At 59.6% G+C, this 55,767-nt stretch carries 60 protein-coding genes (1 of these 60 running past the window's edge); 21 read left to right on the forward strand and 39 right to left on the reverse strand.

The genetic code is table 11. From position 1 onward, the window contains the following. Window positions 1–107: 107 nt before the first annotated feature. Window positions 108–959 carry a cyclic nucleotide-binding domain-containing protein gene (locus ACYCZ5_RS08590; RefSeq protein WP_461544381.1) on the forward strand — a complete coding sequence of 284 codons (852 nt, stop codon included), beginning with the start codon at window positions 108–110 and terminating at the stop codon, window positions 957–959. Between the two features lie 28 nt (window positions 960–987). Here ACYCZ5_RS08590 and ACYCZ5_RS08595 read toward each other — a convergent pair whose 3' ends face one another. The 12 genes from ACYCZ5_RS08595 to modA (ACYCZ5_RS08650) form a co-directional block, all read right to left on the reverse strand. Continuing rightward, entirely contained in the window at window positions 988–1,614 is a 627-nt protein-coding gene (locus ACYCZ5_RS08595; RefSeq protein WP_461544382.1) for a DUF1294 domain-containing protein, read from the reverse strand. 164 nt (window positions 1,615–1,778) lie between these two features. Beyond that, on the reverse strand, window positions 1,779–5,294 hold the full coding sequence (locus ACYCZ5_RS08600) for a PAS domain S-box protein (protein WP_461544383.1): 3,516 nt from the start codon (window positions 5,292–5,294) through the stop codon (window positions 1,779–1,781). A gap of 196 nt (window positions 5,295–5,490) precedes the next feature. Next, entirely contained in the window at window positions 5,491–6,057 is a 567-nt protein-coding gene (locus ACYCZ5_RS08605) for an isochorismatase family protein (RefSeq protein ID WP_461544384.1), read from the reverse strand. Window positions 6,058–6,106: 49 nt separating this feature from the next. Further along, on the reverse strand, window positions 6,107–7,072 hold the full coding sequence (locus tag ACYCZ5_RS08610; RefSeq protein ID WP_461544385.1) for a hypothetical protein: 966 nt from the start codon (window positions 7,070–7,072) through the stop codon (window positions 6,107–6,109). Then, a complete protein-coding gene (locus ACYCZ5_RS08615; protein WP_461544386.1) occupies window positions 7,069–7,857 on the reverse strand; it encodes a 4Fe4S-binding leucine-rich repeat protein in 789 nt (262 codons plus the stop codon). Before ACYCZ5_RS08615 ends, ACYCZ5_RS08610 begins: the two co-directional genes overlap by 4 nt. Before the next feature lie 129 nt (window positions 7,858–7,986). Beyond that, entirely contained in the window at window positions 7,987–8,439 is a 453-nt protein-coding gene (locus tag ACYCZ5_RS08620; protein ID WP_461544387.1) for a GNAT family N-acetyltransferase, read from the reverse strand. Next, window positions 8,436–9,509 (reverse strand): molybdenum ABC transporter ATP-binding protein, encoded by a 1,074-nt coding sequence (gene modC / locus ACYCZ5_RS08625; protein ID WP_461544388.1) that lies wholly within the window; start codon window positions 9,507–9,509, stop codon window positions 8,436–8,438. Before modC ends, ACYCZ5_RS08620 begins: the two co-directional genes overlap by 4 nt. Then, window positions 9,506–10,192, reverse strand: coding sequence for a molybdate ABC transporter permease subunit (gene modB / locus ACYCZ5_RS08630; RefSeq protein WP_461544463.1), 687 nt, complete (start codon window positions 10,190–10,192; stop codon window positions 9,506–9,508). The genes modC and modB overlap by 4 nt, the downstream gene beginning before the upstream one ends. Next, on the reverse strand, window positions 10,192–10,950 hold the full coding sequence (gene modA / locus ACYCZ5_RS08635) for a molybdate ABC transporter substrate-binding protein (RefSeq protein WP_461544389.1): 759 nt from the start codon (window positions 10,948–10,950) through the stop codon (window positions 10,192–10,194). The genes modB and modA (ACYCZ5_RS08635) overlap by 1 nt, the downstream gene beginning before the upstream one ends. 10 nt (window positions 10,951–10,960) lie before the next feature. Further along, window positions 10,961–11,779 (reverse strand): TOBE domain-containing protein, encoded by an 819-nt coding sequence (locus ACYCZ5_RS08640; protein ID WP_461544390.1) that lies wholly within the window; start codon window positions 11,777–11,779, stop codon window positions 10,961–10,963. Window positions 11,780–12,076: 297 nt separating this feature from the next. Next, on the reverse strand, window positions 12,077–13,525 hold the full coding sequence (locus tag ACYCZ5_RS08645; protein WP_461544391.1) for a diguanylate cyclase domain-containing protein: 1,449 nt from the start codon (window positions 13,523–13,525) through the stop codon (window positions 12,077–12,079). A gap of 224 nt (window positions 13,526–13,749) precedes the next feature. After that, window positions 13,750–14,517 (reverse strand): molybdate ABC transporter substrate-binding protein, encoded by a 768-nt coding sequence (modA, locus tag ACYCZ5_RS08650; RefSeq protein WP_461544392.1) that lies wholly within the window; start codon window positions 14,515–14,517, stop codon window positions 13,750–13,752. Between the two features lie 139 nt (window positions 14,518–14,656). Here modA (ACYCZ5_RS08650) and ACYCZ5_RS08655 point away from each other — a divergent pair, with 139 nt between their 5' ends. Next, window positions 14,657–15,724 carry a hypothetical protein gene (locus tag ACYCZ5_RS08655; protein ID WP_461544393.1) on the forward strand — a complete coding sequence of 356 codons (1,068 nt, stop codon included), beginning with the start codon at window positions 14,657–14,659 and terminating at the stop codon, window positions 15,722–15,724. Window positions 15,725–15,772: 48 nt separating this feature from the next. After that, window positions 15,773–16,381, forward strand: coding sequence for an HD-GYP domain-containing protein (locus ACYCZ5_RS08660; RefSeq protein ID WP_461544394.1), 609 nt, complete (start codon window positions 15,773–15,775; stop codon window positions 16,379–16,381). On the opposite strand, the gene ACYCZ5_RS08665 is transcribed toward ACYCZ5_RS08660, so the two are convergent. From ACYCZ5_RS08665 to nifH, 8 genes are all read right to left on the reverse strand, one after another. Further along, window positions 16,382–16,648 (reverse strand): hypothetical protein, encoded by a 267-nt coding sequence (locus tag ACYCZ5_RS08665; protein WP_461544395.1) that lies wholly within the window; start codon window positions 16,646–16,648, stop codon window positions 16,382–16,384. A gap of 69 nt (window positions 16,649–16,717) precedes the next feature. Further along, window positions 16,718–16,987 (reverse strand): DUF6129 family protein, encoded by a 270-nt coding sequence (locus ACYCZ5_RS08670; protein WP_461544396.1) that lies wholly within the window; start codon window positions 16,985–16,987, stop codon window positions 16,718–16,720. Then, a complete protein-coding gene (locus ACYCZ5_RS08675; RefSeq protein ID WP_461544397.1) occupies window positions 16,987–17,697 on the reverse strand; it encodes a dinitrogenase iron-molybdenum cofactor biosynthesis protein in 711 nt (236 codons plus the stop codon). The genes ACYCZ5_RS08670 and ACYCZ5_RS08675 overlap by 1 nt, the downstream gene beginning before the upstream one ends. 72 nt (window positions 17,698–17,769) lie before the next feature. Continuing rightward, a complete protein-coding gene (locus ACYCZ5_RS08680; protein ID WP_461544398.1) occupies window positions 17,770–17,970 on the reverse strand; it encodes a 4Fe-4S dicluster domain-containing protein in 201 nt (66 codons plus the stop codon). 18 nt (window positions 17,971–17,988) lie between these two features. After that, window positions 17,989–18,213 carry a putative nitrogen fixation protein NifT gene (gene nifT, locus ACYCZ5_RS08685; protein ID WP_461544399.1) on the reverse strand — a complete coding sequence of 75 codons (225 nt, stop codon included), beginning with the start codon at window positions 18,211–18,213 and terminating at the stop codon, window positions 17,989–17,991. A gap of 170 nt (window positions 18,214–18,383) precedes the next feature. Continuing rightward, window positions 18,384–19,952: a nitrogenase molybdenum-iron protein subunit beta gene (nifK, locus tag ACYCZ5_RS08690; RefSeq protein WP_461544400.1), complete on the reverse strand. Its 1,569-nt coding sequence runs from the start codon at window positions 19,950–19,952 to the stop codon at window positions 18,384–18,386. A gap of 82 nt (window positions 19,953–20,034) precedes the next feature. Continuing rightward, window positions 20,035–21,483: a nitrogenase molybdenum-iron protein alpha chain gene (nifD, locus tag ACYCZ5_RS08695; protein WP_461544401.1), complete on the reverse strand. Its 1,449-nt coding sequence runs from the start codon at window positions 21,481–21,483 to the stop codon at window positions 20,035–20,037. A gap of 85 nt (window positions 21,484–21,568) precedes the next feature. Beyond that, the gene (gene nifH, locus ACYCZ5_RS08700) at window positions 21,569–22,441 is read right to left on the reverse strand and encodes a nitrogenase iron protein (protein WP_461544402.1); all 873 of its coding nucleotides are present in this window, start codon (window positions 22,439–22,441) and stop codon (window positions 21,569–21,571) included. A gap of 113 nt (window positions 22,442–22,554) precedes the next feature. Between nifH and ACYCZ5_RS08705 the strand changes: the two genes are divergently transcribed. Further along, window positions 22,555–23,445, forward strand: a complete 891-nt coding sequence (locus ACYCZ5_RS08705; RefSeq protein ID WP_461544403.1) for an NAD(+)--dinitrogen-reductase ADP-D-ribosyltransferase — start codon at window positions 22,555–22,557, stop codon at window positions 23,443–23,445. 49 nt (window positions 23,446–23,494) lie between these two features. Here the strand turns inward: ACYCZ5_RS08705 and ACYCZ5_RS08710 are convergent, their stop codons facing one another. After that, the gene (locus ACYCZ5_RS08710; protein ID WP_461544404.1) at window positions 23,495–25,012 is read right to left on the reverse strand and encodes a sensor domain-containing protein; all 1,518 of its coding nucleotides are present in this window, start codon (window positions 25,010–25,012) and stop codon (window positions 23,495–23,497) included. 377 nt (window positions 25,013–25,389) lie between these two features. On the opposite strand from ACYCZ5_RS08710, the gene ACYCZ5_RS08715 reads away from it, so the two are divergent. The 8 genes from ACYCZ5_RS08715 to ACYCZ5_RS08750 all read left to right on the forward strand — a co-directional run bounded on the left by ACYCZ5_RS08715 (window position 25,390) and on the right by ACYCZ5_RS08750 (window position 31,518). Further along, window positions 25,390–26,007, forward strand: coding sequence for a glutathione S-transferase family protein (locus ACYCZ5_RS08715; RefSeq protein WP_461544405.1), 618 nt, complete (start codon window positions 25,390–25,392; stop codon window positions 26,005–26,007). Next, window positions 26,004–27,386, forward strand: coding sequence for a (Fe-S)-binding protein (locus ACYCZ5_RS08720; protein WP_461544406.1), 1,383 nt, complete (start codon window positions 26,004–26,006; stop codon window positions 27,384–27,386). The genes ACYCZ5_RS08715 and ACYCZ5_RS08720 overlap by 4 nt, the downstream gene beginning before the upstream one ends. Window positions 27,387–27,547: 161 nt before the next feature. Then, on the forward strand, window positions 27,548–28,405 hold the full coding sequence (locus ACYCZ5_RS08725) for an SIR2 family protein (RefSeq protein WP_461544407.1): 858 nt from the start codon (window positions 27,548–27,550) through the stop codon (window positions 28,403–28,405). Next, a complete protein-coding gene (locus tag ACYCZ5_RS08730; protein ID WP_461544408.1) occupies window positions 28,402–28,806 on the forward strand; it encodes a bacteriohemerythrin in 405 nt (134 codons plus the stop codon). Before ACYCZ5_RS08725 ends, ACYCZ5_RS08730 begins: the two co-directional genes overlap by 4 nt. Continuing rightward, a complete protein-coding gene (locus tag ACYCZ5_RS08735) occupies window positions 28,803–29,072 on the forward strand; it encodes a nitrogen fixation protein NifZ (RefSeq protein WP_461544409.1) in 270 nt (89 codons plus the stop codon). Before ACYCZ5_RS08730 ends, ACYCZ5_RS08735 begins: the two co-directional genes overlap by 4 nt. Window positions 29,073–29,074: 2 nt before the next feature. Next, window positions 29,075–30,610 (forward strand): nitroreductase family protein, encoded by a 1,536-nt coding sequence (locus tag ACYCZ5_RS08740; protein ID WP_461544410.1) that lies wholly within the window; start codon window positions 29,075–29,077, stop codon window positions 30,608–30,610. A 127-nt stretch (window positions 30,611–30,737) separates the two neighbouring features. Further along, the gene (locus ACYCZ5_RS08745; protein WP_461544411.1) at window positions 30,738–31,208 is read left to right on the forward strand and encodes an ankyrin repeat domain-containing protein; all 471 of its coding nucleotides are present in this window, start codon (window positions 30,738–30,740) and stop codon (window positions 31,206–31,208) included. Next, window positions 31,201–31,518 carry a hypothetical protein gene (locus ACYCZ5_RS08750; protein ID WP_461544412.1) on the forward strand — a complete coding sequence of 106 codons (318 nt, stop codon included), beginning with the start codon at window positions 31,201–31,203 and terminating at the stop codon, window positions 31,516–31,518. The genes ACYCZ5_RS08745 and ACYCZ5_RS08750 overlap by 8 nt, the downstream gene beginning before the upstream one ends. A gap of 4 nt (window positions 31,519–31,522) precedes the next feature. Here ACYCZ5_RS08750 and ACYCZ5_RS08755 read toward each other — a convergent pair whose 3' ends face one another. Genes ACYCZ5_RS08755 through ACYCZ5_RS08765 form a run of 3 tightly spaced genes read right to left on the reverse strand, consistent with a single transcriptional unit; the run spans window position 31,523 to window position 34,379 of the window. Continuing rightward, the gene (locus ACYCZ5_RS08755; RefSeq protein WP_461544413.1) at window positions 31,523–32,626 is read right to left on the reverse strand and encodes a PDZ domain-containing protein; all 1,104 of its coding nucleotides are present in this window, start codon (window positions 32,624–32,626) and stop codon (window positions 31,523–31,525) included. Between the two features lie 20 nt (window positions 32,627–32,646). Then, the gene (locus ACYCZ5_RS08760) at window positions 32,647–33,528 is read right to left on the reverse strand and encodes a hypothetical protein (RefSeq protein ID WP_461544414.1); all 882 of its coding nucleotides are present in this window, start codon (window positions 33,526–33,528) and stop codon (window positions 32,647–32,649) included. Next, the gene (locus ACYCZ5_RS08765) at window positions 33,525–34,379 is read right to left on the reverse strand and encodes a FecR domain-containing protein (RefSeq protein ID WP_461544415.1); all 855 of its coding nucleotides are present in this window, start codon (window positions 34,377–34,379) and stop codon (window positions 33,525–33,527) included. The genes ACYCZ5_RS08760 and ACYCZ5_RS08765 overlap by 4 nt, the downstream gene beginning before the upstream one ends. Before the next feature lie 437 nt (window positions 34,380–34,816). On the opposite strand from ACYCZ5_RS08765, the gene ACYCZ5_RS08770 reads away from it, so the two are divergent. The 3 genes from ACYCZ5_RS08770 (at window position 34,817) to ACYCZ5_RS08780 (ending at window position 36,972) form a co-directional block, all read left to right on the forward strand. Then, entirely contained in the window at window positions 34,817–35,692 is an 876-nt protein-coding gene (locus ACYCZ5_RS08770; RefSeq protein ID WP_461544416.1) for a DMT family transporter, read from the forward strand. Between the two features lie 106 nt (window positions 35,693–35,798). Continuing rightward, the gene (locus ACYCZ5_RS08775; protein ID WP_461544417.1) at window positions 35,799–36,536 is read left to right on the forward strand and encodes a DNA/RNA non-specific endonuclease; all 738 of its coding nucleotides are present in this window, start codon (window positions 35,799–35,801) and stop codon (window positions 36,534–36,536) included. 49 nt (window positions 36,537–36,585) lie between these two features. Next, window positions 36,586–36,972, forward strand: a complete 387-nt coding sequence (locus ACYCZ5_RS08780; RefSeq protein WP_461544418.1) for a glutaredoxin family protein — start codon at window positions 36,586–36,588, stop codon at window positions 36,970–36,972. Between the two features lie 43 nt (window positions 36,973–37,015). Here ACYCZ5_RS08780 and ACYCZ5_RS08785 read toward each other — a convergent pair whose 3' ends face one another. The 14 genes from ACYCZ5_RS08785 to rsxA form a co-directional block, all read right to left on the reverse strand. Then, window positions 37,016–38,995, reverse strand: a complete 1,980-nt coding sequence (locus ACYCZ5_RS08785; protein ID WP_461544419.1) for a sensor domain-containing diguanylate cyclase — start codon at window positions 38,993–38,995, stop codon at window positions 37,016–37,018. A gap of 265 nt (window positions 38,996–39,260) precedes the next feature. Further along, window positions 39,261–39,989, reverse strand: coding sequence for a peptidase (locus ACYCZ5_RS08790; RefSeq protein ID WP_461544420.1), 729 nt, complete (start codon window positions 39,987–39,989; stop codon window positions 39,261–39,263). A gap of 81 nt (window positions 39,990–40,070) precedes the next feature. After that, entirely contained in the window at window positions 40,071–41,063 is a 993-nt protein-coding gene (locus ACYCZ5_RS08795; protein ID WP_461544421.1) for an alpha-E domain-containing protein, read from the reverse strand. Further along, entirely contained in the window at window positions 41,060–42,508 is a 1,449-nt protein-coding gene (locus ACYCZ5_RS08800; protein WP_461544422.1) for a circularly permuted type 2 ATP-grasp protein, read from the reverse strand. Before ACYCZ5_RS08800 ends, ACYCZ5_RS08795 begins: the two co-directional genes overlap by 4 nt. Before the next feature lie 65 nt (window positions 42,509–42,573). Next, window positions 42,574–42,915, reverse strand: coding sequence for a hypothetical protein (locus ACYCZ5_RS08805; protein WP_461544423.1), 342 nt, complete (start codon window positions 42,913–42,915; stop codon window positions 42,574–42,576). Then, window positions 42,912–43,454 carry a flavodoxin gene (locus tag ACYCZ5_RS08810; protein ID WP_461544424.1) on the reverse strand — a complete coding sequence of 181 codons (543 nt, stop codon included), beginning with the start codon at window positions 43,452–43,454 and terminating at the stop codon, window positions 42,912–42,914. The genes ACYCZ5_RS08805 and ACYCZ5_RS08810 overlap by 4 nt, the downstream gene beginning before the upstream one ends. 5 nt (window positions 43,455–43,459) lie before the next feature. Beyond that, window positions 43,460–44,017 carry a hypothetical protein gene (locus tag ACYCZ5_RS08815; protein WP_461544425.1) on the reverse strand — a complete coding sequence of 186 codons (558 nt, stop codon included), beginning with the start codon at window positions 44,015–44,017 and terminating at the stop codon, window positions 43,460–43,462. Window positions 44,018–44,055: 38 nt separating this feature from the next. After that, the gene (locus tag ACYCZ5_RS08820; RefSeq protein ID WP_461544426.1) at window positions 44,056–44,337 is read right to left on the reverse strand and encodes an RnfH family protein; all 282 of its coding nucleotides are present in this window, start codon (window positions 44,335–44,337) and stop codon (window positions 44,056–44,058) included. A 1-nt stretch (window position 44,338) separates the two neighbouring features. Next, window positions 44,339–45,019: an electron transport complex subunit E gene (locus tag ACYCZ5_RS08825; RefSeq protein ID WP_461544427.1), complete on the reverse strand. Its 681-nt coding sequence runs from the start codon at window positions 45,017–45,019 to the stop codon at window positions 44,339–44,341. Continuing rightward, window positions 45,016–45,636, reverse strand: coding sequence for an electron transport complex subunit RsxG (gene rsxG, locus ACYCZ5_RS08830; protein ID WP_461544428.1), 621 nt, complete (start codon window positions 45,634–45,636; stop codon window positions 45,016–45,018). The genes ACYCZ5_RS08825 and rsxG overlap by 4 nt, the downstream gene beginning before the upstream one ends. After that, window positions 45,636–46,703, reverse strand: a complete 1,068-nt coding sequence (locus ACYCZ5_RS08835) for an RnfABCDGE type electron transport complex subunit D (protein ID WP_461544429.1) — start codon at window positions 46,701–46,703, stop codon at window positions 45,636–45,638. Before ACYCZ5_RS08835 ends, rsxG begins: the two co-directional genes overlap by 1 nt. Next, window positions 46,700–48,193, reverse strand: coding sequence for an electron transport complex subunit RsxC (rsxC, locus tag ACYCZ5_RS08840; RefSeq protein ID WP_461544430.1), 1,494 nt, complete (start codon window positions 48,191–48,193; stop codon window positions 46,700–46,702). Before rsxC ends, ACYCZ5_RS08835 begins: the two co-directional genes overlap by 4 nt. Further along, entirely contained in the window at window positions 48,190–48,729 is a 540-nt protein-coding gene (locus ACYCZ5_RS08845) for an RnfABCDGE type electron transport complex subunit B (RefSeq protein WP_461544431.1), read from the reverse strand. Before ACYCZ5_RS08845 ends, rsxC begins: the two co-directional genes overlap by 4 nt. A gap of 10 nt (window positions 48,730–48,739) precedes the next feature. Then, a complete protein-coding gene (rsxA, locus tag ACYCZ5_RS08850; protein WP_461544432.1) occupies window positions 48,740–49,321 on the reverse strand; it encodes an electron transport complex subunit RsxA in 582 nt (193 codons plus the stop codon). Between the two features lie 256 nt (window positions 49,322–49,577). Here rsxA and nifL point away from each other — a divergent pair, with 256 nt between their 5' ends. The 6 genes from nifL to ACYCZ5_RS08880 all read left to right on the forward strand — a co-directional run bounded on the left by nifL (window position 49,578) and on the right by ACYCZ5_RS08880 (window position 55,709). After that, the gene (nifL, locus tag ACYCZ5_RS08855; RefSeq protein ID WP_461544433.1) at window positions 49,578–51,122 is read left to right on the forward strand and encodes a nitrogen fixation negative regulator NifL; all 1,545 of its coding nucleotides are present in this window, start codon (window positions 49,578–49,580) and stop codon (window positions 51,120–51,122) included. After that, window positions 51,115–52,650 carry a nif-specific transcriptional activator NifA gene (gene nifA, locus ACYCZ5_RS08860; protein WP_461544434.1) on the forward strand — a complete coding sequence of 512 codons (1,536 nt, stop codon included), beginning with the start codon at window positions 51,115–51,117 and terminating at the stop codon, window positions 52,648–52,650. The genes nifL and nifA overlap by 8 nt, the downstream gene beginning before the upstream one ends. A 2-nt stretch (window positions 52,651–52,652) precedes the next feature. After that, window positions 52,653–54,842, forward strand: coding sequence for an EAL domain-containing protein (locus tag ACYCZ5_RS08865; RefSeq protein WP_461544435.1), 2,190 nt, complete (start codon window positions 52,653–52,655; stop codon window positions 54,840–54,842). A 116-nt stretch (window positions 54,843–54,958) separates the two neighbouring features. Next, a complete protein-coding gene (locus ACYCZ5_RS08870; protein ID WP_461544436.1) occupies window positions 54,959–55,177 on the forward strand; it encodes a Nif11-like leader peptide family natural product precursor in 219 nt (72 codons plus the stop codon). Between the two features lie 2 nt (window positions 55,178–55,179). Continuing rightward, window positions 55,180–55,485, forward strand: coding sequence for a DUF6156 family protein (locus ACYCZ5_RS08875; protein WP_461544437.1), 306 nt, complete (start codon window positions 55,180–55,182; stop codon window positions 55,483–55,485). Continuing rightward, window positions 55,482–55,709: a hypothetical protein gene (locus ACYCZ5_RS08880; RefSeq protein WP_461544438.1), complete on the forward strand. Its 228-nt coding sequence runs from the start codon at window positions 55,482–55,484 to the stop codon at window positions 55,707–55,709. Before ACYCZ5_RS08875 ends, ACYCZ5_RS08880 begins: the two co-directional genes overlap by 4 nt. Window positions 55,710–55,718: 9 nt before the next feature. Here ACYCZ5_RS08880 and ACYCZ5_RS08885 read toward each other — a convergent pair whose 3' ends face one another. Next, on the reverse strand, window positions 55,719–55,767 hold the final stretch of the coding sequence (locus ACYCZ5_RS08885; RefSeq protein WP_461544439.1) for a cation diffusion facilitator family transporter. It continues 548 nt past the right edge of the window; the window shows 49 of its 597 coding nt (coding positions 549–597); its start codon lies beyond the right edge, outside the window — the gene reads right to left on this strand; it ends in the stop codon at window positions 55,719–55,721.

Here is a 55,767-nt window from a genome sequence, read left to right on the forward strand (position 1 = left end):
GAAGTACGCCTCCTCTCATGTTGACGCCAATCTCTCCGCAAGGATAATGCGCCATCTGTTATTGCTAGCCGCAGCGCTGCAACTTCCTTCAAGGTGATCACCAGCATATGAACGATTTCGATTTCACGATTCCCCCTTCCAAATCCACCTACGATGCAAAAGCCGCGTTGCAGTTTTTCGAGGCCGCAGGCGAGACAAAGGATGTGAAAGCAGGCAAGACGCTGTTCAAGGAGAACAGTCGTGCCAACTCGCTGCTGCTGCAAAAGGACAAGATGTATTACTTGCTGGATGGCGCGGTGGAGCTGTCAGCGAACAATGCGCCGGTCGGGCTGGTGCGTGCGGGTGAGTTGTTCGGCGAGATGACGCTGATCACCGGCTTGCCGCGCACGGCGACCGCCAAGGCCCAGACGGATTGCCGACTGATCATGCTGGACAAGGAGCAGCTTCAGGCTGCGTTGCAGACTGCGCCCGAATTCGCGCTATTGCTGATGTACTTCATGATCACGCGCTTGCGCGATTCGCTCGCTCAATTGAATGCGCAAGGCGGGGGAGGCAGTGATGCGATGCTGAAAGATTCCGCCGTATTCGATAAGAAGCTGCTGAAAAGTCTGGCTGACGAATTCGACCACAGCGCGCGCATTCGCTACCCGGCGGGCAAGGCCATCATCGAGGAAGGCCAGATAGGCGCGCTCATGTATGTGGTGCTGAGTGGCACGGTGGAGATCGCGATTCAGAACAATGTCGTGGGCACGATTGGAACAGGCGGGATGCTCGGCGAGATGGCGTTGATCTCGCGTGCGGAACGCCTCGCCAGTGCCACCGCCAAAACAGACTGCGAACTGCTGGCGATCAGCCGCGATGTGTTTCTGGACATGGTCAGCACCCACCCCAAGTTCGCTGTCTCGCTGCTCGGCGCAGTCGGCCACCGCGCCCACTTCGTCGCGTCGATGCGAAATTAACGGGTTAGTGAGATTCGTTTCGCACTGCTCACGCCGCACCAAGAAGGCCACGAAGCACCTCGGAGCCTGCTGGCGAATACAGCCAGGCAAGCGCGCTGCAATTGAGAAGGACGGTGACCCAAAACACAATCTGAAAGGATTGCTTCTTGGATTTGTGCCGAAGCATACTTTGAGCAGCTAAAGCACCGGGCCAACCGCCTACCAGCGCGTAGAAGTGCAAGGTGCTTTCTGGCGTCCGCCATCGATCATTCATTGCGGCGGACTTATCAAAGGCATAGGCAATGAATGCAACAGCGCTGCCCAATAGATAGAGCAATGAAACAGCAGGCGGCAACTTTCCAACAAGGCTTGATACAGACACAAAGACGATAAAGGCAGCAGCCAATACAAGGGATGTATTGCGCCGCTCGGGTGAAGAGCTTGGCTGTGCACGCTCACCAACGAAAGCGACATTCTCAGCTTGCGCTCGCCCCTTGGCATCTACCTTGAGTTCATAGGTAACGAGTTCATCTCCGACTGGCCTTCTCTGCCGATTAGAAAACGACTTGATGTGAACGAAGACCTGGTTCCCGCCTCCATTGGGGCTTATGAAACCGAAGCCTTTGTCATCTTTCCAGTTGGTGATCTTTCCCTGATAGCGCATAGAAACTTTCACAAGAGCTTACGTGTAGCCAAGAGAATTAGAGAGGTGAGCATCGAATCATTCTTCAGTGCCTACTCGTTTTCGCCCCGAATCCTAGCCGACCACCACTCCCCGCTCCAAGCAGAAATTTGGCCTATATATATTTTGGACGCTGGTAAGTACGACGCCCGCGAGGATCAGGACTTCTGCAATTTGGAAAGCAGCGTCTCGAACTCTTCGATCGCTACCGGTTTGCCGAATAGATAGCCTTGATAGGAATTGCAGTTTTGGCTGCGCAGAAAATCCAGTTGCTCTTCGGTTTCCACGCCCTCGGCGAAGATATTCAGGTCCAATGATCTGGCGAGGTTGACGACGGTACGCACGAGCTGTTCTTCGTTGCCTCCGGAGGCGATGCCTTGCACGAACTCCTGATGGATCTTGAGTTGGTCTTGCGAGAGTTGTTTCAGGTAGGAGAGCGAGGAATACATCGTCGAGAAATTATCCATCGATAATTTAACTCCCAACACCCTCAGTGCATCGATCTTGTTCATCGCGATGTTGGTGTCGGTCAAGACGATCTTTTCCGACAATTCAAGTTTCAACTTGCTTGGGTCGACTTGATGCGTTTTCAGTATCCCGGCCACTTCATCGACAAAACCCACCTGGGCGAAGTGCTTGGCACTGATGTTTACGGTCAAGGCTAGATCGCGGGTCGCGTCGTTACCCGCCCACACGGCTAGCTGATGACATGCCGTTTGCAGCACCCAATGTCCGATCTGTGTGATGAGCTCGCCATCTTCGGCGATCGGCAAGAACTGGCGCGGCATGACAATGCCGTGTTCAGGATGCTGCCAGCGCAAGAAGGCTTCGCAGCCGGTCGGGCGATTTTTCTCGTCTACCTGAATCTGGTAGTGCAGATGGAGCTGGTTCAACGGGATGGCGTGATAGAGATCGTTCTCCATCGTTTCACGCATGGTCAGGTTTTCCTGCATGACAGGATCAAAGAAACTCACACCGTTGCGGCCGCTCCCCTTCACTTGATACATGGCCATGTCGGCTTGTTCGAGTAGCGCCTCCGGCGTGACGCCATTCCCGTAGAACATGCTGACGCCGATGCTGGGCGAGCAATGATGCTGATGGTCTTTGAGCGCATAGGCTTCTGACAATGACTGGCGCACCTTTTCTGCGACCAGCGATACTTTATGTATCGCATCGTCCTGATCTTTGCTGACCGATTCGATCAGCACGACGAATTCATCACCACCGAACCGTGCCACCGTATCCATTTCGCGCACGCATGATTTGATGCGCTTACCCACTTCGATCAACAACATGTCGCCATACTCGTGGCCGTGCGTGTCATTCAACACCTTGAAGCGATCGAGATCGATGAACAGGATCGCGCCGAATTCGTTCCGCCGCGCCGAGGCGACCAGTGCTGCTTGGAATCGGTCAAGGAACAATCGGCGGTTCGGCAGCTTGGTCAGCGCATCGTAGAACGCCAGATTGTGGATCTCCTCTTCGATACGCTTGCGTTCGGTGATGTCGCTGAAGATCGCCACATAATGGGTCGTGATATTTTCCCGGTTCTTAACAGCGGTGATGTTCATCCACTTCGGATAGATGTCGCCATCCTTGCGCCTGTCCCATATCTCTCCCGACCAGGAACCGGTGTGCAGCAGTTGCTGCCACATCTCGATATAGAACGCACGGTCGTGCTTGCCCGAGCTCATGATGCGCGGATTCTTGCCGCCAACTTCATCAGCGCCATATCCGGTGATCTCGGTGAATGCCTGATTCACACGGATGATGTTCGAGTCGGCATCGGTGATCACGATGGCTTCATTCGTCTCGAATGCCACGGCGGCGATGCGCAGCTCTTCTTCCGCGCGTTCCTGTTCGGTGATGTCGCGCAGGAAGGCGAAGATGCTGTTCGATTCCTTCAGGTAGATGAGCGATGCCGCGAAGTCGATGAACCGGCCGTCTTTGCGTCGGTGCCGCGTCTTGAATTTTTCAGCGCCACTGGCTCGGACAATTTCAATGCGTTTCTGAACTTGTTCGCGGGTGCCTGCTGTCACCGACAATTGTGAGACATGCATGCCGATCAGCTCGTCGTGCGTGTAGCCGATCATGTCTGCGTAGGCCGGATTCACATCATTCAGAAAACCATCCATATCATGCCGATAGAAGCCGTCACTTGATCTGTCGATGATGGTGCGGTTCAGCTTCATGGCTGCTTCGGCTTGCCTGCGCTCCGTGATATCACTTACCAGCGCCATCATCAACTTCTGCCCATCTATCAGCAGTGCGGTGATGTGGATCTCGACCGGGCATATGGAGCCGTCTTTGCGCCGATGAGTTGAAAAGATGTGGTATGGCTGGCCGAGCTTTATTTCGCGCCATTTTGGTATTTCGATAGCGGGATCGAATTCGGCCGAGATATCCGCCACGTTCATTTGGAGGAGTTCTTCTTTGCAATATCCTGAATGATCCACAGCTTGTTGGTTGACCTCGACGAAATTGCCTTTCGGATCGATAACGAACAAGGCGTCTGCCGCGCTATGGAGCAGCGCCTTATAGCGCAACTCGGCATTCTCAGCCCTGAGGCTGTATTCTTTTTGCTCGGTGATGTCCTGCAATGTGCCGTGTATCTTGATGGAATTCCCGTCGGCATCAAACTTGTGTTTCCCCAAGCCGTGGGCCCAGCGCACCGCATGGTCATCCTGGCGGATGAAACGGTATTCCATATCTAAATCTTTCCCTTCGGCAATCCCCTCCTCAAAGTAGGTGCGCAGCATCTCGCGATCATCCGGGTGCACCAGCGCCATCCAACCCGCCACCGTATGCTCGTAGGTTTGGTCGATACCTAATAGGTGGTCGATGATGTCCGATGTCTCGATTTGCCCAGTGCGCAGATGAATGACATAGGTGCCCAATCCCGCGATGAGTTGCGACTCCTTGAGCGCACTTTCGCTGGACGCCACTGTCTTTTGCCATTTCAGAATGGCGCGTTCGGTGCGATACACCGCGAAAAACAGGATCGCAAACAGTGATGCAAATATGCCGAACACGATCTCGGCGATGCGGATGGAATTGCTGTGCAACCTTTCAAATACGTTGCTTGTATCCGCATACAGCTCGAATACGCCGATCTCTTGTTCTGCCTTGATTATCGGCACGTAGATCAGGGCGACGTGAACATTCGTCATCTCGCCCATCCGCCCGGTGAATCTCTCGCGAAATTCGATGCGGTGTTTGACCTGCCCCTGCAATGCCTCCGTCAGCATGGCTGGGCTTTTGCTACCGCCCCCGATCTCATTGGGATCGGAAGAATATCGTGCGCGGCCGGTGTGATCGAATATCTTCACCTTTAAGACATCGCTACTGACCAGCTTCTCCAACTTTTTTCTGAATTCAGCAACATGCGGATTGGCACTTAACGACTGGGGCTTCAATACGGGAGGGCTGGCAAGGAGTGTGTAGATGTCCTTTTCCAGTATTCGGATCAACAGTGCTGCTCTGGCATTGTTATCTTGTGCTGTTTGCTTTTCGTATTGTTCGATCTGATCTTGCCGGTACAGCAGAATCAGCAAGGCGGCTGTCAGGATCATCACAGCAAGGCTGGTGATGGTGAGGCGGCGCAAGAGCGGGAAGCTCCGTGCGCACGGATTTTGTTTCAATGTGGAATCGTTGGTGTTCGTCGGTTCATCCATCGCCCCCCCCCCTGATCGCGGCAGACCTTGTTGGCATCTATAACAATCCGCCACAGCATCCGAACATTCTTTCCAGGCAGCATTACTCGGCACATACCCGAGCAAGCGGCTCGGATACTAGTCTGACCCGCGCTCATTACCAAGCAGAAAAAAGGCCTATATATTTTTGAGCGCGATGGAAGCCCGGCAAAAACGCTTACTTCACCAGCTTAGACACCTGTTTGAACACCTCCGTCCCCGCCACCTTGAGCCACTGGAAGGACACAGTCTCCGTGCTGGTGGGCACGGCACCGGCGAGGGTCATGGCTTCGAGGGCGGTGGCGCGGTTGGCGGGGGCGCGGCTCATCACGGCGTCTTGCACGACATGCACGACGAAGCCTTCCTGCAGCAGGTCGAGCACGGTCTGTTGCACGCACACGTGCGTTTCCATGCCGCACACCACGATCTGCGTGCGTCCGCTCTGGCGCAGTTGCGTCATGAGGTCTGCGTTGCCGCAGCAACTGAAGCTGATCTTCTCAAAGAAGGTGGCGTTGCCTGTCTTTTCTTTCACTGCGGCGACAGTGGAGCCGAGGCCTTTGACGTATTGCTCGGTGACGATGATGGGGACGGACAGTGCGTGTGCGCTTTCGAGCAGGATGCCGATGTGCTTCACGGCGCGCTGCAATCCATCCTGATCCATGGCGGCGCTCAGGCGTTCCTGCACGTCGACTACCAACAGGATGGAGTGTTCGGCTTGCAGACGGAATCTGTCGGGGGTGGGCATGGCGGTTCCTTTCGCTCTTTACGAGGTCAGGATCATACCGCCTGCCGTATCAAACGGAATACGGTGCCGCTGCCCAGCCTTGTACCAATGCCGCTTCGGTGTCCGGCAGATAGCTGAAGCCGGATTCCAGATCGCGCACGACGGCGTAGGCGACGGCGGGCGGGGTGATGGTGTTAGAGACGAGATGGAAATACCAGGCGGAGGGATAGCCCGCCGCGCGGTCGAAGGCTTGCAACTGGTGCGACATCTCGACACCGGACAGTTCGGCGTTCCAGTGGAAAGATTTGAGTTCGCGCGCGTGGCGCGACACCAGCGAGGCGGACACCACCGGGTTGCGATAGCGGTCCAGATGTTCGCGCAGGCCGACGACCCAGTGGTCGCTGAAGTGGCCGCGCGTGGCGGCGCTGCTGTGTGACCATTCCTTGAGCAGGCGCGGCAGGCCGCTGTCGCGCCCGGTCGCCAGGCCCACGCGCGCGACGGTCTGCTTCATGTCGAGCAGGCGGCGGAATTTGTAACGCGGCGAACCCACGGCCTGCCCTTCGAGCAGCAGCGGCGAGATGGGATCGATGAGTTCCTGCATGTCTTCGGGCAGCGCATCGGGATCGATCAATTCGCGGTCCAGCACTTCCTGCAGTTCTTCCACTTCCAGTTGCATGAAGTCGGCAGGGGCCGGGCCGTAGGCGCATACGAAATAATGCGTGCGGCCGGAATGACGGGTGACTTGCAGGCCTTTGTCGAGATAGCGCTCGACCAGTTCTGCCATGTCGCCGTCGCAGGCTTCCAGCTCGGTGCGCGCCCAGCGTTCCAGCTCATCGGTGATGCTGTCACCGTTCGGCGCGATGACACCGCCGGGGCGATACCAGCCACCACGGTTCAGAGCATATTCAAAAGTGCAGCCGGGACGGATGCGGTTGGCGATCTCCATCAATCCGGCGTGATGCGGGCGCGGCGACAACGCATCGATCTTGCGCGCGAGTTCCTGCAGCGCTGTTTCGTCGGGCGTCATGATCGTCATTTCTCTTCTCCCATCAGGTATTCGTTCAATCGCTGGCGCACCACGGCGCGCACGTCAGGCTCGGCATCGTCCACTAGTTCGGCGATAGACTCAAGCGGTGCATGCTCCGCCGCGCGCAGGCGCACCACCCAGTCTTCGTCGTGCAGCATCTTCACGGCATCGGCAGGCAACACACGCTCGGCCACGATGCGCCGCACTTCCACATCTTCATCCTGCGCCATGCGCCCCAGCGCGAACGGGGGCAGGCGGCGCGCGACGACCTTGCGCACTTCGCGCTCTTCATCGTGCGCCATCTTCGGCAACTGGCCGTGCGGCAGGCGTTTGGCCACCTGCATGCGCACCAGATAATCGACATCGTTCTGCAACACGCCCAGCTGCTCCGGCGCCAGACGGTCCGCCGCGGTCATGCGCACTTCGCGGTCGGTGTCGTGCAGATAGTCGTCCAGCTCGTCGATGGGCAGGCGCATCACCATCACGCGCCGCACCACTTCGTCCTCGTCGCGCGGCAAGGGGCGCAAGGCCGCCAGCGGCGCATGCTGCGCGGCGATGGCGCGCCGCTCCCAGAAGGCATCGTGCAGATAGCCTTCGGCGAATTCTTTGTTGCGCCGCAGAAAACGGTCGATCTGCCGCCCGCTGTGCGCGGTCACGCAGATGTCGCCCGGCACACAGCGGCCCTCGGCCAGCAGCGCGCGGTGCGGACAAGTCGCGCAATCCGCGAGGGCAACCGGCGGCGATGCCTCCGAATGGCGTTCCGGCATGTGGATCCCTGCTTTCAAAATAGACATCGCCCCTGTGCCTGCAACACCCGTGCCAATCTGCTTGCCATGTTACAAATCCATTGCAGACAGTGAGTTAGGGATGATGAGGTAAAAGGGAGCGGACGATTTTGTCGCGAATGCTACAGACGATGTCACTCAATCCAGGCGTTTGCGCAGCACCGTCATGTTCGATCCGTCGAAACCGAGCGCGCGGTAGAAATCCAGCGCGGCTGTGTTGTCGCGGTCGGCCAGCAGGGTGACGCGGGTCATGCCATGCTCGCGCGCCCAGTCCAGTACATGCTCGATCAGCTTGCGACCATAACCACCGCCGCGATGGGCGCGGCTAACGATCACATCTTCCAGCAGCAACACCTTGCCGCCCTCTGCCGTGCTGACGGTGATGAGCGCGTTGGCCATACCCGCCACTTGCCCGGCAATGCGTAGTACGAACAATCTGCCCAAGGCGGGTTCGTCGAGAATAAGGCGCAGGCCGCGCAATTGTTTTTCGCGGTCGGGAGTGAAGTCACTCTCCAGCGCGAATAGCTCGGCGAGCAGGTCGGCGAGTTGCGGCAGGTCGTCCGCCGTGGCGAAGTCGATGTCGATGTTCATGACATCAGCGCCACGCTCTTCACCTGCGCGCAGACGAACATGCCATCGACCAGACCGAGGTGGTCGCGCGAGCGGCGGGTGATGCGCGCCAGCAGTTGCTGCGCTTCGCCCACGCGCAATCTCACCAGCACCTTGTCCGCACCTTCGTCGCGGATCTCTTCGATGCGCGCGTTGAGGATGTTGTTGATACTGCTGCCGTGCGGGGCCTGAGTGGCGATGCTCACGTCGCGCGCCAACACGCGGGCGCGCACCTTAGCTCCGAATGTCTGTTCCACCTTGCTCACCCATAGTTCGCCACCGGCAAAGTCCAGCCGCGTGAGGTGATATTTCTCGTCCTGTTGCGCCACGGCCGCTTCGATCACCACGCCTGCATCGTCGAAGTGCGCGATGGGCAGATCGAGGCGAGACAAGGTTTCGTGCACATCGCCGCTGGCGATCACTTTTCCGTTTTGCAACAACACCAGATGGTCGGCGAGCCGCGCCACTTCGCCCATGTCGTGACTGACATACAGCACGGGGATCTGCAGCTCGCGGTGCAGGCGTTCGAGATAAGGCAGGATCTCCTGCTTGCTCTGTGTATCGAGAGCGGACAGCGGTTCGTCCATCAGCAGCAGTTCGGGGCTGACCAGCAGCGCTCGGCCGATGGCGACGCGCTGGCGTTCACCGCCGGACAGGCTGGTCGCATCGCGCCTGTCGACCAGTTGCGACAAGCCCAGCCAGTCGATCACCTGTTCCGGCTGTACCTTGCGCTGCGCTGCGGCGATGCGTTTGTAGCCGTATTCGAGATTGGCGCGCACCGACAAGTGCGGGAACAGGCTGGCCTCCTGGAACACATAGCCCAGCGCCCGCTTGTGCACCGGCATGAAGGTCTTCTCGTCCTGCCACGGCACGCCGTTCACACGCAGCCAGCCCTGACCGCGCTCCAGCCCGGCGATGCAGCGCAGCAAGGTGCTTTTGCCGGAACCGGAGGGACCGAACAGCGCGGTGACGCCGACCGGCGGCGCGCTGAACTGGGCATCCAGTTCGAAGCTGCCCTGCTGCATCTTGAGGTGTACGCGCAGCCAGGTCATCGCGCCCCCTTGGCCCAGTTGCCGCCGACGCGATACAGACCGAGCAGTACCAGGAAAGAGAACAGCACCATGCCGCCCGCCAGCCAGTGCGCCTCGCTGTATTCCATCGCTTCGACGTGGGTGTAGATGGCGACCGAAAGCACTTGCGTCTCGCCGGGGATACTGCCGCCCAGCATCAGCACCACGCCAAACTCGCCGACGGTGTGCGCGAAGGCCAGGATGATCGCGGTGAGGAAACCGGGACGCGCCAAAGGCAGCGCGACGCTGATGAATCGGTCCCACGGTGACGCACGCAAGGTGGCCGCTACTTCCAGCGGACGCTTACCCATCGCCTCGAACGCGTTCTGTATTGGCTGCACCGCGAACGGCAGCGAGAACAACACGGAGCCGACCACCAGACCGGCGAAGGTGAACGGCAACGCGCCGATGCCGAGCCAGCGCGTGAACTCGCCCACCGCCCCCTGCGGCCCCATCAGCAATAGCAGATAAAAACCCAGCACCGTGGGCGGCACGACCAGTGGCAGCGCCACCATCGCGGCGACGATGCCTTTGTACATGCGCTGCGTATGCGCCAGCCACCATGCCAAGGGCGTGGCGATGCATAGCAGCACTGCAGTGCTCACGCTCGCCAGCTTGAGCGTGAGGGTTACGGCTTGCAGGTCTTCGGGGGTCAGCACAGTCATCATTTACTTGGTAGTTCGTAACCGTAGCTGCGGATCACGGTCGCAGCTTGCGGCCCTTTGAGGAAGTCGAGGAACGCTTTGGTCGTTTCGGCATCTTTCGCGCTCGACAGCATCACCGCGCTCTGTTCGATCGGATTGTAATAGTGCGACGGCACGATCCACCAGGAACCTTCGCTCACCTTGCCGCCCTTGGTGATCTGCGACAGCGCGATGAAGCCCAGTTCGGCATTGCCGGTGGCGGCGAACTGGTAGGTCTGGGTGATGTTGTCGCCGCGCACCAGTTTCGCTTGCAGCACTTTCCACAAGCCCAGCTCTTCCAGCGTTTCCTGCGCGGCGGTGCCGTACACCGCCAGCTTGGGATCTCCGATGGAAAGTTTGTTGAAGCCGCCTTTGCGCAACACCGCGCCCTTGTCATCCACCAAGCCCGGCTGCGCGCTCCACAGCACCAGCTTCCCCAGCGCATACACGAAGCGCGAACCGTTCACGGTGAGCCCATCGCCGTCCAGTTTCTGCGGCGTCTTGCTATCGGCCGAGACGAGCACATCGTAGGGCGCGCCTTGTTTGATCTGCGCGTAGAACTTGCCGGTGGAGCCGAAGCTCAAGCTTACCTTGTGCCCGCTCGCCTGCTCGAACAGTGGCGCGATCTCCTGCATCGGCGCGGTGAAATTCGCCGCCACCGCCACGCGCACTTCACCCGCCTGCGCCAGTTGCGCCATCATCAACAGCGCGCCCAACAATCCCAGTTTGATCGATTTCATTTCCTGCTCCTTAAGCTGTAACTGCCAAAATAATGTGCGACGCCTTGATCAGCGCCGCGGCTTTGACCCCTTCCTTCAAACCAAGTGATTTGATGCTGTCGTTGGTGACGATGGCGGCCACGCTCTTGCCGCCCGCCAGTTCGATGATGACCTCGCCGTTCACCGCGCCCTCCTGGCAGCGCACCACGGTGCCGTGCAGCTCGTTGCGCGCGCTGGTCTTGAAGCCTTCCGAGGTGGTCACGATCACCCACGGCGCTTTCACCAGCGCATACGCCTCGCCGCCCACCTTCAAACCGAGATGGTTCACACTCTCGTTGGTGATCACCGCCGCCAGCGTGTCGCCGCTGCCGATGTCCATCACCACTTCCGCGTTGATCTGCCCCAGCTTGATGCTTTTGATAGTGCCGAGAAACTGGTTACGCGCGCTCGTCTTCATGTCGAATCTCCTGATCATTTGGTAATACTCATCGAAGTCGTCCATCACTTCGGCCAGCCGCTTGAGCACCTGTTCGCGCTCTTGCTCCAGCCGGCGATAGGCGCCCGCCACCCGGCGGCCGTAGTTGGTCAGCGTGGTGCCGCCGCCTTTAGCTCCGCCGGTCTTGCGCTCCACCAAGGGCTGCTCGGAAAGATTGTTGATGCTTTCCACTGCTTCCCACGCCGCCTTGTAGCTCATGCCCATGGCACTCGCCGCCGCCGAGATGGAGCCGGTCGCATCGATACGTTCCAGCAATTCCAGATGGTCCCAGCGCCGCCCGCGGGCGATCTTCAGTTTGGAGACGACGCTGCCGTCGCTCTGTTTCACTGCCTTGCTTGCTGCTGTCTGAGCCATGTCGTCCTCACTCGTTATCACTTGCGCCACCTAACGCTTTGCAAGAGCAATGCCAACCCCCGCCATTCAGTGCCAAGCCCGCTGCAATGCGGGTATCGGCCCATCACCCCGCTTGGCGGCGCGCGCTTTGTCTCTTTCGAACTGTAGGATTTTGCACAAATTGGCGTTTTCGTTACATCTTTTGGTACATAACGAATACTAGCTCAAGCCCGATGCAGCGCGCTTCCTCCAAAAGAAAACGGGCACCGAGGTGCCCGTTATCGATACGTGTAATTTGCCGTCTAAACCAGCAGCCGTTCAGCTTTCAGGATCATAGAAACAGATCTGGTTACGTCCTGCCTCTTTGGCTTTATACATCGCCTTGTCAGCCCACCTGAGAATATCGTGTTCATTGTTTTCGTGGTTGATGAACATCACCACACCGATACTCGCCGTGCATTGATGCACGACCGTTGATTCTGGCAGCGCATCAAAATTAACAGTCAACACGTATGGCTCGGACAAGGAGGCAAGGATCTTCTCGATGACGAGTCGCGCTTGTGAAGTCGCCGCAATTTTGTCCGTATCCAACTCATTCAGGATCACCACGAACTCATCCCCGCCAAAGCGCGCCACGGTATCTATTTGGCGTACGCAACACTTCAGTCTGCCGGCCACCTCGATCAGCAACAGATCGCCCGCCACATGCCCATGCTTGTCATTCAATGGTTTGAAGTTATCAAGATCCAGGAATATGAGTGCGCCATAACTATTGCTACGCTTGCTGGCAGCCATGGACTGGGCCAAACGATCATTGAGCAAGCGACGATTGGGGAGGTCGGTGAGTGCATCGTAGAAGGCCAGCTGGTTCACCCGATCTTCCAACTGTTTGCGCGCAGTGATCTCGCGCGTGATGCCGTGGTAACCCACTATCTCGCCCTGAGCATTGAGCTCGGGCGTGGAAATGACCTCTCCCCAAAGTACCCGCCCATCCTTGCATAGGTGCGGCACCTCAAAGGTCAAATATCGGACATACGCCTCCGATCCAAAGGAGTGCTGACGTTTTTTAATGATGTCGTTGACTATTGCGACGCCTTCGGCGGTGAACATCTCGAACACCGGGCGCCCGATCACCTCATCCGCTTTGAAGCCTCGCAAACGCTCGTCGGCCGGGCTGACATAGGTCACGCAAAAATGGCGATCCGTTTTCCAGAGCACATCACGCGCGTCCTCAGCGAGCAGGCGATACATGGATTCGCTCTCATGCAGTGCCTGGGTGCGCTCTTCAACCAGCGCCTCAAGTGCCTTGTTTTGCTCGTACAGCCCGGCCATGGGGTAAACCTCGCCATCCCGCACCAGGCTATATGGGATCGAGATACCGCTGTGAACGATCTTCCACTCAACCCCTTCAAGACGGAAGATCAGCACTAGGCGTGCGACCTCGTTCGACAGCACATGGTCTGCGATGGGCAAATGAATATGGAAGAAGGCGGTAGTGACCACCACATCGTGACTGAGGTCTTGCATCGACACATCCAGCATCTCGATGCGAATTCGGCCGGGCACCTGTGAAAAATCATGGCGCGTGATCGCTTCCCAAGCTTGCCGGTCTTTGACCAGGAAATCGCCGCCGCCGGTGTAGCCACTGAAGTTGTTGCTGAAGCGCGTCGTCAGACGCTCATCACGCCCGGCGTACATCTCTATGTACTCATCAAGCAGCGATTTAATAAGACTTTGTCGATCAGTATGGGCGGCAGCTTTAGTCATTGAAGTACTGTGAAAAACGACACGACGATGCGTTCACATTACCCCTTCGACATAGAAATTCAACACACTAGAACGGTAGGAATGTGCTAGATAAAACCGGTGTCAATCAGAGGGCACCTGCGGACGACGAATATCGTTGGTCAGCCCACGCCCCGATCAAATCCAAGGCCGCAAAGCAGCCATTCAACAGCGCATCCTGGAGGCGCTATCTGCTACTGAACCGCTCAAGGAAACGTATAGCCGTAGCCGCGCATCACTGCGCGCGCCTTGTCGCTTTTCAGGAATGCCAGAAAATCATTGGCTGCTTGCTCGTCCTGTGCGCTATTCAACAACACGGCGCTCTGGCGAATGGGTTCATGCATAGTCTCCGGCACCAGCCACCATGATCCCGTGCTCACTTTGCCGTCGCGCATCACCTGTGACAGCGCGATGAATGCCAACTCGGCACGCTCGGTGGCGGCGAGCTTGTAGGCCTCCGTCACATCATCGCGTTTATCCAGTTTGCGCTGCATGGCATTCCACATGGTCAGCTTGGTCAGTGTCTGTTGCGCCGCGTCGCCGTAGGGCGAATGGCGCGGATTGGGCATGGCGAGTTTGTCGAATGCGCCCTTATTGAGCACCAAACCTTTGTCGTCCACCAGATCGGGCTGCGCGCTCCACAACACCAGCCGCCCGGTGGCATAGACGAAACGTGAACCGCCGACCGCCGCACCTTGCTGCAGCAGGCGTTTAGGCAGCTCTTCGTCCGCCGAGAGGAACACGTCGAACGCTGCGCCTTTCCTGATCTGCGCATACAACTTGCCGCTGGCATCCGGCGTGACCGTCACCGTGTGTCCACTCTCCTTGCGGAACATGGCCGCGATGCGCTCCATCGGTGCAACGAAATCCGAAGACAGCGCCACGCGCACTTCGCCGGCACTCGCCGGTGCGGCATACAGACAAGCCGACATCAACACAGCAAGATAACTTTTTACGAAATTCCTGATACGCATCGTCATCTCCAATCAATAGTGCTTGCATGATAACAAGCTAGTGTGTGCCGTGACATGCTCATGTCCGGATGCCATACGTATTGACCGCCTGCAGTGGTGGGCGTAGCGTGCATCCCATCATCCTGCGGCCAACCTCTCGATGCTCACGCAAAGACCCTACACACACATGTTGTTATGCATCCTGCTGTTGCTGGCCGGCTGCAGCACAGGTGCGTGGCGACATACCGAGATCGTGGCCATCCCGCCCGGGGCGACCGTCCACCTGCGTGTGGCGCATGCGGTGAACGACAGACTGCCGCGCATGACGCCGGAACAGTTGGATACCTTGCTGGCCGCGACACGCAAGACCGCACTCGAACATTTCGGCGTGCATCTGGAATTCAGCGGAATCACTGAAACCTCTGTCGATGCCGTGCTCGCGCTCATCCCCCCTGCTGTACGCGAAGCACGAATGAACGAGATCTACGATTTCAAATCCGGCACGGGCGACCGCCAACACCTGGCCGCTTCCATCCTGAAAACGTTGCGTGAGCGCAAGACTGATTTGGCGGACGCGCTCGCTTATGCGCGACCTTACCTGCCCCGCACAGCCGACCCGAAAACGTTGCAGGAATTCTCGGTGGTGTTGGCCGATGTGATGCTGGAACGACTGGACAATTGGCGCGCGCTCAAAGCTGGCGATGGCAAACCCGTGCTGGATGATACGCCGCGCAACGAGTGGATCTACTGGGACACGTTGGGATACGGCGCGCTGCCTTATGACGTGATCATCACCAACCAGCTCGTGGCCAGTGCGGAATTCACGGCGGTGGAAGTGCATACGGCGATACGCGGCGGGCTGACCACCGGCACCACCACCTTCAGCCACACCGGCACTTACGGTTCGTTCGTGTTCTGGACCACCTTCCCGTTCACCGACACTTCCGCTTTCAGTCATGCACTGCGCGGCGATGAGGATTACACACCGACGCAGGCGGCCGAGCTGTCGGGTGCTTATCTGGCGCACGAGATCGGCCACCTGCTGTTCAAGTTCGGCCATCCGTTCGGCGCACAGGCTTGTGTGATGAACCCGGCCAGCATGCTGCACTACCGGGCATGGCACGAAGGTCTCGATGCGCAGCGCTGCCGCATCGGCAGCCTGCCCGAGATGCGGGTGGGCGCGATACCGGAGGCATACAACGTGGAGTGGTTGCGCATGGCACAATGAGGTATGGGTAGACTGTCGCCCATATTTAACCGCGATCAGGAGTCACGAATGGAATTGAACGATCCCGCCATGAAGGTGCTGTATGCCTACACCAAAGCACTTTCTGTCGCGCTGGATTATCGCGATCAACCGACCCGGTTGCACTCTGAGCGTGTGCGCGACTTGTCGGCTGCCATCGCTGAAATGCACGGACTTTCTGGCGCAGAGCTTGAAGTGGTACTCATCGCCGCCTCGTTCCACGACATCGGAAAGATCGGCGTACCCGACCATATCCTGATGAAAACGGGAACCTTCGATCCTGAAGAATGGGAAAAGATGCAACGGCATGCCGCGATCGGGGCAGACATCATCTCGGCGACAGGGATCGAGGCAGCCGACAGGGCCGCCCGAGTCATCCGCCACCATCATGAACACTTCAATGGTTCGGGTTATCCGGACGGATTGGCAGGCATGGACATCCCGATCTGCTCGCGCATCATCTCCATCGCGGACAGCTATGATGCGATGGCGGTGACGCGCAGCTACCGTCCAGCCTTGCCACACGAAGAGATCATGACCATCCTGCACGAGGAGACCGGCATCAAGCACGACCCGGAACTGATGGAGACTTTCTGCAAAGTCATCGAGTCGGACGGTTTACGTGAGATGTGGCGCTGATCAGCGCAGCGAGCCGACGTAGCGTCCTTCTTCCTTCTTGGGTTCCAGCTTGGCTTCCTGCGTCGGCACGCCGATCAGACCCAACTGGTTCATCAGTTGGATCACGATCAAGACCAGTTCGGGGTCGTCGGCGTTACTGAGTTCATTGAGGGTGGTTTCGGCGTAGGACTTCTCGTTGCTCATCCTGACCAGATCGACGTTGATGCCGATCTTCTTCGCCAACATCTTCACCTTGGCCAGCAAGGCCATCGTCGCTGCGTCCAGCATGGTGCTTCTCCCTTGATCGCTTGTCTTGTTATTTGTTGTGCAAGCGTTGGTTTTTTGATCCGCTCCTATCTATTCTTCGTCCACCTGCGCCAGCACCACGCCGATAGCGCGCTCGGGATCGTCGGTGAGGCTGAGGCAATGCTCGCTGCCGCCGATCAGATACAAGTTGAATCGTTCTTCGCTCAGCGCCGGTTTCATGCGCGCCGGCATGTCGTCGTCACTGCACAGGGTGAAACGCAGCTCGGGCCACGCCTGTTTCAGCGTGGCCAGCGTGGCCTCGCCCAGTGCACCTTGCGCGGCGCGCTGTGCGATCTGGCTGAGCGTATCGGCGGCGATCATCACTCTTCCTCTACAGTACTGAAACGTCTCAGCGATTGAGCTTCCACGCCGAGTATCTTCGCCAACCAGGGCGGCGGTGCATCGAGCACGGCTTGCAGACGCTGCAATGCAATCAGTGCCGCGCCGCCTTCCGGCGCTTTCACCGGATGCACGTTGGCACGCACGGCCTTGGCTGCCGCAGGGCCGCCGATGGATTGCACGTACACGATCTGGCAATCGTTGATGAGTGCGGCGCGTGCCACGTTCTTGTCTTCTTCTACATCCGCACTGGCGGTCGAGCGGTTGGCGATCAGGCGGATCTCTTCGCGTCCGACCTGATACACCAGAAAGCGCGGACAGGAACCGAAGTGGCCGTCCAGGTTCTCTTCGCTGTTTGATGCCACGGCCACGCGCAGACTGCCGGGAATGTCGCCTTCCTGATATGCCTGCACTGCAGGCAAGGTATCCGCATCAGCACTGGCGCCCCACAATTGGCGCACGGCGAGCTTGATGCTGGCGGGGTCGACATCCGGCTCGACGGTCTCTTCACCGGACAACATGAGTTTGAGATCGGCCACGGTGACTTTGGCCAGTTTCTCTTCTGTGATCGGCAGGCCGACCTGACTGCCCATCTTGGATGCCAGCGCGGCGACATCCACATCGTCCAGCGTGCGCGCTGCCAGCGCGATGCGCAGTGCCGCTTCTTTGGTGATGATGCCGTTGCTAGTCATGATTACCTCTTCTGGATTCGGGGTGGAGCATGGATCTGTCATTCCCGCACTCGCGGGAATGACAGCGTTTCATTACGCCGCGACTTGCGTGATGCAGCCCTTGATCGGGCAAAGTTTCACACACTGCGGTTTGTCGAAGTCGCCTTCGCACTCGGTACATTCACTTGCGTTGATGACATAGAAGCCCTTCTTCACGCTGATGGAAGCCGTGGGGCACTCTGGTAGGCAATCGTCGCAACTGGTGCACAAGTCTGTGTCGATCTTGTAAGCCATGATGTTTCTCCTTGTCGGTTATTCCGCCGCATCGATACGCTTGGCGCGCACCGAATAAGGCAGTCGCGCTGGCGCAGGCTGCGGCTCGATGTAATACGTACCACCGCTGCTCAGCTTGATCTCACCGCCCCACTTTTCCGGGGTATCGAACTCCATCGAATCGATGCCGTCCTCGAGATCACGCTTGGGCAGATAGAACTGATAGCCGCCTTTGCTGTCGCGCTGGATCATGATGTTTGCCATGACTACTTCCTTTCAAATTTCATCCGGTTACTAATGCGGATGAGGAGCCGTCGTGAGCGACCCGAGGGCAAGGCGGACGGAGCGGAGGGGCCGGAACGTACATGAAGTACGTGAGGTCCCGAGCACCGCCCAACGCCGCCATCGGGCCGCGCAGCAGGCTCATCGCCGCATTACCTGACCAGATCGTGGTTGTAGTCGGTAGTACCCATGCCACGAGTTTCCTCGTCCAGACGCTCCATCACGGCGTTCACCAGGGTAGTCAGCATTTGCATCGCACCTTCGTAACCCAGCGTTGTTGCACGATGCAGGTGATGACGGTCGAAGATCGGGAAGCCGATACGGATCAGCGGAACTTCGAACTCTTTACCCTTGTGCAGTGTGTCGCGCTGGATGAACTTGCCGTAGGAGTTGCCGATCATGAAGTCCGGCTTCTCGGTTAGCACCAGTGAGCGGAAGTGCCACAAGTCAGCACCTGCGAACAACTGGGTCTTCGCACCGTAAGGAGACTCGGCCAGCATCTTTTCCATGGCCTTCGTCCACTTCTTGCTGCCGTTGTTGCACAGCACGTGCAGCGGCTCGACGCCCAGCTCCATCAGGAACTTGGTCATGCCCAGCGTGAAGTCGGGATCACCGTACAGGCTGATCTTCTTGCCGTGCAGCCAGGTGTGGCTGTCCATCATCATGTCGACCAGACGACCGCGCTCTTTGGCCAGCGAAGCGGGGATCTCTTTGCCGGTCGCTTCAGCGACTTTCATCAGGAACTCGTCAGTGGACTCCAGACCCATCGGGATGACCATCTTCGGCACTTCGTGCTTCCAAGTCGTCTCAACATACTTCTTGGTCTTTTCCAGTTGCATAGGCTGCAGCAGGAAAGTGGTCTTGGCGTTCGGTGCATCCTTCACTTCGTCCTGGGTGGTGCCGCCTGCGTACATGCGGAACTCGCCGTCAGCCGGTGTATCCAGCACTTCGGTAGGATCGGACAGCATGGTGTGCTCAACGCCCATCTCGTCCAGCATGCGATGGATCACGCGGTAGTTACCGAGGTATGTCTCGAAACCGGGAACGATGTTGATCTTGCCGTTCTTGCCGACTTCTTTGCCTTCCATGGTGTTCAGCGTGAAGTAGCGGATGATGCCTTCGAACATGTTGTCCCAACCGGTCACGTGCGAACCCACGAAAGACGGAGTGTGCGCGTAAGGTGTCGGGTAGTCCATCGGTACGCCGCCGGCCTTTTTTGTGTTGGTGATGAAGGCGTTCAAGTCGTCGCCGATCACTTCTGCCATACAGGTGGTGGAGACAGCGATCATGTCCGGCTTGTACATCGTCATCGCGTTCTCAAGACCGTCGATCATGTTCTTCTGACCGCCGAACACGGCTGCATCTTCAGTCATGGAGTCGGACACACAGGACACTGGCTCGCGGAAGTGACGGTTGAAGTAGGTACGGAAGTACGCCACGCAACCTTGCGAACCGTGCACATACGGCATGGTCTTTTCGAAGCCCAGCGCACACAGCACAGCGCCGAGTGGTTGGCAGGCCTTGGCCGGGTTAACGGTCAGGGCTTCGCGTTGGAAGTTCAGTTCACGATATTCCATCGTGGTCGTCCAGTTGAAGATCTCCTGAACTTTTTCGTCAGCATGACCTTCTTCGAACTTTGCTTTTTTGTTGCCCAATGATTCCTTGTACTCGTCCTGACGGAACAGAGGATAGCAAGGCTTGATGTCATCGACTTTTTGCATGTTTATCTCCTTGGCTCGGCCGCCAATCTGCGGACGCGAGCATCGTTAAGGGTTAGCCGGACCGGAGTCCGGCTTCAGTACATTACGCGGCCTTTTTCCAGGGCGGAGTCAGTTGGCTCCAGCACGGATTGTTCAAGGTCATGTCCATATCGCGGGCGAAGATGGCGAAGCCGTCATAGCTGTGATACGGGCCGGAGTAGTCCCACGAGTGCATCTGGCGGAAGGGGATGCCCATCTTCTGGAAGATGAACTTTTCCTTGATGCCGGAGCCGACCAGGTCGGGCTTTACGCGCTTCACGAACTCCTCGAACTCGAGGCCGGTCACGTCGTCGTACAGCAGCGTGGCGTTACCCATTTCCTTGATGGTGCGGTCGTAGTCGTCGTTGTGCGCGAACTCGTAACCGGTACCGACCACCTCCATGCCCAGATCTTCGTAAGCACCGATCACGTGACGCGGACGCAGACCACCCACGTACAACATGACGCGCTTGCCTTGCAGACGCGGCTTGTACTTGTCGATCACGGCTTGCATCATCGGCTTGTACTTGGCGATGACCTTCTCGGTGTTGGCCTTGATGGTGTCGTCGAAGAAAGCGGCGATCTCGCGCAGTGAGTTCTCGATCTTGGTCGGGCCGAAGAAGTTGTATTCCATGTATGGAATGCCGTACTTCTCTTCCATGTGGCGGCTGATGTAGTTCATCGAGCGGTAGCAGTGCAGCAGGTTCAGCTTGGCCTTGGGGGTGTTCTCCATCTCGGCCAGCGTACCGTCGCCGGACCACTGGGCGATCACGCGCAGACCCATCTCTTCCAGGATCGTACGAGTAGCCCATGCGTCGCCGCCGATGTTGTAGTCGCCGATGATGGTCACGTCGTAAGGTGTGGATTCGAACGCGCTGGTATCGCGGTTGCCCAGCACCCAGTCACGGATCGCGTCATTCGCGATGTGGTGACCCAGCGATTGCGACACGCCACGGAAACCTTCACAGCGCACGGGGATGACCGGCTTGTTGATCTCTTTGGCAGACTTCTTCGACACCGCTTCGATGTCGTCGCCGATCAGACCAATCGGGCACTCGGACTGAACCGAGATACCTTTGTGCAGCGGGAACAGGCCTTCGATCTCGGTGATCAGCTTGGCAAGTTTCTTGTCGCCGCCGAACACGATGTCCTTCTCCTGGAAGTCAGAAGTGAAGTTCATGGTGCCGAATGCGTTCACGCCGGTGGTACCGACGTAGTAGTTACGGCGACCGGCGCGGGAATACTGACCGCAGCCGACCGGGCCGTGTGAAATATGGATCATGTCCTTGATCGGGCCCCACACCACACCCTTGGAACCGGCGTAGGCGCAACCGCGAATGGTCATCACACCCGGCAACGATTTACGGTTGGAGGTGATGCACTTCTTGGACTGTTCGATGGATTGATCGTTGACGGCGAGGTGCTTCTCGCGGTCCTTTCGTGCTTTCTCGGGATAGACTTCGAGCACCTCTTGAATGAGGGCTTCTGTCTCTTCTCTGGTCATTGCTGTCATTTCATTCTCCTTATGGCCCACCAATCTGTGGAGCCCAGTGTTAGAGAGAGCGGCGGGCCGGATGACCCGCCGTCACAACATCACATTAAGCTGCAGTAGCTGTCTTGCCGATGATGGAAGCGTCTTCCACTTCCATGATGCCGAATTCCATCAGCAGCTCTTCCAGCTCGTCCATGGTGATAGGTGTCGGGATCACGAACTTCTTGTTCTCCAGAACCTTCTTCGCCAGAGTGCGATACTCGTCAGCCTGCTTGGCAGTCGGATCGTATTCGATCACGGTCATACGACGGATCTCGGCGTGCTGCACAGCGTTGTCGCGAGGAACGAAGTGGATCATCTGTGTGCCCAGCTTTGCAGCCAGTGCCATGATGAGTTCATCTTCGCGGTCGGTTTGACGGCTGTTGCAGATCAGGCCGGCCAGACGCACGCCACCGGAGTTCGCATACTTCACGATGCCCTTGGCGATGTTATTGGCAGCGTACATAGCCATCATCTCGCCGGAACAAACGATGTAGATCTCCTGAGCTTTGTTCTCGCGGATCGGCATAGCGAAACCACCGCACACCACGTCACCCAGCACGTCGTAGAACACGAAGTCGAGGTCTTCGTCGTAAGCACCTTCTTCTTCCAGGAAGTTGATCGCAGTGATAACGCCGCGGCCTGCGCAACCAACGCCAGGCTCAGGACCACCGGACTCGACACACTTCACGCCGCCGTAACCAACCGACAACACGTCTTCCAGTTCCAGATCCTCAACGGAGCCGGCTTCAGCAGCCAGTTCCATCACGGAGTTCTGCGCCTTGGAGTGCAGGATCAGACGAGTAGAGTCAGCCTTCGGGTCGCAGCCAACGATCATCACTTTCTTGCCGGCTTCAGCCAGAGCTGCCACCAGGTTTTGAGTCGTAGTGGACTTACCGATACCACCCTTCCCGTAAATTGCGCATTGACGCAGTGCCATGTTAGTCTCCTTGAGAGGTTGCAAAATTTAAGTCGCGATTGAAGTTCTCTCGCTCGCACCCTTTACATCGCAAGCTCTGTGCCACCCCCCTTACAAAACCCCAAGCGACTGAAATGAAACGTAATTCCACTCAAGCGCAAACCCACAAAGGGGATGGGGAACACAACAAGGACGAGCGCTTTGTAGGAGTAACGACAAGCCTGCCGCGCTACGCCCGCCTGCCCATCAACCGCTGCAATCTGCCCGCCGACATCCTCGGCGGCCTCACCTTCCAGCGCGCCCCCGTGCCGCTCGAACTCGACGGCGTCGCGCAGTTCCATCGCGGATTGTTCGAACTACTGGACAAGCTGGACGATGCAAACGAACGCGCCCGCGCATTCGGCATCCATATGAATGCATCGTTCTATCTGGACCAACCGGAACAAGCGGGCTACACCGACAGCACCCTGCACAAACGGCAAAAGGCCGACTACTTGCGCATGATGCGCGGCTGGAGTTTCGATTCGGATGGCGCGGAAGGCGCGGCGTTGAAAGGCTGGGTGGAATCAAGGTTCGGATTGCTGCCCAGACACCACGGCGGACAGATCAGAGACTTCTCCGGCGAGGCATACAGAGGCTACCTGGAGAAACGCGCAACCGCCCTGTACGGCACCAACGCCCTCGAATCCCAGTTCGACCTGCTCTACACCTACTGCCAATACGAACTCACAAGACAGCATCCCGGCCAGACACACCTCACGCTATATCGCGGCGCAAACCGCATGGACGAACACGAGACTCTCGCCACGCTGGACAACAATCACCGCATCGTCCTGCTCAACAACCTCAACTCCTTCACCGCCAACCGCGAACGCGCCGACGAATTCGGCGACCACCTGCTCACCGCACAAGTGCCGTTGTCGAAAGTGTTCTGCTACACGAGATTGCTACCCGGGATGTTGCAGGGGGAGGACGAGTACACCGTGGTGGGCGGTGTGTATGAGGTGAGTATTGCGGCGTACTAACCAGCCGACTTGAAGCGGAACTTGGCGCTCAAGTCCTTCTGACTAGACTTTACCGGCCCGCATCAAAGAGGCGATAGCAATTCTTGCCTGCCTGTTTTGCCAGATACATCGCTTGGTCTGCATGCCGCATCAGGATATCGGCATCGGAATAATCTTCAGGATAGAGTGTTACGCCGATGCTGGCGGATACATTCACTTCAAAATCACTGATCTGAACAGGCGCCGAGGCGGCTTCCAATAGACGGGAGATCAGTTGCTGCCAATCCTGTGGCATCTCAAGGTCGACCAGTACCGCCACGAATTCGTCGCCGCCGATACGCGCCAGCGTGTCCCCCTCGCGCAGTACAGACCTCATACGCTGCGAGACGATGATGAGCAGTTCATCACCGATCTTGTGACCGTGGGTGTCATTCACTGTTTTGAATCCGTCCAGATCGACGAACACCACCGCCAGCGGTTGATTGCGGCGCTGGCTTTGAGCCATGGCCTGGTGCAAGCGGTCGCCCAGCAGTATGCGATTGGGCAGACCGGTCAGCGCATCGAAGTGTGCGATGTGCTCAAGCTCGCGCTGATGTTCCTTCATCGAGGTGATATCGGTGAACAAGGCGACATAGTTCTGTATGACTTTGTCGGCGGCGTATACGGCACTGATGGTGAGCATCTCGGCATAGACCTCGCCGCTCTTGCGCCGGTTCCACATTTCCCCGGTCCAGTGGCCGTTCTCGAGGAGTTCATGCCACATGGCTGTATAGAACTCGGGGGGCTGGCGACCGGATTGAAGTATCCTGGGATTCTTGCCCAGCACCTCTTCGCGGCCATAGCCGGTGATACGGGTGAAGGTGTCGTTGACATCGATGATGGCGCCGTCCGCATCCGCGATCAGTATCCCCTCGCGCGCATGCGTGAACACGTTCGCGGCAAGTTGCAATCTGGCCTCGGTCGCTTTCCGGCTATTGATGTCCCAGCAATAGCCTATGTATCCGAGGAACTCGCCGCTATCGTCGAAACGCGGCACCCCAACATCGGCGACCCAGGCGTATTTGCCGTCGGCGCGGCGCAGGCGAAACTCCATCTCGAACTTCTTCCTCGCGTCGAAAGAGGACTGGCAAAAAGCCGCGCTGCGTGCCCGGTCATCCGGATGCATACCCTCCAGCCAGCCGAAGCCCAACTCCTGCCCCATGCTGCGGCCCGTATAGTCGAGCCAGTGTTTGTTGTACCAGATGCCCATGTTCCGGGTATCCGACAGCCAGATGAGTGCGGGAGCGTGGTCTGCCATCCTGCGGAAACGCATCTCGCTTTCGCGCAGCGCCTCCTCGGCCATCCTGCGCTCGGTGATATTGACGATCAGCGGTCGAAAGACCAGAAAATAGAATATTGGAAAAAGGAACAGCGAGAGCATGGCCGCATCGATCATCGCCCTTGCCGTCTCGGACATGGGTGGCAGAGATGGCAAAAGGACCATCACCATTACTTCGATGATGAATACGGACACCGCCAATACGGTCAGCATCCATACCGCCGACTGGCGGGGCTCTTTCATGATCAGTGTCTTGGAATCATCGGCCATAGGTTCATATCCTGAAAGTCGAAAGGAAGCCGACCATCTGACTTGCCGATGGAAATAATCTCGAGGAAAGGAGGCCGGCTCATTTAGTGGATGCCGTCACTATTTATAGTTTGGATGGATTTTATACCTCGCCAACCGAGTTGCAAGCCGATAATTTCCCGTGGAACGAACTTTCTTTTGCCGCCCGCACCTGCATCACTGGCCGGCTTCTTGCTCAATACCTCCCTGTAGCGCTCTGCAACATCGGCTGACATCAGTCTGATTCCCGCAACCCCAACATCTGCCGACTTCTCAGGTGGCGCATCACGGTTGTAGGCAATCCGACATTGCCGGCGCTTTTTGCCGAGTCGCGTTCGATATTTATTCAGGAAAAGACGATGAAGTTCTACATGACGCCCGGCTCTTGCTCGACCGGTATCCATATCCTGCTCGAAGAACTGGAGCTGGTGTTCGAGGTGACTCTGGTGAATCTGATGGCGGGCGATCATCTGCGGCCGGTGAATCTGGCGGTGAATCCCAAGGGCACCATCCCGACGCTGGTGCGCGACGACGGTTCGGTCATCACCGAATTCCAGGCCATCGCGTGGTGGCTGGCACGTGCATATCCCAAAGCGAAGTTGCTACCGGATGACATCGAGGGCGAGGTGCGGGTGATTGAAACGCTGGATTACGTGGTGGGCACGATCCACGGTTCCGGCTACACGCGCATCTTCACTACCGTGAATTATTCGACCAACACAGCCGAACACGCGGCGATCCAGGCGCGCGGGCGCGAGATCGTGAGTAAGGGGCTTGCGCTGATGAACGACGTATTAGCTGGCAAGGAATACGTCGTCGGCAGTTTCAGCATCGCCGATGCGGCCTTGTTCTATGTGGAGTTCTGGGCGGACAAGATCAAGCTGGAACTGCCTCCGAATTGCTTGGCGCATTACCGGCGCATGTTGCAACGCCCTGCGGTGCGCAGGGTGTTGATGGAAGAAGGTTACCGGGTATGAGCGAGAAGCCTGCACAGATTCAGACCAAGCTCGATTGGTCGGGCTACGAGAGCTACGGCAGTTTTGGCAGCTTCGATTTCGGTGGCTTTGGCGAGAGCGAAGCCGCACCCGCTTCAGGCGGCGGTTATGCCAAGGCAGCGGCTGTGTGTATGGGCAAGCGCCATTGTCAGGACAAAGACAAAGGCGTGATGTGTCCCAGCTATCGCGTCACCGACGACGAGAAACATTCCACCCATCATCGCGCCGTCACGCTCAAGGCCGCGCTCGATGGCGAGCTGGGTGAGCATCCGTTCCTGAGTGAAGAGCTGGCCGAGGCGATGGAATATTGCGTGAGTTGCAAAGGCTGCAAAAGCGAATGCCCGCATGGTGTGGACATGGCGTTGCTACGCGTGGAAGCGATGGCGCAGCGTTGGCACCAACTCGGACATGTGCCACTACGTGAGCGTATGTTTGCTTTCATACCGCGCTACGCGAAGTATCTGAAACTTTTCAACTGGATCGGTGCGTTGCGCCTTCATGTGCCGCTGATCGCGAAAGCGATGGAACGCTGGCTGGGAATCGCCGCGAAACGTTCACTGCCCAAAGCGGCAGCGCGCGATTTCATTTCCACGAAATCCCAATCGCTCACGGCGACCGACGGCGCACGCGAGGTCGTGCTACTGGTGGATACCTTCTCCAACCATCTCGATCCGCAGATCGCGCAGGCGGCATTGGATGTATTGCAGACCGCGGGCTACACGGTGCACATCGCACAACCTGCTGCAGGCGAACGCGCGCTGTGCTGCGGCCGCACGTTCCACTCCAATGGATTGATAGACGAGGCACGCGCCGAAGCGACACGTTTGTTGGATGTGCTGACTCCGTTCGCGGAACGCGGCTTGCCCATCATCGGGCTGGAGCCTTCCTGCCTGCTGATGCTGCGCGACGAATATCACTCGCTGGGATTGGGCGAGCGCGTGGGCAAGGTCGCCAATGCTGCATTGCTGCTGGAGGAGTTCCTTGCGCGCGAACATGATGCGAAACGCCTGAACCTGCCCTTCAGATCCATTCCAGAAAAAGTGCTGGTGCACGGCCACTGTCACCAGAAAGCGTTCGGCGTGATGCCCGCCGTGGCGAAAGTATTGGGGCTGGTGCCGGACTTGCAGGTGGAATTCATCGAATCGAGCTGCTGCGGTATGGCCGGTTCGTTCGGCATGGAGGCGGAGCATTACGACGTGGCTATGCAGATGGGCGAACTCTCATTGCTACCCAAGGTACGCGCCGCCGAGGCCGACACGCTGCTGGTCGCCAACGGCACCAGTTGCCGCCACCAGATCCGCGACGGCGCAGCGCGCGAATCTCAACATCTGGCGCAGGTGTTGCAACGCGCGATCCAGTAAGCGATCCGCTCTACCCCCGTACCCGTTCCCGACAACGGCTTGGCCTTTGTCGGGTTTGCTACCAAGTTCCCTTCCCTACAAACCCCGCTGTTACAGGCTTCGCATGGCTGGCGCGATTATTGCGAATGGTATGGCATCCCTACTGACAGGAGTCACACCCCATGAGCACTGCATTCGACGACATCTTTTCCGGCCTGCGCGATGGTAGCGTCATACCTTACCTCGGGCCCGGCGCGCTGAACGGCGTGACCGACCCGACCGGCAAAGCGATCCCCGCCGACAGCGACAGCCTGATCCTGGCGATGAACAACGGCCAGCCGATGGCACCGAAGCTGATGTACGAATTCCCGCGCGCGGCGATGAACATCGAATTGAAGCGCGGCCGCAAGGCAGTGAACAACTTCCTCGACGCGACCTATAAAGACACAAAGTGGAGCACCTCGCCCCTGCATGCCTGGCTGGGAGAGCAGAAGCTGCCCTACATGATCGATGCCAATCGTGACACGCAGATGCAACTGCAATATGCGGGCACACCGCACACGCTGGTGGTGGGCATCGCGCGCATGTCTGGCACGGCATTCCGCTTCCGCCTGTTCCATTACGACGGCACCAGCTACACCTCCGTCGAACAGGAAGCGGTCGACAGCAGCCTGCCCATCCTGTTCAAACCGCTGGGCACGCCGACACCGGAATCTAACTACATCGCGTCCGATGCCGATTTCGTCGACTACATCACCGAACTGATGGGCGGCTTCGCCATCCCCTCCTTCGTCAAACGTTCGCGCCAGAACAAACGCTACGTGACACTGGGCCTGCGCCTGAACCGCGACACTGACCGCATGGTGTTCTCCGACATCATCTTCGGCGCGGACAAGCCAGCCGGCTGGGCACTGATCCCGCATCCGACCGACAAGGAGAAACGCTACCTCGACCGTCTCAACATCGAGATCGTGAACGCCGATGTGGCCGACTTCCTCAGTGCGGCACAGGGCGTGAACACCACACTGGAAGCTGCATGACCCATCCGGCCGTATGGGACGACACGCGCCATACGATAGGGATGGCGGAGTTCGACGACACGCACCGCGAATTCATCGCGCAGGTGGCCGCGCTCAATGCGGCCAGCCCGGCCGAGTTCCCCGCACTGTTCCAGACGCTGGTCGCACATACGCGTGAACATTTCATCGCAGAGGGTAAACTGATGCGCGAATCGAAATATCGCGGCCTGCCTGAACACGAAGGCGAGCATCACCGCGTGCTGGGCGAGATGCAACAGCTCAACCGCAGCCTCAAGCGCGGTCACCTGCCGCTGGTGCGTGCCTATGTGAAGGAAGGCCTGATGGACTGGTTCGACACGCACGTCGCGATGATGGATGCGGCATTGGCGATGCACCTGAAGAAACAGAAGGAGACGGTATGAGCATGTACAACATGGGCGACATGGTGTTCGCCGCATACGACCTTTTCAACGAGCCGATGGAAGAGACCGGCGAGAGCGGCATCCCCGATGTGGCGGTGGGCGCGCTGCTGGCTGCGGCCGGTACGCGCGGCGTGGTGGTCAACGTCGGGCACGCCAAGGAACTGCCGGACGAAGAGATCTATCTGGTGCGCTTCGAGATCGACGCCGAGGGCACGCTGGGCGAACCCATCGGTTGTCTGACGGACGAATTGAGCGGACTGAACTGAGGATGTCCGACCCGCGCGCTGCGACCGTGATGGCATATCACGCGCGCAGCAAACACGCACTGGATCGCTACGCCGCCGGACCCGGCACGCTGGACTGGGAGGCACAACCCGCAGCGTTCCGCGATTGGACAGGCTGCGCGCAGACTGTGTTGTCGCGCGAGGTGTTGGCGGGCGACATCGCATGGGGTGAACTTGCTGCGAAGCGTGAACCTTTGCCGTTCGATGCGCACAGCCTCGGTTCATTCTTGCGCCTGTCGCTCGGCCTCACCGCGTGGAAGGAATACGGCAGTGCGCGCTGGTCGCTGCGTGCGCACCCCTCGTCCGGCAATCTGCATCCCACCGAAAGCTGGCTCATCACTTCGCAAGTCTCAGACATCGCCGACGGCCTGCACCACTACCAGAACCTGCATCACGCACTCGAACATCGTGCCTGGAACGACGGGACCACAACGCCCGGTGTGTGGCTGGGTTTCAGCTCCATCCACTGGCGCGAAGCATGGAAATACGGCGAGCGCGCGTTCCGCTATTGCCAGCTCGACATGGGGCATGTGCTGGCGGCGGTGAGTTACGCGGCGGCCTTGCATGGCTGGCAGCCGCGCTTGTTGAGTCTGGATGCTGTTTCGACTGCACATGCGCTCGGCGTTGATCGCGCCGAGGATTTTGCAAACGTGGAAGCGGAAGAAGCCGAAGTGATCGTGGCGCTGCATGCGAATGCCAACGCGCCCGCCACGACATGGCAGCACTACGCGGGCGCCCCCAGCCTGCTCGATCCGCGCCCGCTGTACCAATGGCCGGCGATCGATGAAGTGAGTGTCGCTACGCGCGGTACACCGCCGATTTCAGCACACTCTGCGCAACCCGTTCACACACACGCCGATGCATCCGACATCCGCGCCGCGCAAGTCATCCTCAAACGGCGCAGCGCGCAGGCGTTCGATGGCGAGTCGGTGATGCCGCACGCGCTGTTCAAACATATGCTGAACGCACTGATGGCTGGTGGTTCGCCAGTGTGGGATCTGTGGCCGCATGCACCGCGCGTGCATCCTGTGCTGCTGGTGCATCGCGTTGAAGGTGTTGCACCCGGCGTGTATGTATTGCCGCGTGCCGATTCCGCAGTCGCTTCCTTGCGCGCCGCGATGCGCGACAGCTTCACCTGGCAACGTGCCGACGACGAGCTTCCGCTTTACCAGCTCATCGCCGCACGCGCAGGCAAGACCGCGCGCACTTTGTCGTGTCATCAGGACATCGCCACACATTGCGCCGTCACTTTCATGATGGTGGCCGAGTTCGCCGCACCGATAGCAGCCGATCCAGCCGCCTACCGTCATCTGCACTGGGAAGCGGGCATGCTCGGCCACATCATCACGCTGGAAGCCGAAGCCGCCGGTTGGCGCGGTACCGGCATCGGTTGTTTCTTCGACGATGCCGCCCATGAAGTGCTGGGCCTAAAAGACACACAGTTCCAGGTGATATATCACTACGCCGTCGGCATGGCGCTGGAGGATGCACGCATCTCCACCCTGCCCGCCTACGAATGAACCATAGCCACATGCCAATGCAGAGTTTGTCTGTCAAATTGAACTCTTTCCCCGTAATGTAATCAGAGCGACCTGCGCGCGGAAAGACACTCCGCACTACGGCAACCCATCCCGGAAAGGAACACGCATGAACGACAATCAACTCCGCTGCTGGCTGGCCCAGGCCAGATTCCATGTCAGCGACCCGGTGGAGACCGACATCAACCGCCCACTGGCGAACAGCACCACGCCCTTGATGTATGCCGCGCAGACCGGCGATCTGGATGTGGTCAGATCGCTGCTCAAGCGCGGTGCCGACCCGGCCCTGCTGAACGCCGACCGTAACGGCGCATTGTGGTTCGCCTGCTATTCCAACAACGCGGCATGCGTTGCCGAGCTCATCAAGGCCGGCGCGCCGCTGGACACGCAGAACGTGAACGGCGCGACCGCGCTGATCTACTGCGCCTCGGCAGGTAAATCCCCTTTGGTGAAACTGTTGTTGGAAGCGGGTGCGAACACCGAACTGCAGACGCACGACGATTTCACCGCGCTGGAGCTGGCTGCAGACTTGAACTGTTTGCGCCTGCTCAAGGATGCGCGGAATACCGCCTGTGTCTGATCCGCGCTACGCGGTGAGCAGCGTCCATCACCGCGTGCTGGGACGGCAGATCCGCCTGCGTTTCGCCGACGACATAGAACTGCGCTTCACCCCTGCCGAAGCCTCCAGCCTGTCGCTCGCGCTGGTCGCCGTCAGTCGCGGCATCAGCCCGGAACGCGAGATATACATGAGCCCCATCGCCAGCGACGATGCCTTCGTTGGCACGATGCAGGCGTCCGGCATGCATGTCGCCCTGCGCGCGGGCGATCTGGTCATGGATTGGAACGGTGTTGAAAGTCTTGCGGCGGCGCTGGCCGCTGCGATCGGCTGAGTATCTAATCAGCCGCCTTCGGCCGATAGTCCGGGAACGCGAGCCGCTTCGCGCGCAGTTCCAAAAGCTGCTTCTCGCCTTCGCGCTGCACACTCAGCACGACGTCCGAACCGACCTCGCCGCGCAGCCTGAACCAGATACCTGGAGCAGCTATCTCCTGCACCGCGACACCGTCTATCGCCACGACCTGATCGCCCTCTTTCAGACCTGCGGCAGCGGCGGTGCTGTTCTCTTCGACCGAATACACTTGCAGTGATGGCACGCGGTCGAAGCTGCCACTCACGAACGAAAGCCCGGTGATGGATGCGACGGGCAACGGCCCTTTCAGCACCAGTTCGACCTTGCGTTTCTCCGCCACCGATACGTCACTGCAAAAGTCATCGGTCAGCAACGACATCTGCGTCGAGGCGCGATACTTGTTGCGCGTGTAGCGCAGAACGATGGTGCCATTGTCCGCACTGATCTCGCCCGCCACCTCGCCCGTCTCTTCGGGGACTTTGCACTTGTCCGCCTTGATCGCGCTGTGCCACCAGGTACCTGAAAGATTCGAACCGACGCGTTCCAGCCGGAACGCGACCTGTTCGTTGCCCCCGACCGGAACCGCCCCGACCAGCGTATAGGTCGACAGCACTTCATTCTCGGTCACAGGGTGATGATCGGTCGCCAGCGTGAGGCGGTTACCCTTCACGTCCAGGCGATAGGGTGTGTTGTCGGGTGCCAGCCAAGTGCCGACCATGGAGGTGACCTTGGCCACCTGCTCCTGCCGGAACTCCAGCTTGATTATCTCGTCCTCCACCTTCATCGCGTCTTCCGCGTTCGGCACCAGTTCCAGATAGCGGCGGTAACTCTTGATCGCCTCCTCGTACTTGCCCAGCTTGGACTGCACCGACCCCAGATTGAACCAGGCCGACGACAGTACCGGATCGAGTTCCGTCGCACGGCCGAACTCGTTCGCGGCCAGCTCCAGTTCTGAATTGCTCTTCGCCATCTCGATGGCCGCCACCCCGCGCACCATGTGCTTGCGCGCGTCCGCCGCCGTCTCTTCCGCTGCGGCGACATTTACGGATAACAGCGCCGCCACCGACATCATGTACAAGAACGTTCTCATCTTCATCTCCGATCATTGATTCAATGTTGTGGCTCCGCCTGTTGCCGGGCGATGGATTCCTGTTTCTCCAGCGCGGTCAGTTCGGTCGCCGTCTTCTCCCGGTCCGCCTTGGCTTTGGCCAGCGCTGCCTTGGCGCGACGCAGCGCGTCGCTCTCGCCTGCCGGCTTGTCGCGCTTGTTCGCCTCTTCGCGTTCGACTTCGCGTGTAGCCTGCGCGACCGCGCCCTCCTGTTTCGACAGCAGAGCGCGTGTAGCGGTGATCTGCCGCATGAGTGCCTGCAGCATCGTGGCGAGCTGCTCCGCACTTGCCGGGGCGGCCTCATCCACCGCCGTCGGCGCAGGCACTTCGGGCACGGCCGGCGTCACCGGGCTGCAATCCTTGGCACGATTCTCCCAACTGCCGCGCGTCTCTTCCGGCCGCAACACGGCATTGTTGTGCACGCAATCCAGTTGCGACCTTGCCGTTCCGCCGGCGGATGGGATGGGTTTGAGCATGATGGTGCGCTCCGGCGTCAACGATCCCGCGTCCTTCAGACTATCCAACAGTTGCTGGCGATCCGTCGCGGCTTGCTGCCGTTCCTGCTCGGCCTGTCTCTGCTTGGCGGCTTGCTGCTTTTTTTGCAACTCGGCGGCAGCCTTGTCTTCTACCGGTTTGGCTTTGCTCTTCTCCTGTCCGGTGCGCGGATACTGGCCCGGCTTAAAATAGCAACCGCCGCTATAGTCGCCGGCCGGCCGGCTCATGCGGTAGGAATCGCATTCCCTCTCGCTGTTCCAGCAATGGCCGGACGAACCCGAGTGTTGCCGCACCACGGCCGACCAATCCAGACAATATTCCGCCTGTGCCAGCATGCTCCAGACCAGCATGCCGGCCGCAGTACCGATTCGAAATACACCTCCGCTCATTGTCTACTCCCCGCTGGTGCCAACGGTTCGGACGGCAGGAATCCTTGACCTTTGAGATAGCGGCGCTGCGTGCCCGCCGCGATCTCGACCGCCTGCTCGCCCGCCAGCGCCGTGACAGAGACGACGCCTTCACTCACCCCGACCCAAGTCGATTCGGCGCTCGCCGCCACCTCGAAGCGCGTGCCGCGCACCGCGATCGCCACGCTGGGCGTGCGCACCTGGAACTTCTTGCCGAGTTTCGCCTTTACGCCCTTGAGGAAACGACCGTAGCCGTATTCCAGTTCGCCCACGAAACCGGACACCCCGTCGTCCTCAACCACAGTGAAGGCGGTGTTCTCGTTCAACTGGATCTCGCCACTACCATCCGCCACGAACAGGCGTGCCTTGCTGCCTGCCGCCGTCTCGATACGCTCACCGGCCTGTGCCGAACCCAGCACTGTCGAACGATAGGAACCGTCCGCCTGGCGCACGCGCACCTCGCCTTCCACAGGCACCACCAGCGCACCCACCGGGCGGTTCGACCCGGTCCAGAAAGCCATCTCCTGCACGGTGCGCTCGCGTTGCGCCAGCAAGGCCTGTGCGCGTTTCAGCAGGTTCCGCGCATCGGACATGCCTAACCTTGCTTCGGCCACCGCCGCTTCGGAAATGTCGATCGCCTCCCTGTCGTTCGCCAGCGTCGAGTCACGCAGCACCGCCTGCGCCACGCGCAGATCGGATTCCGCGACGGACAGGCGATCCTGCGCTTTCTGCACCGTAGCGGCCGCCTGTCCGCGCAGTTCGAGCGCGAAATCGTGCGCTTTTTGCGCCGTGCTCTCGGCAGCGGCGAAGGGGACATAAAAGGATAGACACAACAGGAGCGGCAGCCAGACAAGCCGTGATCTCGATGTGGTCGTGGGCAAGGTCAGCATGATGAGGACAGGGCCGGAGTTGGCTGGAAGCTACCGCGTGTAAGGTTGCAGACATCATACGTCAGCGCTTCCTCGGCTGTAAATTTTGCAGCGCGCCGCGCGCTGCAGATTTCCGTTGACGCCACCCGAACGCACTCTGCATAATCCGCCCCATGAAATCCCCACACCTCCACCACTGCAATGTACGACCACTACCCGTCGCGATGAAGCGCGCGGTATGGCGCATTGCGCGCAGTGGCCCGGGAGGTTCGCAGTAGTTTCGTAGTCCGTCGTAACGACATCCCCAAGGCCACAGACTTCCCTCTGTGGCCTTTTTGTTTTTTCACCGTTCGCCTCTTGGCTCAAGCGAACGGCCTGTTAGTTGAGCCCTGGAGAGCATCATGTCCCTACCGGCAGCATTTGTTTCTGTTGTCCTGATCTGGTCCACCACGCCGCTCGCCATCAAGTGGAGCTCGCTCGGTATCGGGTTCAGCTTTGCGGTCTTTGCGCGTATGGCGATCGGTGTCCTGCTGTGCATCGCCCTGCTGGCGCTGTTCCGCATCCGCTTCCCACTGCACCGCAAAGCGCGTATGGCCTATGTCGCGGGCGGCGTGAGCATGTTCACCGCGATGGCGCTCACCTACTGGTCTGCGCAATACGTCAGCTCGGGCATGATCGCCGTGCTGTTCGGCCTGTCACCGCTGATCACCAGCCTCGGGGCCATGCTGTGGCTGGAAGAGGAAACGCTCACCCGCAACAAGGTCGCGGGCATGCTGCTCGGCGTACTCGGCCTGGTGATGGTGTTCTACGGCGGACTCGACCTCGGCTCGAATGCGGGCTTCGGCATCGTCACACTGCTGTGCGCCGTCACCGCGCAATCGCTGGGTCTGGTGTGGATCAAACGCATCGGCGACGACAGCCCGCCGCTGGCGATGACCTGCGGCACGCTGGCCGTGTCGCTGCCGCTGTTCCTGCTGGCGTGGTTCGCGCTGGACGGCCATGTGCCGCACGACGCACCGCAACAGTCCATCGCGGCGACTTTGTACTTGGGCGTGTTCGGTTCAGTGCTTGGCTTCGCGCTGTATTACTACCTGATCAAGCACATGGACACCGCCCGCGTCGCGCTGATCACCCTCATCACGCCGGTAATGGCATTGCTGTTGGGCCACGCGCTGAACGACGAAGCCATCCTGCCGCAGGTATGGCTGGGCACGGCCAGCATCGTGCTCGGACTGGGGTTGCATCAGTGGGGTGGGCGCTGGATGAGAACAGCATAAAAGCCGCAAGAAGATTGTGACTACTGGCACTCAGGGGCGACTCATTCGGTGAGTCGCCCCTTCTTATTGTTATAGACTCGCGCGTCATTTTTTCAGCAAGAGTCTTATGCAGCGCCTCCTCTACGCACTTGTCTTCGCCTCCTCATTCGCTTTCTCGTCTCAAGCATCTGCCGACCAAAACGATTTTGAACAATGCCGCCAGATATTCGCCGAACAGAATCCGCCCGTCGTCCTTCAACCGCAAGCCAAGGAGACGCGCGCGCTGTGCTTCACTGCATTCGCCGTGTTGCATTCCGGCCAAAGTCACACGCCGCTCTACGTCGCCGAGAGACTGAACCGCAATACGTTGCAAGCTGCACATCAGAAACGTAAGGATAAGTTCTTCGCCGATGCACGCCTGCCCCGCGCGGAACGCGCCGAACTGGACGACTACAAAGGTTCCGGTTACGACCGCGGCCATATGGCGCCCGCCGCAGACATGGCCACACCGGAATCCATGGCACAGAGCTTCTCGCTCGCCAACATGGTGCCGCAGGCACCGGTCAACAATCGCAAAGCGTGGGCAAAGATCGAGAAGGCGACACGCAAATACGTGTTGCGTGCGCAGGGGGATGTGTACGTGATCACCGGTCCGGTGTTCGACACCGTTCCATCCACCATCGGCAGCAACCGCGTCTGGGTGCCGAAACATCTGTTCAAGCTGGTTTACGACCCGTCAACGAACAAGGCCTGGGCACACTGGATCGACAATCAGGATGTTGCGAAAGCAGGCGCGCCAATCAGCTACACTGAGTTGGTGAAGCGCACAGGCATCAGTTTCTTGCCGAACTACCGGGGCAGTTGAGCCGGCGATATCCTTCCTCCAGAAATCACAACAACTTCAGGAATAGATCATGAGAACTTTGATACGAATGTTTTTCCGCACACTGCGTTTGGTGTTGATGCCGTTCATGCTGCTATGGGCGAAGCTGGCGATGCCGAAAGGCGTGGTGCGCAGTGCAGATGCCCAACAGCAGGTCGAGCGCGAATGCGCAAAGATGGCGCTGTACCACTTCAAGACCTGCCCGTTCTGCATCAAGGTGAGGCACGAGATGGGCCGCTTGTCGTTGCCCATTGCACTGCGCGATGCGCAACATGACGCGGAGCACAAGGAGGCTTTACTGCAAGGCGGCGGCAAGGTGCAGACGCCCTGCTTGCGCATCACTGGCGACGATGGTCAGGTTCAGTGGTTATACGAGTCAGGCGACATCATCCGATATCTTCAGCAGCGCTTTGCCTGATTTTCGATACCGGTGGAAGCAGTGAACCGCATTAACGAGTGCGTCACTGCTTGGCGGGAACCATGCGGACCGTATTGCGCCCGGCGTGTTTCGCCTGATACATGGCTTCATCGGCACGTTTCAATACCTCATCGATGTTCTGATCGGCGGCACACAGGCAGGTGACGCCGATCGAGACGGTAAAGTGCAACCTTTCCCCGTGCTCCACTACCACTTCACTTTCCGCCAGCGCGACCCGCAACCTTTCTGCCGCCTCCAAACCTTGTTCTGAATTTGTTTCCGGCATCAGGATCACGAATTCCTCGCCGCCGACGCGGGCGATGATGTCGATCTCTCGCAATGTCCTCTGACAGGTCCGACTGAACGACTGCAACACCTCATCGCCGGCATGATGACCATGCGTATCGTTGATCAGTTTAAAGTTATCCAGATCCAGCATCAGCACGGCCATCGGCGCAGAATAACGTCTGGAGCGTGACAGTTCGGATTCTGCCAATTCGTAGAAATGGCGGCGATTGCTCAGTCCGGTCAAGGCGTCAGTCTGTGCACGTCGCTCCAGTTCAAGCTCTAACTGTTTGCGCTGCGTGATGTCATGGAAGGCAACCACGATACTGTTTATCTCACCTTCCCTCGCGATCACAGACGCGCTCACCGATACAGGCAGGATGGCGCCATCCTTGCATCTGAATGTCTCTTCTTCACCGCGATAGGTCGCCCCTGTCTGCCTTACTGCCAGCATCCGGCACTCGGCCCTGGGCTCCGGTGTGCCATCCGGGCTGACATGTAACATCTCGTGCATATCCCCGCCCAACAGTTCGTCCATGCTGTAACCCAGCAAAGCAAGGGCCTCCGGATTGGCAAAGGTGATCCGTCCGTCCCGATCCATCACCAGCAAGCCGTCACTCATCGTGTTGGTGATCTCGCTCAGCCTGCGCTCCCTCGCCTGTAACTCTCGATTCACCTTCTCCCTGGCCAATGTCACATACGCGATGATCGCTATGCCGATAGCCAACAGGAGATATGCGACGAACAGCACCAGAACCCCGATCGGCTTCCGGTAGAGCGCGCGCTCTTGCAGGGTGTGCTTCGAAACAAAGGAGATGACCTTCCAGTAATATTCGGACGCTGCGATCTCATGGCTACTGGGCGCATGCGGCATGACTGACCCGCGGGATGAATGCAACTCTGCCTGCAGCGGATAGACCGTGTCATACACGAACAGTCCCTCTTCGGTCTCCACTTCGCCTTTGTCTTTCGATGCGATCTCCCGCCACGCCTGCGGATGTCTGTGCCCGAATGTCTTGTCCGCTCTGCCGAACATGAACCCCCATTCATCCTCCGCATCGGGAGCACTCAGCCAGTAGCCATCGCTGTTGAGCAGCATCGCGCCGTGCAGGTCTCCGTCGCTCATGATGCCCAGGAAATGCTCGATAGCATCTTGCCCGAAGTAATTGAGCATCAAAACGCCGCGCTTGCGTCCTTCTCTGTCGAATACGGGCGTGCCGAAGCGGATCATCGGCTTGAATGGCTGCTCGATCTCACCATGCTCGATGTTCAGATCAAGCGGCGAGACATACACCTCGCCCCGCCCAAGTTTGATCGTGTCGCGAAAGAAATATCGGGTAGATTTGTCCTGCAATGCGGCTTGAGGAACGATGACGGGACGACCGGCATTGAAGTTGATGCGTACAACTTCCCTGCCCTTGATGTCGATATAGCGCAACTGGTCGTAGCGCCGCGCCTCCTTGGCGATCACCAGCATTTGGTGCGACAGGTCATCGCGCGGCACGCGGGCACCGCCATCAAGGTAGTGGAGCAAGTCTGGCGTCTCTGCAAGGACACGCAGATCGGTGATCACCTCCCGGAAATCCTGAGCGATCTGGGCATGGGCATTTTCGACCCGCGCCGCTTCGTGCACTTTGGTGATCTTCAGATTCAGGGCGCTGTCGGCATCGATGTACGCCGCCACAGCAACCGCAAGGAGCAATGCGGCAGGCAAAAAATACAGCGCGAATCGCATCATCAGTTCGCGAGCATCCCTCCCGTTCCAAGCCAAATTTGACCGCATTTAATTTTTTTTAATTCGATTGTTTGCGCAACAGTGACGTTACTCAGGTATCGCACCTGCACCTTATACAGAGGGCGTGTATTTGTCCATGTCTGAAGTGTCAAATTCCCGAGCACAGACCAAGGTTATACGCCAGTCAGATCTTAGCCGTTCATGATGTGTTCGCTGGTGATCCAGGTATCTTCGCGACTCCCCACTTCGTTCCTGCTGTGAGTGGAGCTCAGGACTCCCAGGGGAAATGCGGCAAACCTTCCAGCGCCTGCACCAGCCCCTGATTCCACACTTCCGAGAGTTGCTTGGCGAAGGGGTCGTTCTCGGTGAGCGTCATGCGCTGGCCGAAATCGAGCGCGCCTTTGCGGTAGATGAGCAGGTCGATGGGCGGGCCGACGGTGAGGTTGCTGCGCGTGGTGGAGTTCATCGACACCAGTGCACAACGCGCGGCGTGTTCCAGCGGCGTGTTGCGTTTGATGATGCGGTCGAGGATGGGCTTGCCGTATTTGACTTCGCCGATCTGCAGGAAGGGATGGTCGTCCGATTCGTGGATGTAGTTGCCCTGCGGGTAGATGAGCAGTGTCTCGGGTTTGCCATTGCCGACCTGACCGCCGAATATGAAGGTGGCTTCGAAATTGGTGTTAGCGGTATCGCGCTCGGCATGCTGTTTCTGCACAGCGGCGCTGATACTGGCGATGTAATCGGAGGCGGCGAGCATGTTGGGCACACTGCGCAGATTGACCGTTGCCGCTTCCTCGATGTCGCTCCACAGGCGCTTCACCACGGCCTGCGTGGTGGCCAGATTGCCCGCCGACAACAACACGAAGGTGCGCTCGCCCGGCCACACGAAGGAATGCATCTTGGTGTAGGTGGAGATGTTGTCGAATCCCGCATTGGTGCGCGAATCGGAACAGAACACCACGCCTTCGTCGGTGTTGATGGCCAGGCAATATGTCATAGGGATGCGATCATTTCTGGTTGAGTAAGGCGCCGTGCAACGGCGACACGTCTATCGGGCGCGCAACACTAACACGCGCTTTCACTGCTGGGCAAACACCATCTCGCCCTGCGCCTGTGCGGAGGGCGGGACACCGTCCTGCCAGGCATGGAAATAGTTCTGCAACAGCGCATCGTGTATCTCGCCCAACTGCTGCTGCAACAGATCGATGTATTCGTGCAGCGCCACCGCATCCAGATCGGCAGTGGGGTGCTGCGCGATCTTGAGCCGCAGCAAGGCGGTGAGCTGCTGCAACTGCTGCGACTTCGGCATCAGCCTGAAACAGGTCTCCATCTCGTTCAGACAATGCGACACGCTGCGCGGGAAGCGCATGTCCTGCAGCAGGAAGCGCACGGCATCGTTGCTGCGCACATGCATGGCGACCAGCCGCCGGTAAGTCTGGTAGGCGGACAGCGATTCGAGCGTGCTCATCCAGATGCGCTCCACCAGCGCTTCGCGCACCACGCTGTCTTCCGGGAAGCTGATGGCGGAATGCAGGTCGAGGATGCGCGTGGTCATGTCGGCGCGCTCGATGTTGCGCCCGAGCTTGATCAGCTGGTAGGCATCGTCGTGCGGCATGGTGCCGGAGAACAGACCGACGATGGCGTGACGCTGCTGGATGACCTCGTTCAACACCATGTAGCGCTCGCGCCGGTTGCGGCAGGCAGCCTGTGCATTCTGGCGCACATACAGATAAAGACTGTTGATGCGCTCCCACATCTCGGCGGGCAACACTTCGCGCAGGGTGCGGGTGTTCTCGCGGGCATATTTCACACAGGCGAAGATGGAGCTGGGGTTCGCTTCATCCTCGATTAGAAAGCGCATGATGGATTCTTCGTTCGCTTCGGGATAGGTCTTGGCGAACAGATCGTCCAGACCGGCGATCTCGGCCAGATTGGCCCAACCAAAGGTGGCACCATGCGGCAGGTCGAGCAGCACATGTGTGGTGCTATTGATCAGACGCGCGGTGTTCTCGGCACGCTCCAGATTGCGCGCCATCCAGTAAAGGTTCTCTGCAACGCGGGCGAGCATCATGCTGCGTCCTCCACGATCCAGGTGTCCTTGCTGCCGCCGCCCTGCGAGGAATTGACCACCAGCGAACCCTTGCGCATGGCCACGCGCGTGAGGCCGCCGGTGGTGGCATACAGCTGGTCGGACTGCAGCACGAAAGGCCGCAAGTCGAGGTGGCGCGGCGCGAGCTTGCCGTCCACCAGTGTCGGCGCGGTGGATATCTCCAACGTGGGCTGAGCCATGTAGTTGCGCGGATCGTTGCGTATCAGTTCGGCAAACTTGTCGCGCTCTTCCTGCGTGGCACGCGGGCCGATCAGCATGCCGTAGCCGCCGGATTCGTTGGCCGGTTTCACCACCAGCTTGTCCAGATTCGCCAGCACATAGTCGCGCTGTTCTTCGATCATGCACAGATAGCTGGGTACGTTGGCCAGGATGGGTTCTTCGTCCAGATAATATTTGATGATCTGCGGCACGAAGGCGTACACCACCTTGTCGTCCGCCACCCCCGCACCGGGCGCATTGGCGATGCCGACATTGCCCTTGCGCCAGGCGCGCATCAGCCCCGGCGTGCCCAACACCGAATCGGGATTGAACACTTCGGGATCGAGGAAGGCGTCGTCGATACGGCGATAGATCACATCCACGCGCTGCAGACCGGTGATGGTCTTCATGTAGACGATGTCGTCCGCGCCGACCACCATGTCGCTGCCTTCCACCAGATATGCGCCCATCTGCTGCGCCAGATAGCTGTGTTCGAAATAAGCGGAGTTGTAGATGCCGGGCGTGAGCACCGCTATCACCGGCTGCTCACCCTCGCGCGGCGAGAGCGAGGCCAGCATCTGATAGAGCCGCGCGGGGTAATCGTCCACCGGCAAAATATTGGTGGTGCGGAACACCTCGGGGAAGATGCGCTTCATGACCTGGCGGTTCTCCAGCATGTAGGAGACGCCGGACGGCACGCGCAGATTGTCTTCCAGCACATACACGGTGCCGTCCTTGTCGCGCACCAAGTCGGTGCCGCAGATGTGCGCCCACACGCCAAAGCGGGGCGTGATGCCCACGCACTGCGGACGGAAGTTGCCCGAACCTTCCAGCACTTCGGCCGGGAACACACCATCCTTGATGATGCGCTGTTCGTTATACAGATCGTTGATGAACAGATTGAGCGCGCGCAGGCGTTGCTTGAGTCCGGCCTGGATGGACTCCCATTCCCTGCGTCCCATCACGCGCGGGATGGGATCGAACGGCCATACGCGGTCGATGTTGCCCGCCTCGCTGTACACCGTGAAGGTGATGCCCATCGCCATGATGGTGGCATCCACCGCCTGCTGCCGCTTGGCCAACTCGCCGTCGTGCAGCGAGTTCAGATAGTCGAACAAGGGTTGTGCCGCCGCGCGCGGTTGCAGCGCGCGATCCAGCAATTCATCGTAGGCAATGTGTGTTGCGTATTCGTCTCTGGCGAGTTCCATATCTGTGCACTGTCGGTTTCCTTACAATGCATCAAGCGAATAGCGTGCCAGCCTGCTTCGCCGACTCAGGCAGACTGTCCGTATAACTCCCCCAGCTTCTCCGACACGAACTCGGCGCGCGCTTTTGAATCGTTCTGCTGCTGTTGCTGCACACACCATGCGGCGAACACTTGCGGCTCTATCTGATACTCCACTGCTTGCACGCCGGAACGCTGGAACTCTCGCCGCGCGGAGACGGCGACATCCTTCCATCTTTCGAATGTCTCTTCGAAACATTGCGGGTCGGTAGCCGTGGCCTTCACCTGTGCCCATGTCTCGGCGGTGTAACCGACCACGCCAACGATCATCGCCTGCTGGCGATGCTTCGCACGCAGGCTGCGGAACATGGCAGCGCGCTTCTTGCTCATAACGGCAATCCGAACGCGGGCGCTATCTGTTTCAGCCAGGCTTCCACGCGCGCATCGGTCAAAAGTTTCTGGTTCTCCTGATCCAGCGCGAGGCCGACGAAGTCATCGTCGACCAGTGCTTTGGATGCGATGAACGCGTATTCATCGGCCGGCCAGCTACCTGCGAAACTTGCACCGCGTGCTTTGAAGAACTCATACAGGATGCCCATCGCATCGACGAACTCCTCCGCGTATTTGTTCTGGTCGCCCAGCCCGTACAGGGCGATGGTCTTGCCGCTGAAATCAAGATGCTCAATCTGCGGCAGGAACTCTTCCCAGCCACCGCCCATACAGTCGGTGGACAGCCCCGGCAACGCCCCCGCCCCCAATGTCGAGGTGCCAAGGATGAGTTGCTGGTAACTGCCGAACAACTCCGGCGTCGCCTTGTTGACGTTCAGCGCCTCGGCCATCGTCTCATCGTCAAATCGCTTCTTGATGGCCTTGGCGATGCGCCGGGTGTTGCCGGTGCTGCTGGCGAAGAAGAGTCCTATCCTCGGCATAAGGCTTAGACCGGACCACGACCCGCGCGTGACAGCTCAACTGTGCGTGTCAGCGCTTCTTCTAACGACACCACATCACCCTTGGGTTTGTAGTCGGACAGCGCCTTGTACACGGTAGCGATCTTGGTGGTCGGAGACTGGCCTTTGAAGTCGCCCTTTTCCAGCGCGGCGAGGTCGATCAGTTCGTTCCAGATCAAACCTTCCTGCATGGAGATAGTGGCGATACTCAAACCAGCTGTCTCGATGACCAGCGGCTTGGCGATGTTCACCACGAACAGGATGATCTTCACATCGGCAGCGAAGTCCGCCTGATAGTAGGCAAGCACCTTTGGCAACAGCGCGAGGTCGTCCAGGCTACCGACGTACAGCTTGATCTTGTCGCCTTCAGCCAACACCACAGTGTTCTTGATGGTGGATACGGGTGGCTTGCGGTGCCCCGATGCGTCGCCGGCTTCGCCCAGTTCCAGCACGAGGTCGCCGCGATAGCCGGCGTAGTTGCCGTCTGTCTCCTTGAAGTTCATGTTGAACAGCAGGCCTTTGGTTTCGTAGATATCGAATAGCATGGTTATGTTTCCTGATGGTTGGTTAAAGAAAAAATGGCTTACTCATCGTCGTCTTCACTGGCGAATACTCTTCGCGGTACGGTCGCAGGATCGGCAGTGATGGCACGATAGATTTCGATTCGGTCGCCCGGCTTGAGCTTGTCATCCAGCTCGGCCATCTTTCCGAAGATGCCGACCTTGTATGCAGCCAGGTCGATGTGCGGGAATTTCTTGAGGATGCCGGACTGCTCGATGGCGAGCTGCACGGTGGCCTCCTCCGGCACTTCGATACGCAGCCAGAGTTGGTTGACGGGTTCGGAGTAAGCGATGCCGACTTGCATCTCAAGCCCCCTGACCCGCAACTGCGGCCACAGCTTCAGCACGTTCGGCACGGCGGAGGTCGAACACGCGCTTGGCAGCCAACAGGAAACCCAAGGCCATGAATCCCCCCGGCGGCAGGATCATCAGCAGGAAGCCCTTGTAGTCCGGCACGATGGTCGTCTCCAGGAATGCGAACGCAGGGCCCAGTAACAGATGCGCGTTGGCGAACAGCGTGCCGCTGCCCAGTATCTCGCGCACGCCGCCCAACGCCACCAGCGCCAGCGTGAAACCCATGCCCATCATCAAACCGTCCAGTGCCGCATCCGCTACCGTGTTCTTGGACGCGAACGATTCGGCGCGGCCGAGGATGGCGCAGTTCACCACGATCAGCGCGATGAACAATCCCAGCACTTTGTACAGCTCGTGCGCCCATGCGTTGAGACTCATGTCGACCAGCGTCACCAGCGTGGCGATCAGCACGATGTAGACCGGGATGCGCACTTCGGGGCTGATCAGGTGACGCACGCTGGAGACGATGATGTTGGACAGCAGCAGCACGGCCGTACTCGCCAGCCCCATGCCCAGTCCATTGGTGGCCGTGCTGGTCACCGCCAGCAGCGGGCACAGCGCCAGCATCTGCGCGAACACCACGTTGTTGTCCCACAGCCCTTCGCGGGTGATACGGCCGTATTTCTCGTTCATCTCACACCTCCCGCTTCGTCGAGCAAAGCTGACTTGTTCGCCTCGAAGAACTGCAAGCCGCCCTTCACCGCTTTCACCACCGCGCGCGGCGTGATGGTGGCGCCGGCGAACTGGTCGAACACGCCGCCATCCTTCTTCACCGCCCATTTATCTTCGGGCGGTTCGCCCAGCCACTTGCCGTCGAAGCCGTATATCCAGTTCGCCTTGTCCGGCTCGATCTTGTCGCCCAGGCCCGGCGTCTCGGCATGTTTGATGACGCGCACGCCGAGCACCTTGCCTTCGCGCGACACGCCCATCACGCATACGATTGCACCGGAGTAACCGTAGCCAGTGACGCGGTACACCACTGCCTCCACCTTGCCCTTGTTACGCGCGCGCCAGACCAGCACTTCGCCTTCTTCGCTGTGCAAGGTGACGGTATCTTTCAGCAACTCATTGTCGTAGCTGCCCGGCAATACCTGGGTCAGCGAAGCCTTCAGATCGGCTTCTTCCGCCGCCTTGATATCCGGCCCGGTGATCAGCGAGGCGAAAGCCAGCGCCGCACTGGTGAGCAGCGCCACGCTGCCCAGCAGCGATGCCTGATACCCAAGTTTGGCGCGCAGTTCTGCAAGTTTCATCACGCCCCCTTCTTCGCGGGTAATGCCGCGCCCTTGCGGTCTCTACCGTAGATGCGCGGCTTCACGTATTGATCGATCAGCGGCGTGGCGGCGTTCATCAGCAACACAGCGAAGGCCACGCCTTCCGGATAACCGCCCCAGGTACGGATGACCCAAGTGAGCAGACCGCAGCCGAGGCCGAAGATGAATTGCCCCAGTGCCGTGTTGGGCGAGGTGACCGGATCGGTGACGATGAAGAACGCGGCCAGCATCACGCCGCCGGACAACAGATGCACCAGCGGACCGGCGTAATGGTTGCCGTCGATGAGACTGAAGATCAGCGCGGGCACGGCCACGCCGAGCAACATGGCGACCGGTGCATGCCAGGTGATGATGCGACGCGCGATGAGGACCATGCCGCCGAGCAGCAACAGCAAGGCAGCGGTCTCTCCCAGACTGCCGGTGCGCAGACCCGCCAGCGCATCCAGCGGCACGTAGTGACCGGCGAGCGCCTGATCCAGCCCGATGCCGCGTGTGAATTCCGTCTTCACATGGCCGAGCAGAGACGCGCTGGACATGCCATCTATGGGTTGCGACAAGAAGGTGACGCGCAAGCCTTCGAGCAGATTCAGTCCGTTCGGCGAGCTGAGCGGCGACGGCGCGCCCCAAGTGGTCATCTCCAGCGGGAACGAGATCAGCAGCATGACGCGCGCGGCCATCGCCGGGTTGAACACGTTCTGACCCAGCCCGCCGAATATCTGCTTGCCGACGATGACCGCGAACAGACTGCCCAGCACCGCGATCCACCACGGCGCATACGGCGGCAACGACAGGGACAGCAACCAGGCGGTGAGGATGCCGGAGCCGTCCATGATGACCGGACGCACGGCACGCTGCTGGATGCGGATGACGAAAGCTTCGCCGAGGATGGCAGCGATGATCGCCACCGCCCACAGATTGATGGCCGGCCAGCCGTACAGCCAGAAACCGAACAGCGTGGCCGGACTGAGCGCCAGCATCACGGTGAGCATCACTTTTCCGATGGAACTCGGCGCATGCGCGTGGGGGGAATGGGCGATGGGGTTCATGCAGTCTCCTCGGCCGCTTTCGCCGCAGCTTCTTTCGTGGCGCGTTCCTTCGCTTCGCGCGCCGCTTTGCGTTTTGCCATCATCTCGGCGCGTTCGCGTTCGACGCGCGCGATGCGCTCGCTGCGCGCATCGGCCAGTTTCTTGGTGGCTTCCTGTTTCAGCTTGCTGCGCTCCTGCGCGGCGAGGTCACCCTTGGCGTAGTTGAAGTAATGCACCAGCGGGATATGTGCCGGACAGACATAGGAACAGGAGCCGCAGGCAATGCAATCCTTGAGGCCCAGATCGACCGCGCCGCTCAAGTCTGAGCCGCGGATGTGCGCTGCCATCTCCAGCGGCAACAGGCCGACCGGACATGCGCGCACACAGGTGGAACAACGGATGCACGGCGAAGCTTCGTCGTGCCCGATCTCGTCAGATGTCAGTGCGAGGATGCCGCTGCTGCCTTTCACCACCGGGATGGCGGTATTGCTGATGTGCTGGCCCATCATCGGGCCGCCCAGCACCATGCGTGTCGCCGGTCGCGCGTAGCCGCCCGCGAAATCGACCAGTTCCTGCACCGGCGTACCGACCAGCGCTTCGACATTACCGGGAGACTTGATTGCACCCCCGCTGACCGTGACCACGCGCGAGATGAGCGGTTTGCCGTAACGGATCGCCTGATGCACGGCGAATGCGGTGGCGACGTTGTGCACCAGCACGCCGATGTCTGCCGGTCGACCTCCGGCGGGGATCTCCTGCCCGGTGAGCACCTGGATGATCTGTTTCTCAGAACCCATGGGATACATGCTGGGCATGGCGACAACTTTCATCGAAGAAGCGCGCGCCGCACCGCGCATCGCTTCGATGGCTTCCGGCTTGTTGTCTTCGATGCCGACGATGACCTCTTTGGCTGCGACGGCCTGCGCGATCAGGCTGATACCTTCGACGATGGCCGTGGCGCGCTCACGCATGATGCGGTCGTCGCAGGTGAGATAGGGTTCGCACTCGCCGCCGTTGATGATCAGCGTCTGCACACCGCGACTGAGATTGAGCTTCAGCGCGGAAGGAAAGGTCGCGCCGCCCAGCCCGACGATGCCCGCCGCCGCCACGCGTGCGGAGATGTCTTCCGCTTCCAGTGCGAACGGATCGTCGCATGCTTGCAGTGCAACCCACTCATCCAGCCCGTCGCAGGCCAGCGTAAAGGTCGGCACCGGCAAGCCGGAAGGATGCGGTGCGACATGGTCGCCCAGCGCAACGATGATGCCGGATGTCGGCGCATGCACCGGGGCGGAGACGTTGCCCTGCGCGGCGGCGATGAGCTGCCCCTTCAGCACGCGTTCACCCACATTGACCACCGGTATGGCCGGCGCGCCGATGTGTTGCTGCAAGGGTACGAACAATTTCTGTGGCAACGGCAATACACGGATGCCGCGCGCCGCCGACAGGTCTTTGCGGCCCTCGGGGTGCACGCCGCCGCGCATGCCGGAGAATAGCTTATCGAACAGCTTCATGATGCGGCCGCCAGCTTCGGCTTGTGCCAGTACCACGACTGCAACGTGACCGGCACGGCTTGCAGCGACAACGCCTCGGTCGGGCACACGTCCACGCATTTGCTGCACGCGGTGCACGCTTCGCGGAACACCACGTGGATCTGCTGCGCCGCGCCCATGATGGCGTCGGTGGGGCACACCTTGAAACAGCGCGTACAGCCGATACAGATCTCTTCCTTCACTTCGGCCACCTGCGGGCCTTTGTCTTCCACGCCGGACAGATCGGCTTCCACGCCCAGCTTGTTCGCCAGCGCCTGCACCAGCGCCACACCGCCCGGCGGACACAAAGTGACCGGCGCACTGCCTTCCGCCAGCGCCTGTGCCGCACCGGTGCAACCGGGATAGCCGCACTGGCCACATTGCGAGCCGGGCAACATCTGCTCGATCTCGGCGATGATCGGATTGCCTTCCACGCGCAGATAGCGCGCGGCCAGACCGAGCAGCAGGCCGAGCACGGTGCCGAGAACAGTCAAACTAACGATGGCGGCTACAAGCATTTCACTTTCCTTAATGAGAAGCCAAACCCGCGAACCCCATGAACGCCAGCGACAGCAATCCGGCGACCACAAAACCGATGGGCGCACCGGCGAAGGCAGCGGGTACTTGCGCCAGTGACAGGCGCACACGCAGACCGGTGAACAACAGCATCACCAGCGTGAAGCCGAGCGCGGAACCGAAGCCATATAGAAGGCTGTGCATGAAACCGTTCTTCTCCTGCACGTTGAGCAGCGCCACGCCAAGCACCGCGCAGTTGGTGGTGATCAGCGGCAGGTAGATGCCCAGCACCTGATACAGGCCGGGACTGAATTTGCGGATCGCCATCTCGGTGAACTGCACGGTCGCCGCGATGGTGAGGATGAACGCGAGGATGCGCAGATACTGGATACCCAGCGGCTGCAACAGCCAATGCTCCAGCATCCAGCTCGCGGCAGTGGCGAAGGTGAGTACGAAGGTGGTCGCCATACCCATGCCGAGCGCACCATCCATCTTCCGGGACACGCCCATGAACGGACACAGTCCCAAAAACTTCACCAGCACCACGTTGTTCACCAGTGCCGTGCCCAATAACAGTAGAAATATCTCAGACATCGCGTTCGTTCTCCTGTGCCCTACTCTGCAAGCGCCGTGCCAACCGCTGCGCACCGAAAGGGTGTGCACGGAATCAGGCATTTGGGCGATACCCGCACCAGCGCGGTGCGAAAAACCCTTGTCGTTGTCGGGTTCGCCCATGCACCGATGTAGCAAACACAACAATCCGCCCAATGACTGCGGCGTTGAGCGCAAAACAAAAAGAGTCGGGCATGCTTATTGCTGAATGTGTGATGTCATTCAATTTGGAGTCCATATGTCCGACCCGATACAGCCACCGGAGAATCTGCCGACCCACCTGTTCAGACAGGCCGTCGCACAGGCTGCGCTGGCGATCTCGATCACCGACGCGCGCGCCAACATCCTCTATGCCAACAATGCGTTCTCGCGCATCACCGGCTACGGGCAGGACGAGATCGTCGGCCACAACGAATCCATCCTGTCTTACCGCGTCACGCCCAAGCTGGTGTACGAGACACTGTGGGCGCAGATACAACGCCAGCGTCCGTGGAATGGATTGCTGGTGAACAAACGCAAGGATGGCAGCCGCTATCTGGCCGACGTGACCATCACGCCGGTGGTGAACGATCAGGGCGAGACCACGCACTTCCTCGGCATGCAGCGCGATGTGACAGAGGTGCACCGGCTGGAACGCCAGGTGCAGAACCAGAAGACATTGATCGAGTCGGTGGTGGATGCGGCGCAGGTCGCTATCGTGCTGCTGGACGAGCAGGAACATGTGCTGCTCGACAATCAGGAATACAAGAAGCTGATCGGCGATCTGGGAAATGAGCCGGCGGCGCGCCTGATCGCCGCATTGCGCGCGCAGATGGGCGATGCATTCACGACGGCCTACCAGAAGCATCGCAACATCGCCGCACGCGAAGTGCAGATCGAGACACAGAAGAAGACCACGCGCTGGTTCTCCTGCGCAGTGTCATGGTTCGAGGAACAGGATGTCGGTGCCGACGCTTTCTATGAGCCTACCCGCCGTCACTATCTGTTGCTCACCATCCAGGACATCAGCGAACTGAAACGCCAGCAGGAAGACCTGCGCATCAACAGCCTGCGCGCATTGCTGGCAGAACAGGAACGCATACAGGGACTGCGCGAGACGCTGGCCGGTGCGGTGTTCCAACTGGAAGGCCCGCTCAATATGCTGAGTACCGCCACGTCCATGCTGGAGCGTCGCTTGTCCAGCCAAGGCGCCACCAATGGTTCCGGAGACCTCTCTTCCAGCGCGCTGGAAGAAGCTATCAACAAGAGCCGCGAGGCGCTGGAGACCTTGCGCGCTTGCATCCCCGACAACGACGATGAGACCCTGCAACTGATAGACATCAACGACGTGCTGGTGGATGTGCTGAAGCTCGCTACCGCCAAGCTGCTCAGCGCAGGCATCGTGGTGGAATGGTCGCCTGCGGCGCAGTCAGCCACGCTGGCGGCGCATCCCGCGCAACTGACCAATCTGTTCAAGCATCTGGTGGCGAACGCCATCGAGGCGATGAACGAACGGCGCGGCGGCACGCGCGAATTGCGCATCGCCTGCACCGTGCACGCAGACCATCTGGAAGTGACCGTGGAGGACAGCGGCCCCGGCGTACCTGACGAGCAGCGCTACACCGTGTTCCAACCATTCTTCACCACCAAGGGTGCCGGCAAACAGCACCTCGGACTCGGACTTGCCATGGCACAAGAAGTAGTGAGCCGCCACGGCGGCACGCTGGACATCGATCCCGACTATCACAGTGGTTGCCGCATGCGCGTGCAATTGCCACTGACGAAGGGGGGTAGCCATGATTGATCCACGCTCGGAACTCGATCTGCTGCGCGCCGAACTGGAGACGCTTTATCAGGTGAGCCGCGTGCTGTCGCATTCGCTCAACTTCAAACAGACGCTGGACGGCGTGCTGAACGCACTGCACGAAGGTGTGGCGCTGGACCGTGGCATGGTCAGCCTGATCGACGCCGCCACCGGCGAGTTGCAGGTGTCGCTGGTGTACGGCGTGTCCGACACCGTCACCGAGGAAGTGAGCTACCTGCCCGGCGAGGGCGTGGTGGGCACCATCCTCAAGACCGGCAACAGCATCATGGTCGACTGCATCATGGACGAGCCGCGCTTCCTGTCGCGCATGGGCATCTACAACCCGCAGGGCGCGTTCGTCGGCGTGCCGATTCGCATCGGCAAGAAGGTGGTCGGTGTACTGGCAGCACAACCGGCCATAGGCATGGCCTACCAACTGGACGAGTATCGCCATTTCCTGGAGATGGTGGCCAACCTGATCGGCCAGAGCGTGCGCCTGTCGCAGGAAGTGGCACAGGAGAAACAGGAGATTGCCGAGGAACGCGACGGCCTGCGCCGCACCGTGCGCGCGCAATACGGTTTCGACAACATCATCGGTCACACACAGGCGATGCGCCGCATCTTCGAACAGGTGCGACTGGTGGCGAAGTGGAACACCACCGTGCTGATCCGCGGCGAGACCGGCACCGGTAAAGAGTTGATTGCCAACGCCATCCATTACAACTCGCCGCGCGCGCGCGGCAGCTTTGTAAAACTGAATTGCGCGGCGCTGCCCGAGACCTTGCTTGAGTCGGAATTGTTCGGCCATGAGAAAGGCGCGTTCACCGGCGCGGTGGCGCAACGCAAGGGGCGCTTCGAACAAGCCGAGGGCGGCACCGTGTTCCTCGACGAGATCGGCGAGATCTCCGCCTCGTTCCAGGCCAAGCTGCTGCGCGTGCTGCAGGAAGGTGAACTGGAACGCGTGGGCGGCACCAAGACCATCAAGGTCGATGTGCGCGTGGTAGCCGCCACGCACCGCGATCTGGAGGCCGAGGTGGAGAGGGGGCGCTTCCGCGAGGACTTGTATTACCGCCTGAACGTGATGCCGCTGACACTGCCGCCGCTGCGTGAGCGCATGGAGGATATCCCCGACATCGCGCGCTTCCTGGTGGACAAAGTCAGCCAGCAGCAAGGCCGCACGCTGGGGCTGACCGAAGCCGCGCTGCGCGTGCTGATGCATCACGACTGGCCGGGCAATGTGCGCGAGCTGGAGAACTGTCTGGAGCGCGCCTCGGTGATGACCGAGGGCGACACCATAGACCGCGACGCAATCCTGCTCACCGGCATCGACGAGAAGATCAGTGCCTCGCGCGGCCCGGTGCAGAACGTCGATCTGGACGACCCGCATCTGGATGAGCGCGAACGCGTCATCGCCGCGCTGGAACAGGCCGGCTGGGTGCAGGCCAAGGCCGCGCGCCTGCTCGACATGACGCCGCGCCAGATCGCCTATCGCATCCAGACGCTGAACATCAAGGTCAAGCAGATCTGAGCATGCAGGCAATCTCATCCCTGATGCAGGAGATCGGTATCGACGATGCCGAGATCGCGCAACGGCAGGCCTTCCTGTCGCTGGACACGGACGATGCGGCATCGCTGCGCGAAGTACATGCCGTGCTGGCGACGCATCGCGATGAACTGATCGAAGTCTTCTACCGGCACCTGTTGCAGTTCCCCGAGATACGCCCGCTGCTAGGTGACGAGTCCAGATTGGAAAGACTCAAGCGGGCGCAGATGGATTACTTCGATCAACTGACGCAAGGCAGCTACGACGCCGGCTATGTCGAGAACCGCCTGCATGTGGGCGTGGCACATCAGCGTGTGGGCTTGACGCCCAAGTGGTACATGAGCGCCTACTGCAAATATCTGGGCGAGGCGACACCGCGCCTGCTGGCACATTATCGCGATGACCCGCAGCGCGGCCACCAGGCCTGCAGCGCGTTGCTCAAGGTGGTGTTCTTCGACATGGGGCTGGCGCTGGACACCTACTTCCACGCCGAACACAAGGCGCTGATGCTGGCGCGCAGCTATACCGAACAGATCGTGAGCAACATGCCGATCGGCTTCATCGTGCTGGATACCGCCGGCCGCATCCGCCTGCTGAACAATGCGGTGCTGAAGATGTTCGATTTGCCCGGTGACGACGCCTGGCGCGACTGCACGCCCGGCGGTTTCCTCGGCGTGCCGGAACTGGATGAGGCGGCGGCAAAGGTGATCAAGTTGCAGGAGCACCAACACGATCTGGGCTTCGGCCTGCTCATCTCCGGACAAGCGCGCGCATTCACCGCAGACCTCTCGCTGGCGCAGATGGGCGAGGAGCGCGTGGTGCTATGCATGGTGCAGGACATCACCCTCCGCAAACAGTCGGAGGAAGAGATCCATCGCCTCGCCTTCTACGATGCACTGACGCAGTTGCCCAACCGCCGTCTGCTGCAGGAACGCCTGCTGCAAAGCATGTCGATCAGCGCGCGCAGCGGCAAGCACGGCGCGGTGATGTTCATCGATCTGGACAATTTCAAGACGCTGAACGACACACAGGGTCACGATGTGGGCGACGAACTTTTGCGCGAGGTAGCGGCGCGCCTCACGCGCAACGTGCGCGAGGGCGACACCGTGGCGCGGCTAGGCGGAGACGAATTCGTGGTGGCACTGGAATCGCTGAGCGGCGTGGAGAAGGAAGCCGCCAATCAGGCGGAGACCATCGCCGAGAAGATACGCAACGAACTGAGCCAGCCCTACCAGTTGCACACCGTCGAACACAACAGCTCGCCCAGCATGGGGGTGAGCCTGTTCCGCGGCCACCAGAACAGCATCGACGAAGTGTTGAAGCAGGCCGACCTTGCCATGTATCAGGCCAAATCCAGCGGCCGCAACCGCGTGTGCTTCTTCGATCCCGCGATGCAGACCGAGATGGAGCTGCGCGCGGAGCTGGAAAAAGACTTGCGCGCTTCGGTGCGCCGCGACCAGCTTGAACTCTATTACCAGATGCAGGTGGACGACAGCGCGCGCATCATCGGCGCCGAAGCGCTGATCCGCTGGAACCATCCGCAGCGCGGCATGGTGTCGCCCGCCGAATTCATCCCGCTGGCGGAAGAGATGGGCATGATCCTGCCCATCGGCGACTGGGTGATCGAACAGGCTTGCATGATGCTCAGACGCTGGGAGATGGATGCCGCGATGCGCCACCTCGTGTTGTCGATCAACGTCAGTCCGCGCCAGTTGAGCCAGACATGGTTCGTGGACAAGGTGAAAGACACGCTGGAATCCTACGGCATCCGCCCTTCCCGACTGAAGCTGGAACTGACCGAGAGTTTCATCCTCGACGATGTGGAGGATGCCATCGCCAAGATGCAGGAACTACGCGCCATCGGCATCCGCTTCGCCATGGACGATTTCGGCACCGGCTATTCATCCTTGTCGTATCTCAAACGCCTGCCGCTGGAACAACTGAAGATCGACCAGTCGTTCGTGCGCGACATCGCGACCGACAAGAGCAACAGCGTGATGGTGCGCACCATCATCAGCATCGCCAACAACTTCGGTCTGGACATCATCGCCGAAGGCGTGGAGACGGACGACCAGCTCGCCTTCCTGCGCCAGTACGGTTGCAACCGCTACCAGGGTTATCTGTTCGGCAAGCCGGTGCCGCTGGCCGAATTCGAACGCCTTTGTCACCTCAAATAGTAGCGGCACGCTTATTGCTGCTATCCCGCATAAGGCCGGAACCGACAGGTTTTGGCTGACAAATACGGGGTGCAGTGCAGCCCGTTGTTTCGTTTACTCCAAAAAAAGAGACAAACATGGCAATCAAGAACATCAAGGATTTTTCCGACAAGGCACGCAGCGACGCCGCCCTCAAAGAACAACTAGCAGCCTGCATGAAAGTGCGCGAAGTGATCGCACTGGCACAAGCGAACGGTTTCGACTTCATCGAAGACGAACTGTATCCGCCCAACGAACCGCAATTCACCGCCGACCAATTGTCCGAGCGCATGGCCAAGGCGCTGCTGCGGGCCTGAGCATGAGCGGCACCGATACCGAACCGCAAGGAACGAAGCGTTACTTCGTCACCTACACCGGCATCAAGATGCCGTTCAAACTGGTCAACGAGCTGGAGCCGCATGAGATACAGAACCGCAACACCTTCTTCTGCGGCTTCTTCGACGGCGACCGCCTGCTCGGCTTCGACAAATACGCCTACAGCGAGATCGAGATGTCACACCGCTACAGCTATCACGACAACGGCAAATTGAGCGGTGCCGAGATCACCGACATCGACGGCGAGACCACGCTGCTGGTGTTCGATGCACAAGGCAACGCGGCGTGAGCGTCTTTACGCCCTGCAAAGGCAAGACCGCCTGCCGCGACGACGGTGCACGCTGCCTCACCTGTGATCGCAGCTTCGCCGAGATCGAACAGACGCGCGCACTGATCGACGCGCTGGCGGAATTCGCCCTGCAGCAAGGCTACGACAATGTGGATGAGTTCGCCGCCCATGTGGCGGACAAGCTGGTGAAGAAGGTGCGCCACCGGCGCGGTGCACCCTCCTGAATCTGCCTGCTATTTCGAGCAGCGCGCAGGTGCCATACGATGCGCGGCGACCTCGCGC

It is taken from the genome of Sideroxydans sp. (assembly GCF_054604835.1).

Bases quoted from the DNA above. Each gene is read 5' to 3' on its own strand.
- ACYCZ5_RS08590 (WP_461544381.1), top strand. From the start codon at position 108: ATGAACGATTTCGATTTCACGATTCCCCCTTCCAAATCCACCTACGAT.
- ACYCZ5_RS08600 (WP_461544383.1), bottom strand. From the start codon at position 5,294: ATGGATGAACCGACGAACACCAACGATTCCACATTGAAACAAAATCCG.
- ACYCZ5_RS08605 (WP_461544384.1), bottom strand. From the start codon at position 6,057: ATGCCCACCCCCGACAGATTCCGTCTGCAAGCCGAACACTCCATCCTG.
- ACYCZ5_RS08610 (WP_461544385.1), bottom strand. From the start codon at position 7,072: ATGACGATCATGACGCCCGACGAAACAGCGCTGCAGGAACTCGCGCGC.
- ACYCZ5_RS08615 (WP_461544386.1), bottom strand. From the start codon at position 7,857: ATGTCTATTTTGAAAGCAGGGATCCACATGCCGGAACGCCATTCGGAG.
- ACYCZ5_RS08620 (WP_461544387.1), bottom strand. From the start codon at position 8,439: ATGAACATCGACATCGACTTCGCCACGGCGGACGACCTGCCGCAACTC.
- modC (WP_461544388.1), bottom strand. From the start codon at position 9,509: ATGACCTGGCTGCGCGTACACCTCAAGATGCAGCAGGGCAGCTTCGAA.
- modB (WP_461544463.1), bottom strand. From the start codon at position 10,192: ATGACTGTGCTGACCCCCGAAGACCTGCAAGCCGTAACCCTCACGCTC.
- modA (WP_461544389.1), bottom strand. From the start codon at position 10,950: ATGAAATCGATCAAACTGGGATTGTTGGGCGCGCTGTTGATGATGGCG.
- ACYCZ5_RS08640 (WP_461544390.1), bottom strand. From the start codon at position 11,779: ATGGCTCAGACAGCAGCAAGCAAGGCAGTGAAACAGAGCGACGGCAGC.
- ACYCZ5_RS08645 (WP_461544391.1), bottom strand. From the start codon at position 13,525: ATGACTAAAGCTGCCGCCCATACTGATCGACAAAGTCTTATTAAATCG.
- modA (WP_461544392.1), bottom strand. From the start codon at position 14,517: ATGCGTATCAGGAATTTCGTAAAAAGTTATCTTGCTGTGTTGATGTCG.
- ACYCZ5_RS08655 (WP_461544393.1), top strand. From the start codon at position 14,657: ATGCTCACGCAAAGACCCTACACACACATGTTGTTATGCATCCTGCTG.
- ACYCZ5_RS08660 (WP_461544394.1), top strand. From the start codon at position 15,773: ATGGAATTGAACGATCCCGCCATGAAGGTGCTGTATGCCTACACCAAA.
- ACYCZ5_RS08665 (WP_461544395.1), bottom strand. From the start codon at position 16,648: ATGCTGGACGCAGCGACGATGGCCTTGCTGGCCAAGGTGAAGATGTTG.
- ACYCZ5_RS08670 (WP_461544396.1), bottom strand. From the start codon at position 16,987: ATGATCGCCGCCGATACGCTCAGCCAGATCGCACAGCGCGCCGCGCAA.
- ACYCZ5_RS08675 (WP_461544397.1), bottom strand. From the start codon at position 17,697: ATGACTAGCAACGGCATCATCACCAAAGAAGCGGCACTGCGCATCGCG.
- ACYCZ5_RS08680 (WP_461544398.1), bottom strand. From the start codon at position 17,970: ATGGCTTACAAGATCGACACAGACTTGTGCACCAGTTGCGACGATTGC.
- nifT (WP_461544399.1), bottom strand. From the start codon at position 18,213: ATGGCAAACATCATGATCCAGCGCGACAGCAAAGGCGGCTATCAGTTC.
- nifK (WP_461544400.1), bottom strand. From the start codon at position 19,952: ATGCAAAAAGTCGATGACATCAAGCCTTGCTATCCTCTGTTCCGTCAG.
- nifD (WP_461544401.1), bottom strand. From the start codon at position 21,483: ATGACAGCAATGACCAGAGAAGAGACAGAAGCCCTCATTCAAGAGGTG.
- nifH (WP_461544402.1), bottom strand. From the start codon at position 22,441: ATGGCACTGCGTCAATGCGCAATTTACGGGAAGGGTGGTATCGGTAAG.
- ACYCZ5_RS08705 (WP_461544403.1), top strand. From the start codon at position 22,555: ATGAAACGTAATTCCACTCAAGCGCAAACCCACAAAGGGGATGGGGAA.
- ACYCZ5_RS08710 (WP_461544404.1), bottom strand. From the start codon at position 25,012: ATGGCCGATGATTCCAAGACACTGATCATGAAAGAGCCCCGCCAGTCG.
- ACYCZ5_RS08715 (WP_461544405.1), top strand. From the start codon at position 25,390: ATGAAGTTCTACATGACGCCCGGCTCTTGCTCGACCGGTATCCATATC.
- ACYCZ5_RS08720 (WP_461544406.1), top strand. From the start codon at position 26,004: ATGAGCGAGAAGCCTGCACAGATTCAGACCAAGCTCGATTGGTCGGGC.
- ACYCZ5_RS08725 (WP_461544407.1), top strand. From the start codon at position 27,548: ATGAGCACTGCATTCGACGACATCTTTTCCGGCCTGCGCGATGGTAGC.
- ACYCZ5_RS08730 (WP_461544408.1), top strand. From the start codon at position 28,402: ATGACCCATCCGGCCGTATGGGACGACACGCGCCATACGATAGGGATG.
- ACYCZ5_RS08735 (WP_461544409.1), top strand. From the start codon at position 28,803: ATGAGCATGTACAACATGGGCGACATGGTGTTCGCCGCATACGACCTT.
- ACYCZ5_RS08740 (WP_461544410.1), top strand. From the start codon at position 29,075: ATGTCCGACCCGCGCGCTGCGACCGTGATGGCATATCACGCGCGCAGC.
- ACYCZ5_RS08745 (WP_461544411.1), top strand. From the start codon at position 30,738: ATGAACGACAATCAACTCCGCTGCTGGCTGGCCCAGGCCAGATTCCAT.
- ACYCZ5_RS08755 (WP_461544413.1), bottom strand. From the start codon at position 32,626: ATGAGAACGTTCTTGTACATGATGTCGGTGGCGGCGCTGTTATCCGTA.
- ACYCZ5_RS08760 (WP_461544414.1), bottom strand. From the start codon at position 33,528: ATGAGCGGAGGTGTATTTCGAATCGGTACTGCGGCCGGCATGCTGGTC.
- ACYCZ5_RS08770 (WP_461544416.1), top strand. From the start codon at position 34,817: ATGTCCCTACCGGCAGCATTTGTTTCTGTTGTCCTGATCTGGTCCACC.
- ACYCZ5_RS08775 (WP_461544417.1), top strand. From the start codon at position 35,799: ATGCAGCGCCTCCTCTACGCACTTGTCTTCGCCTCCTCATTCGCTTTC.
- ACYCZ5_RS08780 (WP_461544418.1), top strand. From the start codon at position 36,586: ATGAGAACTTTGATACGAATGTTTTTCCGCACACTGCGTTTGGTGTTG.
- ACYCZ5_RS08785 (WP_461544419.1), bottom strand. From the start codon at position 38,995: ATGATGCGATTCGCGCTGTATTTTTTGCCTGCCGCATTGCTCCTTGCG.
- ACYCZ5_RS08790 (WP_461544420.1), bottom strand. From the start codon at position 39,989: ATGACATATTGCCTGGCCATCAACACCGACGAAGGCGTGGTGTTCTGT.
- ACYCZ5_RS08795 (WP_461544421.1), bottom strand. From the start codon at position 41,063: ATGATGCTCGCCCGCGTTGCAGAGAACCTTTACTGGATGGCGCGCAAT.
- ACYCZ5_RS08800 (WP_461544422.1), bottom strand. From the start codon at position 42,508: ATGGAACTCGCCAGAGACGAATACGCAACACACATTGCCTACGATGAA.
- ACYCZ5_RS08805 (WP_461544423.1), bottom strand. From the start codon at position 42,915: ATGAGCAAGAAGCGCGCTGCCATGTTCCGCAGCCTGCGTGCGAAGCAT.
- ACYCZ5_RS08810 (WP_461544424.1), bottom strand. From the start codon at position 43,454: ATGCCGAGGATAGGACTCTTCTTCGCCAGCAGCACCGGCAACACCCGG.
- ACYCZ5_RS08815 (WP_461544425.1), bottom strand. From the start codon at position 44,017: ATGCTATTCGATATCTACGAAACCAAAGGCCTGCTGTTCAACATGAAC.
- ACYCZ5_RS08820 (WP_461544426.1), bottom strand. From the start codon at position 44,337: ATGCAAGTCGGCATCGCTTACTCCGAACCCGTCAACCAACTCTGGCTG.
- ACYCZ5_RS08825 (WP_461544427.1), bottom strand. From the start codon at position 45,019: ATGAACGAGAAATACGGCCGTATCACCCGCGAAGGGCTGTGGGACAAC.
- rsxG (WP_461544428.1), bottom strand. From the start codon at position 45,636: ATGAAACTTGCAGAACTGCGCGCCAAACTTGGGTATCAGGCATCGCTG.
- ACYCZ5_RS08835 (WP_461544429.1), bottom strand. From the start codon at position 46,703: ATGAACCCCATCGCCCATTCCCCCCACGCGCATGCGCCGAGTTCCATC.
- rsxC (WP_461544430.1), bottom strand. From the start codon at position 48,193: ATGAAGCTGTTCGATAAGCTATTCTCCGGCATGCGCGGCGGCGTGCAC.
- ACYCZ5_RS08845 (WP_461544431.1), bottom strand. From the start codon at position 48,729: ATGCTTGTAGCCGCCATCGTTAGTTTGACTGTTCTCGGCACCGTGCTC.
- rsxA (WP_461544432.1), bottom strand. From the start codon at position 49,321: ATGTCTGAGATATTTCTACTGTTATTGGGCACGGCACTGGTGAACAAC.
- nifL (WP_461544433.1), top strand. From the start codon at position 49,578: ATGTCCGACCCGATACAGCCACCGGAGAATCTGCCGACCCACCTGTTC.
- nifA (WP_461544434.1), top strand. From the start codon at position 51,115: ATGATTGATCCACGCTCGGAACTCGATCTGCTGCGCGCCGAACTGGAG.
- ACYCZ5_RS08865 (WP_461544435.1), top strand. From the start codon at position 52,653: ATGCAGGCAATCTCATCCCTGATGCAGGAGATCGGTATCGACGATGCC.
- ACYCZ5_RS08870 (WP_461544436.1), top strand. From the start codon at position 54,959: ATGGCAATCAAGAACATCAAGGATTTTTCCGACAAGGCACGCAGCGAC.
- ACYCZ5_RS08875 (WP_461544437.1), top strand. From the start codon at position 55,180: ATGAGCGGCACCGATACCGAACCGCAAGGAACGAAGCGTTACTTCGTC.